The organism is Streptomyces sp. Ru72 (assembly GCF_002920635.1).
GTDB lineage: Bacteria > Actinomycetota > Actinomycetes > Streptomycetales > Streptomycetaceae > Streptomyces.
This window is the reverse complement of the sequence record NZ_PQSR01000017.1, coordinates 1-55,640: the sequence shown is the minus strand read 5'-3', so window position 1 is coordinate 55,640 and position 55,640 is coordinate 1. Positions and strand designations below refer to the sequence as shown.

The 55,640-nt window shown below is 71.4% G+C and carries 52 protein-coding genes and 1 riboswitch; of the genes, 27 read left to right on the top strand and 25 right to left on the bottom strand.

Annotated features, from left to right (window positions below; translation table 11 throughout):
- Nucleotides 1–42 precede the first annotated feature (42 nt).
- Nucleotides 43–4,065: a bifunctional nitrate reductase/sulfite reductase flavoprotein subunit alpha gene (locus tag C3488_RS11150; protein WP_103839214.1), complete on the top strand. Its 4,023-nt coding sequence runs from the start codon at nt 43–45 to the stop codon at nt 4,063–4,065.
- A gap of 73 nt (nt 4,066–4,138) precedes the next feature.
- Nucleotides 4,139–5,881 (top strand): hypothetical protein, encoded by a 1,743-nt coding sequence (locus C3488_RS11145; protein ID WP_374955409.1) that lies wholly within the window; start codon nt 4,139–4,141, stop codon nt 5,879–5,881.
- A 25-nt stretch (nt 5,882–5,906) separates the two neighbouring features.
- On the opposite strand, the gene C3488_RS11140 is transcribed toward C3488_RS11145, so the two are convergent.
- Nucleotides 5,907–6,254: a metalloregulator ArsR/SmtB family transcription factor gene (locus C3488_RS11140; protein ID WP_103839212.1), complete on the bottom strand. Its 348-nt coding sequence runs from the start codon at nt 6,252–6,254 to the stop codon at nt 5,907–5,909.
- Between the two features lie 90 nt (nt 6,255–6,344).
- A riboswitch (cobalamin riboswitch) is annotated at nt 6,345–6,555 on the top strand.
- 27 nt (nt 6,556–6,582) lie between these two features.
- On the opposite strand from C3488_RS11140, the gene C3488_RS11135 reads away from it, so the two are divergent.
- Nucleotides 6,583–7,686 (top strand): HoxN/HupN/NixA family nickel/cobalt transporter, encoded by a 1,104-nt coding sequence (locus tag C3488_RS11135; protein ID WP_181138966.1) that lies wholly within the window; start codon nt 6,583–6,585, stop codon nt 7,684–7,686.
- 21 nt (nt 7,687–7,707) lie between these two features.
- Here C3488_RS11135 and C3488_RS11130 read toward each other — a convergent pair whose 3' ends face one another.
- Both C3488_RS11130 and C3488_RS11125 read right to left on the bottom strand, forming a co-directional pair.
- A complete protein-coding gene (locus tag C3488_RS11130) occupies nt 7,708–8,478 on the bottom strand; it encodes a YcnI family protein (RefSeq protein WP_103839210.1) in 771 nt (256 codons plus the stop codon).
- Between the two features lie 41 nt (nt 8,479–8,519).
- Complete coding sequence (locus tag C3488_RS11125) at nt 8,520–9,125, bottom strand: hypothetical protein (RefSeq protein ID WP_258053370.1); 606 nt, start codon at nt 9,123–9,125, stop codon at nt 8,520–8,522.
- A gap of 102 nt (nt 9,126–9,227) precedes the next feature.
- On the opposite strand from C3488_RS11125, the gene C3488_RS11120 reads away from it, so the two are divergent.
- The 7 genes from C3488_RS11120 (at nt 9,228) to C3488_RS11090 (ending at nt 14,541) form a co-directional block, all read left to right on the top strand.
- A complete protein-coding gene (locus C3488_RS11120; protein WP_103839208.1) occupies nt 9,228–9,626 on the top strand; it encodes a molybdopterin-binding protein in 399 nt (132 codons plus the stop codon).
- A gap of 169 nt (nt 9,627–9,795) precedes the next feature.
- Nucleotides 9,796–10,611: a molybdate ABC transporter substrate-binding protein gene (gene modA / locus C3488_RS11115; RefSeq protein ID WP_103839207.1), complete on the top strand. Its 816-nt coding sequence runs from the start codon at nt 9,796–9,798 to the stop codon at nt 10,609–10,611.
- Complete coding sequence (modB, locus tag C3488_RS11110) at nt 10,608–11,459, top strand: molybdate ABC transporter permease subunit (protein ID WP_103839206.1); 852 nt, start codon at nt 10,608–10,610, stop codon at nt 11,457–11,459. Before modA ends, modB begins: the two co-directional genes overlap by 4 nt.
- Complete coding sequence (locus tag C3488_RS11105; protein WP_103839205.1) at nt 11,456–12,547, top strand: ABC transporter ATP-binding protein; 1,092 nt, start codon at nt 11,456–11,458, stop codon at nt 12,545–12,547. The genes modB and C3488_RS11105 overlap by 4 nt, the downstream gene beginning before the upstream one ends.
- Before the next feature lie 141 nt (nt 12,548–12,688).
- Nucleotides 12,689–13,108 (top strand): molybdopterin-binding protein, encoded by a 420-nt coding sequence (locus C3488_RS11100; protein ID WP_103839204.1) that lies wholly within the window; start codon nt 12,689–12,691, stop codon nt 13,106–13,108.
- Nucleotides 13,109–13,225: 117 nt separating this feature from the next.
- Entirely contained in the window at nt 13,226–13,891 is a 666-nt protein-coding gene (locus tag C3488_RS11095) for a DedA family protein (protein WP_103839203.1), read from the top strand.
- Nucleotides 13,888–14,541 carry a phosphatase PAP2 family protein gene (locus C3488_RS11090; protein ID WP_103839202.1) on the top strand — a complete coding sequence of 218 codons (654 nt, stop codon included), beginning with the start codon at nt 13,888–13,890 and terminating at the stop codon, nt 14,539–14,541. The genes C3488_RS11095 and C3488_RS11090 overlap by 4 nt, the downstream gene beginning before the upstream one ends.
- A 54-nt stretch (nt 14,542–14,595) precedes the next feature.
- Here C3488_RS11090 and C3488_RS11085 read toward each other — a convergent pair whose 3' ends face one another.
- A complete protein-coding gene (locus C3488_RS11085) occupies nt 14,596–15,573 on the bottom strand; it encodes a lysylphosphatidylglycerol synthase transmembrane domain-containing protein (protein WP_103839201.1) in 978 nt (325 codons plus the stop codon).
- Nucleotides 15,570–17,081: a hypothetical protein gene (locus tag C3488_RS11080; protein ID WP_103839200.1), complete on the bottom strand. Its 1,512-nt coding sequence runs from the start codon at nt 17,079–17,081 to the stop codon at nt 15,570–15,572. The genes C3488_RS11085 and C3488_RS11080 overlap by 4 nt, the downstream gene beginning before the upstream one ends.
- Nucleotides 17,082–17,342: 261 nt before the next feature.
- On the opposite strand from C3488_RS11080, the gene C3488_RS11075 reads away from it, so the two are divergent.
- Nucleotides 17,343–17,744 carry a BlaI/MecI/CopY family transcriptional regulator gene (locus C3488_RS11075; RefSeq protein ID WP_103839199.1) on the top strand — a complete coding sequence of 134 codons (402 nt, stop codon included), beginning with the start codon at nt 17,343–17,345 and terminating at the stop codon, nt 17,742–17,744.
- On the top strand, nt 17,741–18,643 hold the full coding sequence (locus C3488_RS11070; protein ID WP_103839198.1) for a M48 family metalloprotease: 903 nt from the start codon (nt 17,741–17,743) through the stop codon (nt 18,641–18,643). Before C3488_RS11075 ends, C3488_RS11070 begins: the two co-directional genes overlap by 4 nt.
- A 53-nt stretch (nt 18,644–18,696) precedes the next feature.
- On the opposite strand, the gene tatA is transcribed toward C3488_RS11070, so the two are convergent.
- A complete protein-coding gene (tatA, locus tag C3488_RS11065; RefSeq protein WP_103839197.1) occupies nt 18,697–18,963 on the bottom strand; it encodes a Sec-independent protein translocase subunit TatA in 267 nt (88 codons plus the stop codon).
- A gap of 147 nt (nt 18,964–19,110) precedes the next feature.
- Here tatA and C3488_RS11060 point away from each other — a divergent pair, with 147 nt between their 5' ends.
- On the top strand, nt 19,111–20,637 hold the full coding sequence (locus C3488_RS11060) for an LCP family protein (protein WP_103839196.1): 1,527 nt from the start codon (nt 19,111–19,113) through the stop codon (nt 20,635–20,637).
- Nucleotides 20,638–20,775: 138 nt separating this feature from the next.
- Here C3488_RS11060 and C3488_RS11055 read toward each other — a convergent pair whose 3' ends face one another.
- Together C3488_RS11055 and C3488_RS42370 are read right to left on the bottom strand one after the other, a co-directional pair.
- On the bottom strand, nt 20,776–21,450 hold the full coding sequence (locus tag C3488_RS11055) for a hypothetical protein (protein ID WP_103839195.1): 675 nt from the start codon (nt 21,448–21,450) through the stop codon (nt 20,776–20,778).
- Between the two features lie 186 nt (nt 21,451–21,636).
- Nucleotides 21,637–22,749 (bottom strand): TerD family protein, encoded by a 1,113-nt coding sequence (locus C3488_RS42370; protein WP_103839194.1) that lies wholly within the window; start codon nt 22,747–22,749, stop codon nt 21,637–21,639.
- Between the two features lie 848 nt (nt 22,750–23,597).
- Between C3488_RS42370 and C3488_RS11045 the strand changes: the two genes are divergently transcribed.
- Both C3488_RS11045 and C3488_RS11040 read left to right on the top strand, forming a co-directional pair.
- Nucleotides 23,598–24,329 (top strand): hypothetical protein, encoded by a 732-nt coding sequence (locus tag C3488_RS11045; protein ID WP_103839193.1) that lies wholly within the window; start codon nt 23,598–23,600, stop codon nt 24,327–24,329.
- Between the two features lie 145 nt (nt 24,330–24,474).
- Complete coding sequence (locus C3488_RS11040; RefSeq protein WP_103839192.1) at nt 24,475–25,251, top strand: class F sortase; 777 nt, start codon at nt 24,475–24,477, stop codon at nt 25,249–25,251.
- Between the two features lie 473 nt (nt 25,252–25,724).
- Here the strand turns inward: C3488_RS11040 and C3488_RS11035 are convergent, their stop codons facing one another.
- Nucleotides 25,725–26,006 carry a metal-sensitive transcriptional regulator gene (locus C3488_RS11035; RefSeq protein ID WP_103839191.1) on the bottom strand — a complete coding sequence of 94 codons (282 nt, stop codon included), beginning with the start codon at nt 26,004–26,006 and terminating at the stop codon, nt 25,725–25,727.
- Between the two features lie 279 nt (nt 26,007–26,285).
- Between C3488_RS11035 and C3488_RS11030 the strand changes: the two genes are divergently transcribed.
- The 4 genes from C3488_RS11030 to C3488_RS11015 all read left to right on the top strand — a co-directional run bounded on the left by C3488_RS11030 (nt 26,286) and on the right by C3488_RS11015 (nt 29,582).
- On the top strand, nt 26,286–27,644 hold the full coding sequence (locus C3488_RS11030) for an MBL fold metallo-hydrolase (RefSeq protein ID WP_103839190.1): 1,359 nt from the start codon (nt 26,286–26,288) through the stop codon (nt 27,642–27,644).
- 42 nt (nt 27,645–27,686) lie between these two features.
- A complete protein-coding gene (locus tag C3488_RS11025; RefSeq protein ID WP_181138965.1) occupies nt 27,687–28,052 on the top strand; it encodes a rhodanese-like domain-containing protein in 366 nt (121 codons plus the stop codon).
- Nucleotides 28,049–28,792 carry a sulfite exporter TauE/SafE family protein gene (locus C3488_RS11020; protein WP_103839188.1) on the top strand — a complete coding sequence of 248 codons (744 nt, stop codon included), beginning with the start codon at nt 28,049–28,051 and terminating at the stop codon, nt 28,790–28,792. The genes C3488_RS11025 and C3488_RS11020 overlap by 4 nt, the downstream gene beginning before the upstream one ends.
- A 196-nt stretch (nt 28,793–28,988) precedes the next feature.
- On the top strand, nt 28,989–29,582 hold the full coding sequence (locus tag C3488_RS11015; RefSeq protein WP_103839187.1) for a rhodanese-like domain-containing protein: 594 nt from the start codon (nt 28,989–28,991) through the stop codon (nt 29,580–29,582).
- Between the two features lie 283 nt (nt 29,583–29,865).
- Here C3488_RS11015 and C3488_RS11010 read toward each other — a convergent pair whose 3' ends face one another.
- Nucleotides 29,866–30,741 carry a helix-turn-helix domain-containing protein gene (locus C3488_RS11010; protein ID WP_103839186.1) on the bottom strand — a complete coding sequence of 292 codons (876 nt, stop codon included), beginning with the start codon at nt 30,739–30,741 and terminating at the stop codon, nt 29,866–29,868.
- 364 nt (nt 30,742–31,105) lie between these two features.
- On the opposite strand from C3488_RS11010, the gene C3488_RS11005 reads away from it, so the two are divergent.
- The 3 genes from C3488_RS11005 to C3488_RS10995 all read left to right on the top strand — a co-directional run bounded on the left by C3488_RS11005 (nt 31,106) and on the right by C3488_RS10995 (nt 34,285).
- A complete protein-coding gene (locus C3488_RS11005) occupies nt 31,106–32,122 on the top strand; it encodes a zinc-dependent alcohol dehydrogenase family protein (protein ID WP_103839185.1) in 1,017 nt (338 codons plus the stop codon).
- A gap of 161 nt (nt 32,123–32,283) precedes the next feature.
- Nucleotides 32,284–32,658, top strand: a complete 375-nt coding sequence (locus tag C3488_RS11000; RefSeq protein ID WP_103839184.1) for a DUF2255 family protein — start codon at nt 32,284–32,286, stop codon at nt 32,656–32,658.
- Nucleotides 32,659–32,737: 79 nt separating this feature from the next.
- Nucleotides 32,738–34,285, top strand: coding sequence for a Na+/H+ antiporter (locus C3488_RS10995; RefSeq protein ID WP_258053369.1), 1,548 nt, complete (start codon nt 32,738–32,740; stop codon nt 34,283–34,285).
- A 134-nt stretch (nt 34,286–34,419) separates the two neighbouring features.
- On the opposite strand, the gene C3488_RS10990 is transcribed toward C3488_RS10995, so the two are convergent.
- Both C3488_RS10990 and C3488_RS10985 read right to left on the bottom strand, forming a co-directional pair.
- On the bottom strand, nt 34,420–34,947 hold the full coding sequence (locus tag C3488_RS10990) for a hypothetical protein (RefSeq protein ID WP_146067852.1): 528 nt from the start codon (nt 34,945–34,947) through the stop codon (nt 34,420–34,422).
- Nucleotides 34,948–34,975: 28 nt separating this feature from the next.
- Nucleotides 34,976–36,643: an alpha/beta hydrolase gene (locus C3488_RS10985; protein WP_103839182.1), complete on the bottom strand. Its 1,668-nt coding sequence runs from the start codon at nt 36,641–36,643 to the stop codon at nt 34,976–34,978.
- 386 nt (nt 36,644–37,029) lie between these two features.
- Here C3488_RS10985 and C3488_RS10980 point away from each other — a divergent pair, with 386 nt between their 5' ends.
- Nucleotides 37,030–37,746 (top strand): lipopolysaccharide assembly protein LapB, encoded by a 717-nt coding sequence (locus C3488_RS10980; RefSeq protein WP_181138964.1) that lies wholly within the window; start codon nt 37,030–37,032, stop codon nt 37,744–37,746.
- Nucleotides 37,746–38,333, top strand: a complete 588-nt coding sequence (locus tag C3488_RS10975; protein ID WP_103839180.1) for an MFS transporter — start codon at nt 37,746–37,748, stop codon at nt 38,331–38,333. The genes C3488_RS10980 and C3488_RS10975 overlap by 1 nt, the downstream gene beginning before the upstream one ends.
- 264 nt (nt 38,334–38,597) lie before the next feature.
- On the opposite strand, the gene C3488_RS10970 is transcribed toward C3488_RS10975, so the two are convergent.
- From C3488_RS10970 to C3488_RS10955, 4 genes are all read right to left on the bottom strand, one after another.
- Nucleotides 38,598–40,043, bottom strand: coding sequence for an MFS transporter (locus C3488_RS10970; RefSeq protein WP_103839179.1), 1,446 nt, complete (start codon nt 40,041–40,043; stop codon nt 38,598–38,600).
- 100 nt (nt 40,044–40,143) lie between these two features.
- A complete protein-coding gene (locus C3488_RS10965) occupies nt 40,144–40,689 on the bottom strand; it encodes a TetR/AcrR family transcriptional regulator (protein WP_103839178.1) in 546 nt (181 codons plus the stop codon).
- Nucleotides 40,690–40,805: 116 nt separating this feature from the next.
- Nucleotides 40,806–41,276, bottom strand: a complete 471-nt coding sequence (locus C3488_RS10960; RefSeq protein ID WP_103839177.1) for a nuclear transport factor 2 family protein — start codon at nt 41,274–41,276, stop codon at nt 40,806–40,808.
- A gap of 649 nt (nt 41,277–41,925) precedes the next feature.
- A complete protein-coding gene (locus tag C3488_RS10955) occupies nt 41,926–43,152 on the bottom strand; it encodes a S9 family peptidase (RefSeq protein ID WP_103839176.1) in 1,227 nt (408 codons plus the stop codon).
- Between the two features lie 93 nt (nt 43,153–43,245).
- On the opposite strand from C3488_RS10955, the gene C3488_RS10950 reads away from it, so the two are divergent.
- Nucleotides 43,246–43,827 (top strand): TetR-like C-terminal domain-containing protein, encoded by a 582-nt coding sequence (locus C3488_RS10950; RefSeq protein WP_103839175.1) that lies wholly within the window; start codon nt 43,246–43,248, stop codon nt 43,825–43,827.
- A 16-nt stretch (nt 43,828–43,843) separates the two neighbouring features.
- Here C3488_RS10950 and C3488_RS10945 read toward each other — a convergent pair whose 3' ends face one another.
- From C3488_RS10945 to C3488_RS10935, 3 genes are all read right to left on the bottom strand, one after another.
- Nucleotides 43,844–44,191: an SsgA family sporulation/cell division regulator gene (locus C3488_RS10945; protein ID WP_103839174.1), complete on the bottom strand. Its 348-nt coding sequence runs from the start codon at nt 44,189–44,191 to the stop codon at nt 43,844–43,846.
- A 296-nt stretch (nt 44,192–44,487) separates the two neighbouring features.
- Nucleotides 44,488–45,816, bottom strand: coding sequence for a class I SAM-dependent RNA methyltransferase (locus C3488_RS10940; protein ID WP_103839173.1), 1,329 nt, complete (start codon nt 45,814–45,816; stop codon nt 44,488–44,490).
- Nucleotides 45,817–45,952: 136 nt separating this feature from the next.
- Nucleotides 45,953–48,013: an APC family permease gene (locus C3488_RS10935; RefSeq protein ID WP_103839172.1), complete on the bottom strand. Its 2,061-nt coding sequence runs from the start codon at nt 48,011–48,013 to the stop codon at nt 45,953–45,955.
- Between the two features lie 283 nt (nt 48,014–48,296).
- Between C3488_RS10935 and C3488_RS10930 the strand changes: the two genes are divergently transcribed.
- Nucleotides 48,297–48,968 carry a TrkA family potassium uptake protein gene (locus C3488_RS10930; RefSeq protein WP_103839171.1) on the top strand — a complete coding sequence of 224 codons (672 nt, stop codon included), beginning with the start codon at nt 48,297–48,299 and terminating at the stop codon, nt 48,966–48,968.
- Nucleotides 48,968–49,645 (top strand): TrkA family potassium uptake protein, encoded by a 678-nt coding sequence (locus C3488_RS10925; protein ID WP_103839170.1) that lies wholly within the window; start codon nt 48,968–48,970, stop codon nt 49,643–49,645. The genes C3488_RS10930 and C3488_RS10925 overlap by 1 nt, the downstream gene beginning before the upstream one ends.
- A 130-nt stretch (nt 49,646–49,775) precedes the next feature.
- Here the strand turns inward: C3488_RS10925 and C3488_RS10920 are convergent, their stop codons facing one another.
- The 6 genes from C3488_RS10920 to dut form a co-directional block, all read right to left on the bottom strand.
- Nucleotides 49,776–50,510: a DUF3159 domain-containing protein gene (locus C3488_RS10920; RefSeq protein WP_103839169.1), complete on the bottom strand. Its 735-nt coding sequence runs from the start codon at nt 50,508–50,510 to the stop codon at nt 49,776–49,778.
- Nucleotides 50,511–50,513: 3 nt separating this feature from the next.
- Nucleotides 50,514–50,912, bottom strand: coding sequence for an OB-fold nucleic acid binding domain-containing protein (locus C3488_RS10915; protein WP_103839168.1), 399 nt, complete (start codon nt 50,910–50,912; stop codon nt 50,514–50,516).
- 161 nt (nt 50,913–51,073) lie between these two features.
- On the bottom strand, nt 51,074–51,757 hold the full coding sequence (locus tag C3488_RS10910; RefSeq protein WP_103839167.1) for a response regulator: 684 nt from the start codon (nt 51,755–51,757) through the stop codon (nt 51,074–51,076).
- Nucleotides 51,754–54,297 (bottom strand): sensor histidine kinase KdpD, encoded by a 2,544-nt coding sequence (locus C3488_RS10905; RefSeq protein ID WP_103839166.1) that lies wholly within the window; start codon nt 54,295–54,297, stop codon nt 51,754–51,756. Before C3488_RS10905 ends, C3488_RS10910 begins: the two co-directional genes overlap by 4 nt.
- A 228-nt stretch (nt 54,298–54,525) precedes the next feature.
- Complete coding sequence (locus tag C3488_RS10900) at nt 54,526–55,284, bottom strand: DUF3710 domain-containing protein (protein WP_103839165.1); 759 nt, start codon at nt 55,282–55,284, stop codon at nt 54,526–54,528.
- A 1-nt stretch (nt 55,285) separates the two neighbouring features.
- On the bottom strand, nt 55,286–55,640 hold a 355-nt coding region (gene dut / locus C3488_RS10895), incomplete at its 5' end, for a dUTP diphosphatase (protein ID WP_103839164.1).

The window sequence follows — 55,640 nt, the reverse complement described above, 5'->3', positions numbered from 1 at the left end:
CGCGTGACATCCGCGTAACGGGCAATTCGTACGGTCGTCGGCATGACCACGAGCCCCGGAACGCAGCAGATACGGACCGTCTGCTCGTACTGCGGCGTCGGCTGCGGGATCGTGCTCGACGTCGCGACCGGTCCAGACGGCCGCCGTCGTGTCGTCAAGGCGTCCGGCGACAAGGAGCACCCGGCCAACCGCGGCCGGCTGTGCACCAAGGGCGCCACCACCGCGGACATGCTGGCGGCGCCCGGGCGGCTGACCACGGCGCTCGTGCGCGACGACCGGGGCGCGGAGCCGGTGCCCGCTCCCGTGGACGCGGCCGTGCGCGAGACCGCCCGCCGGCTGCGCGAGATCGTCGACGAGCACGGTCCGGACGCCGTCGCGTTCTATGTGTCGGGCCAGCTGAGCCTCGAGGCGCAGTACCTCGCCAACAAGCTGGCCAAGGGCTTCGTACGGACCAACCAGATCGAGTCGAACTCGCGGCTGTGCATGGCGAGCGCGGGCGCCGGCTACAAGCTGTCGCTGGGCGCCGACGGGCCGCCGGGATCGTACGACGACCTGGACGGGGCAGATGTCTTCCTGGTCATCGGCTCGAACATGGCCGACTGCCATCCGATCCTCTTCCTGCGCCTGATGGACCGGGTCAAGGCGGGCGCCAAGCTGATCGTCGTCGACCCCCGGCGCACCGCGACCGCCGCGAAGGCGGACCTCTTCCTGCAGATCCGGCCCGGCACCGATCTGGCCCTGCTGAACGGGCTGCTGCACCTGCTGCACGAGAACGGGCACACGGACGCGGACTTCATCGCCCGGCACACCGAGGGCTGGGAGGCGATGCCCGCCTTCCTCGCCGACTACACGCCCGCCGCGGTGGCCGGGATCACGGGCCTGGCCGAGGAGGACATCCGCCGGGCGGCCCGGCTCATCGGCGAGGCCAAGGAGTGGACGAGCTGCTGGACCATGGGGCTCAACCAGTCCACGCACGGCACCTGGAACACCAACGCGCTCGTCAACCTGCACCTCGCGACCGGCGCGATCTGCCGTCCGGGCAGCGGTCCGTTCTCGCTGACCGGGCAGCCCAACGCCATGGGCGGCCGCGAGATGGGCTACATGGGGCCGGGGCTGCCGGGTCAGCGGTCGGTGCTCGTGGAGGAGGAGCGGGCGTTCGTCGAGGAGCTGTGGGGGCTCCGGCCGGGCACGGTGCGTGCGGACGGGGTGGGGCGCGGGACCGTCGAGATGTTCCAGAAGATGGCGGACGGCGACATCAAGGCGTGTTGGATCATGTGCACCAACCCCGTGGCGTCGGTGGCCAACCGCAAGACGGTTATCGAGGGCCTGGAGGCCGCCGAGTTCGTCGTCGCCCAGGACGTCTTCGCCGAGACCGAGACCAACGCCTACGCGGACGTGGTCCTGCCGGGCGCGCTGTGGGCCGAGGCGGAGGGCGTCCTCGTCAACAGCGAGCGCGGGCTCACCCTCGCCCGGCCCGCGCTGGACCCGCCCGGTGAGGCGATGGCCGACTGGCGGCTGATCGCGGCGGTCGCGCGCGAGATGGGGTACGCGGAGGGTTTCTCCTACGACAGCGCCGAGGAGGTCTTCGAGGAGATCAAGCGCGCCTGGAACCCGAAGACGGGCTGGGACCTGCGCGGGGTGACCTACGACCGGCTGCGGACCGGGCCCGTGCAGTGGCCCGCCGCCCAGGAGGACGGTCCGGCGCGCAATCCGATCCGGTACGTCGACGGCGGGCTGACGTTTCCCACCCCGAGCGGCCGGGCGGTGTTCCACGCGCGGCCCCACCTGCCGCCCGCCGAACTGCCGGACGACGACTTCCCGTTCCTGCTGAACACCGGGCGGGTGCAGCACCAGTGGCACACGCTGACCAAGACGGGGAAGGTCGAGAAGCTCAACAAGCTCAACCCGGGGCCCTTCGTGGAGGTGCACCCCGAGGACGCGGCCGCGCTCGGGATCGCGGACGGCGACCGGGTGGAGGTGGCCTCGCGGCGCGGGCGGGCCGTACTGCCGGCAGTGGTGACGGACCGGGTGCGGCCCGGGTGCTGTTTCGCCCCGTTCCACTGGAACGACCTTTTCGGCGAGTATCTGAGCGTCAACGCGGTGACAAGTGATGCGCTCGACCCGGTCTCCTTCCAGCCGGAGTTCAAGGTGTGCGCGGTGGCACTGGCGAAGGTGGCCGAGCCGGCGAGCCCTCCGGCGGCCCCCGTCCCGGCGGTCACGGGGGTCCCGGTGCCCGTCGCCCCGAGCGCCGCCGACCCCTTCGGCCTCACCCCCGCCCCTCCACCGGTCCTGAGCGCCCAGGAGCGCCAGTACCTCACCGGCTTCCTCGCGGGCCTCGGTTCCGGCGCCCCGGGGGTGCCCGTGCTGCCGCCGGACGCGCCCTTCAGCCCGGAGCACGCCCTGTGGGTCAACGGCGTCCTCGCCGGCATGTACTCCCGGGCCGGCGGCGCGCCGAAGGAGCGGGAGCCGGCCGGCCGTGAGGTCGTCGTGCTGTGGGCCTCGCAGACCGGGAACGCGGAGGAGTTCGCCACGGCGACCGCCCAGCGGCTCACCGCGACGGGGCACCGGGCGACCCTGGTCGGCATGGACGAGGCCGACGTGGGCCGACTCCCGCGTGGCGCCGATCTGCTGCTGATCACGAGTACGTTCGGCGACGGCGACGCGCCCGACAACGGCTCCGGCTTCTGGGACGCCCTCTCCGGTCATGAGGCTCCGCGCCTGGACGGTGTCCGCTTCGCGGTGCTGGCCTTCGGCGACTCGTCGTACGACGACTTCTGCGGACACGGGCGCCGCCTCGACGCGCGCCTGCAGGAGCTGGGCGGGGTGCGCCTCGCGCCGCGCACCGACTGCGAACCCGATTACGAGCCGTCGGCGGGCGCCTGGCTCGAGTCGGTCCTCGCGGCGCTCGGCGGCGCCCCGGCGGCGGCCCCCGTGCAGCCGAAGCCGGCCAAACCCGCCCCGGCCACCGCCCGCCTCGTCGGCAACCGACTGCTCAGCCTGCCCGGAGCGGGCAAGGAGGTGCGCCGGTTCACCTTCGACACCAGCGGGACCGGCCTCACCTACGAGACCGGGGACGCGCTCGGGGTGCGTCCGGTCAACTCCCCCGCGCTCGTGGAGGAGTGGCTGGAGGTGACGGGCATCGACCGCGCCGCCGCCGTCGAGGTCGCGGGAGCAGGCGAGGTGCCCTTCGCCGAAGCCCTGCTCAGGCATCTCGACATCACCCGGATCACCCCGGACCTGCTGCGCTTCGTCGCCGAACGCACCCGGGACGACCGGGAGCTGCGGCAGTTGCTGCGCCCGGACAACAAGGACGGCCTGGCGCGCTGGTGCTGGGGCCGGCAGGCCGTCGACGTGGCGGCCGAGTACGCGGTACGGGGCTCGGCCGAGGAATGGGCCAAAGTGCTCAAGCGGTTGCAGCCGCGGCTGTACTCGATCTCCTCCAGCCCGCTCGTCGACCCCCATCGGGTGTCGCTGACCGTGTCCGTGGTGCGTTACGAGAGTCTGCGCGGGCGTCCCCGCGCCGGGGTGTGCGGCGGCTTCCTCGCCGACGCGGAGCCCGATGCGCCGGTGCCGGTCTTCGTGCAGCGCTCCCCCCACTTCCGGCCGCCGGCGGACGGCTCGACCCCGATGGTGATGGTCGGGCCCGGCACCGGGGTCGCCCCCTTCATCGGTTTCCTTCAAGAGCGCCGCGAACTCGGGCACACCGCGCCGAACTGGCTGTTCTTCGGCGAGCAGCACCGCGCCACCGACTTCTACTACGAGGAGGAGCTGACGAAACTGCGGGAGGACGGCGTCCTCACGCGTCTCGACACCGCCTTCTCCCGCGACCAGCGCGCCAAGGTCTACGTCCAGGACCGGATGCGCGAGCACGGCCCCGAGCTGTGGCACTGGCTCCGGGAGGGCGCCCGCTTCTACGTCTGCGGGGACGCCTCCCGCATGGCCAAGGACGTCGACCAGGCGCTGCGGGACATCGCCGTCCTGCACGGCGGCCTGAGCGAGGCGGAGGCGGCGGCCTACGTGAAGCAGCTGGCAGCGGAGAAGCGGTACGTGCGGGACGTCTACTGACGTCCACCGGGGCCACACCGGAATCTTCACCTCCGGGCGCTCGGTGTTCATGCCGTCCACCTACGTTCCTGGCGTGCACTTGGCAGAAGTGAAGGCGTCGACAAGCACCCGCTGGGTGCGCCCACCGGTGGCACGCGGCGAGGACGAACCGGACCGGGTCCCCGCGCAGTGGCACCGCGTTCTCACGTTGCTCGCGAACATCAGCCTGTTCATCGGCACCCGCGGCGTGTGGAACAGTGCCGCCGGCCATCAGCCGCTGATCGCCGCGGTGATCTCCGTCTGTTACGTGTCGATCCTGGTGACGGGCGTACTGACGCTGGTGGTGCGGAGCAGCCGCTCGCTGGCACGCCTGGATCTCGTGGTGCTGGTGACGGGGATCACGCTGGTCTACTGCGCGACCGGCATGCGGCACGGCTACAGCGACGAGTCGATCCTCACGATCCAGGCCGCCCGCGAGCTGCTGCACGGAGACCCGGTGTACGGGCAGGCCTGGCCCTGGCTGTTCGGGCACCACAGCTCCGTCGCCTACACCACCACGGTGGACGGCGGTTACGACTACACCTACGCCTATCCGCCGCTGACCGCGATGCTCACCGCGCCGCTGCTGTGGATCGGCCACGACGCGCTGCCCGAGGTCCTGGTGCCCACCACCGCGATCGTCCTCGGCGCGATCGTCATGTGGAAGATGCTGCCGACGCCGTGGCGCTCGGCGGCCACCATGGTCTGCCTGGGCTTCGGCCTGATCCCGATGTACGCCCGGCTCGGCTACCCGGCGGTCCTCGCGCTGGCGTTCCTGATCCCGGTGGTGGTGCGCTGGACGCGGATGGGCACGGGCGGCCCGGCCGACTGGGCGCGGGCGGCCTGCCTGGGCGCGGCCTGCGCCAGCCAGCAGTTGCCGTGGTTCCTGACGCCGTTCCTCCTCGCCGGGGTCTACGCGCTGCGGCGCGGCGAGCTGGGGGCGCGCGGGGCGGCCCTCGCCGTGGGGCGCATCGTGGGCATCGCCTCCGGCACGTGGCTGCTGATCAACGGGTACTTCATCGTGACCGAGCCGCGCACCTGGATCGAGGGCATCGTGCTGCCGTTCACCCAGGGTGCGACCATCCACGGCCAGGGCCTGATCGGCATCTCCCTCTACTACACCGACGGCAGCGACCGCCTGTCCTGGTACTCGTACGCGAGCATGCTGCTGGCGGCGGGTCTGCTGGCCGTGTTCGTGCTGTTCGTGCGCCGGCTGGGCCCGGCGGCGACCGTGCTGCCGTGGTGCGCGTTCTTCCTGGCGACCCGTTCGCAGGACGGCTACTACCTGATGATGACGCCGCTGTGGCTGGCGGCGGCGGTCACCGCGCCGCCCTCCGCGTTCGCCACCGCGTGGCAGCCCCGGCTGCTGCACGGGCGGCGGACGGCCCGCACGGTGCTGGCCGGGGCCCTGGTGGCGCCGGCCCTGGTGGCCGCGACGCTTGCGGCGACCGGACAACCGCCGTTGCGCATGCAGGCCGTCGGCTCCACCCGGAAGGCCGCGACCGTCGAGACACTCACCGTCCGTGTGAACAACACCGGCGACTTGGCCGTCCAGCCCCACTTCATGGTGACGACCGGCCACGGCGAGAGCCTTTGGTGGAAGGTGCTCCAGGGCCCGTCGTCTCTCGGCGCCCACGCCACCGCCACGTACCGGATCCAGGCACCGGGCAAGGGCTTCACCGTACCCAAGAAGGGCGTTCGCGTCCGGCTGCGCGCCTTCACCGAGTCGCCGCTGACGCTGTCGAGCCAGGACATCCACCTGGCACCACGGAAGGAGTCGGCCTCGCAGAGGAAGTGAGCGGTCCGCAGCAACCGATCCGTCCTCAGAACACCTGCCGCAGCAGCTCGTTCACCACGGGGTCGATCACCCGGTAGCGGACGATCCGCCCCTCCTTCTCACCCGCCACCACCTCGGCCGTCCGCAGCAGCCGCAGCGCCTGCGAGACGGCCGGGTCGTTCATGCCCGTCGCCACCGCCAGGTCGGAGACGGCGAGCGGCCCGGCCCGGTGCAGGGCCAGCAGCAGGGCGAGCCGGCCCGGGTCGGCCAGCAGCGAGAAGCGGTCGGCCCAGGTGCGTACGGCCTCGGGAGCGCCGATGGCCTCGATGGCCTCGCAGACCCGGTGGCCGTCGATGGTGCGCCTGCCGGCGCGGTCGGCGGGGACGAGATGCATGCCCGCATTCTCCCAGGCGTCCTGTGTGATCTTCGATACCTACGGATACCTGCGCAACTGTGCAGCCTTGCAGGCGTCGCCGCCCCCGCCCTAAGGTGGCCGGGCCGTGGTGTTCGGGAAGACCGGTGAAAGTCCCTCAGGAACTCAGGCCGGAGCGGCCCTCGCCACTGTGATCGGGGAGTTCCCGTCCCGTGCCGCCCGCCTCCAGCGGGTGGCGCCACTGGTCGCACGTCGACCGGGAAGGTGGGGCGGGCGCGGTGATCCGTCAGCCAGGAGACCGGCCGCGGCATCTCACGAAGTGATCCACGAGGTGCTGGAGCGTGACCGTATGACCCTGGCCGACCCTTCCCTGCCCGAGTCCTCCTCCTTCCGTTGGCGGCGCGAGGACACCCTGCGGACCGCCGGGCTGCTGGCGGTGATCGCCGCCCTGCACGTGGCCGCGTTCGGCGTGCTGTTCCTTCTGGTGGTGCCCGAGCACTACGAGGTCGGCTCCAAGGCGTTCGGCATCGGGCTCGGCGTCACCGCGTACACGCTGGGCATGCGGCACGCCTTCGACGCCGACCACATAGCGGCCATCGACAACACCACCCGCAAGCTGATGGCGGACGGCAAGCGGCCGGTGTCGGTCGGGTTCTGGTTCGCGCTCGGGCACTCCAGCGTGGTGGTGGTGCTCGCCGCGCTGATCGCCGGGGGCACCCAGCTGGCCGGGCGGCTGATGAGCGAGAACTCCCGTACGCACCAGGTGCTCGGCGTGCTGGGCACGACGATCTCCGGCTCGTTCCTCTATCTCATCGCGGCCCTCAACCTGGTGGCGCTGATGGGCATCCTGCGGGTGTTCCGGGCGATGCGGGCGGGAACGTACGACGAGCAGGAGCTGGAAGCCCACCTGGATTCCCGGGGGTTCATGAACCGGATCCTCGGTCGCTTCACCAGGTCCATCAGCCGCCCCGGGCAGATGTTCCCGCTCGGCTTCCTGTTCGGCCTGGGATTCGACACCGCGACCGAGGTCACGCTGATGGTGATGGCGGGCAGCGGGGCTGCGGCCGGGCTGCCCTGGTACGCCGTCCTGTGCCTGCCGTTGCTGTTCGCGGCCGGGATGAGCCTGTTCGACACCCTCGACGGCACGTTCATGAACTTCGCCTACCAGTGGGCCTTCTCGAACCCGGTGCGCAAGGTGTTCTACAACCTCACCATCACCGGGCTGTCGATCGCGGTGGCCTTCCTGATCGGCACGATCGAGCTGGTCGGGGTGCTCCACGACAAGCTGGACCTGCGGGACGCGGTGACGGGCTGGATCGCCGGGCTCGACCTCGACAACGTGGGCTTCTTCATCGTCGGGCTGTTCGTGGTGGTGTGGGCGGCGGCCCTCGCGTACTGGCGGCTGGCGAAGGTCGAGGAGCGCTGGGCTCCCCGCCCCGCCGACGGCAGGTGACGCCGGCGGGGCGGGAACCGGTCACTCGGACGAGGGCGTGCGAGGGGTGCCGGCGGCGGCCCCGGCGGTGCGGCCGCGGGCGAGGGCGAAGCCCGCGGCGGCCAGCCCGAGCACGCCGACGACCAGACCCGCGATGCCGAGCCCGCGAGCGGTGGAGTCACTGGTGGCCGCGGCCTTGGTCGTGCCGGCACTCGGCTTCTCCTCGGCGCCCGCGGGGGCCGCGGTGGAACCGCCGCCCTCCGCCGTGCCCTCGGCGGTCAGCCGGAGCACCGGCGCCGGGTTCTCCGGCTCGTCCTGCCCCTTCTGTGCCTCCTCGATCCAGCGGACGACATTTCCGTCGGAGTAGGTCTGCAGCGTCTTGAACGTCAACTGGTCCGTGTTCTCTGGAAGTTGACCGAAGGCGACGTTGAAGTCCTGGTACTGGCCGTGCCGGATGCGGCCGCCGGTCCAGGTGATCTGGGAGACCGCGTCGGTGATGGTGCCGTCGTCCGTCTTGACCGGGGTCTTGAGCTTGGTGGTGGTCACCTGCGCCGTCCAGCCGTCCTGCGGGCTGACCAGCACGCCCAGGATCGGGTGGTCGGTGGGCAGGAAGACCTGCACCTTGGTGGTCGCGGCGGTGTCCTCCTCGTTGGGCACCCGGAAGGTCAGCACACCGTCCGTGGCGCCCTTGGCGTAGCTCTCGGGATGGACGGTGACATGGGCGAAGGCCGCGCCGGCCGCGGTGAGGACACCGGCGGCGGCGAGCGCGGCGACGGTGGTGGCGCGACGCACAGTGGTACGCATCGGGGACATGGGTGGGCAAACTCCGTACTGGTGCTGGTGGTTGGGGGGTTTCAGACGGTGTACGGGGCTGCCGGGGGCGGGCCGCGCCGGTGGACGGCATGGCGGAGCAGCGCCTGCCCGGTGAGCCGGCGTCGGCGGGCGCAGGGGCGTGGCGGCCTGACGTACGCGGGCAGCGGTGCCGTACGCCACCGGACGGCGAGGCGCGGGACGAGGGCGGCGGCCTTGCGCAGCAGCGACCAGAGGGCGGCCTCGCCGCGCCGCAGGCACCAGGAGGCCAGTAGGGCGGCGGCCAGGTGCGCGGCGATGGCGTGCGAGGTCATGGCGTGCGGCGGGGCGGCCATGGGCATGCCGTGCGCCATGCCCGGCATACTCATCGGCATCTGTACCGGTCCGGCCGCGTCGAAGGCGAGATGGAGCCCGCCCTGGACGAGGAGCAGCGCGAGGCCGATGCCGGGCAGCGAGCGCTCACGCCCGGCGAGGGCCGCACCCGCGGCGAACACGGGCAGGAACCCGGCCGCGTCCACCCACACCGGCGGCACCACGCCGGTGGCCAGCGTGTGTCCGCCGACGGCGAGCAGCACGCACAGGACGGCGAACACCGCCGCGCGCAGGCTCCGCACCGTCCAGGACACCTCCATGGGGTGCGATCCTGCCATGCGGACACCCGCGATCATGTCCGTTTCCGCAGATCCGGCGTGCCGGAGGGCGCCGCGGGGCGCGTTGCGGAGGGGGTGGCGCGGGCGCCTATCGTGGCGCGCATGCAGTCCTACACAATCGGCCAGGCAGCCCGGCTGCTCGGGGTGAGCCCGGACACCGCGCGGCGGTGGGCGGACGCGGGGCGGGTGGCGACCCGGCGCGACGAGAGCGGGCGGCGGGTCATCGACGGCAGGGACCTGGCCGCGTTCTCGGTGGAGCTGGCGCGCGGCGGCGCCGGCGAGGAGGACGCCCCCTCGTACACCTCGGTCCGCAACGCCTTCCCGGGGATCGTCACCGCCGTGAAGCTCGGTGACGTGGCCGCCCAGGTGGAGATCCAGGCTGGTCCGCACCGCCTGGTCTCCCTGCTGACCCGGGAGGCCGTGGAGGAACTGGGCCTGGAGGTCGGCATGGAGGCCACCGCCCGGGTGAAGTCGACGAACGTCCATATCGACACGGCCTGAGACCGTCACCCGACGGGTCCTCCGCACGAACGCACACGCCAGCCCGATCGCCCGGCAGACCGGCTTGTGCGATGCGGCATAACACTTCCAGGTCGCATCTGCGCCAGTATGATCGGCGTATCGGAGGGGTGCGCTTCCCTCCCGGTCGAGCAGAGGGAGTGGACCCGTGATGACCCGTTCCACGCGCCGGCCCCGCCGGACGGTGCAGGTGGCCGGTGCCGGGGCCGCCGCGCTCCTGGCACTGAGCGCCTGCTCCTCCTCGTCGGGCTCCCCCGGGGCGGCGTCGGCCGCGTCGCCGGCGCCGAAGCCGTCCGGCACGGTCACCGTCTTCGCCGCCGCCTCGCTCAAGGAGAGCTTCACGACCCTGGGCAGGGAGTTCGAGAAGGAACACCCCGGCACGAAGGTGTCCTTCAACTTCGGCGGCAGCGACACCCTCGCCGCGAGCATCACCGGCGGCGCCCCGGCGGACGTCTTCGCCGCGGCCAGCCCCAGGACCATGGCGATCGTGACGGACAAGAAGGACACGGCCACCGCCCCGGTGACCTTCGTGCGCAACCGGCTGGAGATCGCCACTCTGCCGGGCAACCCGGACAAGGTCTCCTCCCTGAAGGACCTCACCAGGTCCGGCCTGAAGGTCGTCGTGTGCGACCGGACCGTGCCGTGCGGGGCCGCAGCGCAGAAGGCACTGGCCGCGAGCGGTCTGAAGCTGACGCCGGTGTCGTACGAGCAGGACGTCAAGAGCGCTCTGACCAAGGTGGAGCTGAGGGAGGCCGACGCCGCGGTCGTCTACCGGACCGATGTGAGGGCGGCGGGTGACCAGGTGCAGGGCGTGGAGTTCCCCGAGTCGGCCAAGGCCGTCAACGACTATCCGATCGCCCAGCTGAAGGACGCCCCCAACGCCGCGGCGGCACAGGCGTTCATCGCGCTGGTGACCTCCGCCGAGGGGCGCAAGGTGCTGACCGAGGCCGGGTTCCTGCAGCCGTGACCCGGATCGACGCGTCCGACGCCGCGGCCGACACCCTGGTGGGCGGACCGCGGCGCGGTCGTGTCCGCCGGCCCGGTGTTCCGCTGCCGCTGCTGCTGCCCGCGCTCGTGGGCCTGGCGTTCCTGCTGCTGCCGCTGGTGGCGCTGCTCGTGCGGGCCCCCTGGCACACCCTGCCGGACCAGTTGACCAGCGCGGAGGTGTGGCAGGCGCTGCGGCTCTCCCTGCTGAGCGCCACCGCGGCGACCGCCGTGAGCCTCGTCCTCGGGGTGCCGCTGGCCTGGCTGCTGGCCCGTACGGACTTCCCTGGACGGGGATTCCTGCGGGCCCTGGTGACCCTGCCGCTGGTGCTGCCGCCGGTGGTGGGCGGTGTGGCCCTGCTGCTGGCGCTCGGGCGCAACGGCGTGGTGGGGCGGTGGCTGGACTCCTGGTTCGGGATCACGCTGCCGTTCACGACGGCCGGTGTGGTGGTCGCCGAGGCGTTCGTGGCGATGCCGTTCCTGGTGATCAGCGTCGAGGGCACGCTGCGGGCCGCCGATCCGCGCTACGAGGAGGCCGCGACGACACTCGGCGCGTCCCGCTTCACCGCGTTCCGCCGGGTGACGCTGCCGCTCATAGCGCCGGGCGTCGCTGCCGGCGCGGTGCTGGCGTGGGCGCGGGCACTCGGCGAGTTCGGGGCGACGATCACCTTCGCGGGCAACTTCCCGGGCCGCACGCAGACCATGCCGCTGGCCGTCTACCTGGCCCTGCAGAACGATCCGGCGGCGGCGATCGCACTGAGCCTGGTGCTCCTCGCGGTGTCGATCGGGGTCCTGGCCGGGCTGCGGGACCGCTGGATGACGGCGCCATGACCCACACCGAGTCGGCCACCCCGCGCAGCACCGCCGCCGATGTGCGCGGCGACGGCCTCGACGCGCGGATCGTCGTCGAGCGCGGTTCCTTCCGGCTCGACGTGGCGCTGGCCGCCGCGCCCGGAGAGGTGGTCGCCCTGCTCGGGCCCAACGGCGCCGGGAAGACCACCGCCCTGCGCGCGCTGGCCGGGCTGGTCCCGCTCTGCGGGGGTCATCTGCGGCTCGACGGGGCCGCGCTGGAGCGCACTCCCCCCGAGGCGCGCCCCGTCGGCGTCGTCTTCCAGGACTATCTGCTCTTCCCCCACCTGTCGGCGCTGGACAACGTGGCCTTCGGCCCGCGCTGCCGTGGCGCGTCCAAGGCCGAGGCGCGGGCGGTCGCCGCAGGGTGGCTGGAGCGCATGGGGCTCGCCGAGCACGCGGGCGTCAGGCCGCGCCGGCTCTCCGGCGGCCAGGCGCAGCGCGTCGCGCTGGCCCGGGCGCTGGCGACCCGGCCCCGGCTGCTGCTGCTCGACGAACCGCTCGCCGCGCTCGACGCCCGCACCCGGCTGGAGGTGCGGGGCGGGCTCCGCCGCCATCTGGACGAGTTCGAGGCGGTGGCCGTGCTGGTCACCCACGATCCGCTGGACGCGATGGTCCTGGCCGACCGGCTGGTGGTCGTGGAGCACGGCCGGGTCGTCCAGGAGGGCACCCCGTCCGACGTCGCCCGCCGTCCGCGCACCGACTACATCGCCCAGCTCGTCGGGCTCAACCTGTACCGGGGGACGGCGCAGGGGCACACCGTACGGCTCGAGGCCGGTTGCTCGATCACCACTACGGAGGACCTGTCGGGACCCGTCTTCGTGGCGTTCCGGCCGAGTGCGGTGACCCTGTACCGGGACCGGCCCGACGGCTCCAGCGCGCGCAACCTGTGGCGCTGCGAGGTGGCGGGGCTCCAGACGCACGGCGACCAGATCCGCGCCGACCTCACCGGTGAGCTGCCCCTGGCCGCGGACCTGACCACCGTCGCCGCCGCCGAACTCGGCCTGCGTCCGGGCGCCGCGGTGTGGGCCACGATCAAGGCGGCACAGACGCACGCCTATCCGGCCTGACCCGTGGACCAGGCGTACAGGCGTATGCGGCCCGAGACGTGTCCGGCCTGACGCGCCGCCCGGAGACGGCCCGCGCATCCCGCTACCGTGGGACCGGCCAGGACAGAATCAGCCATTCTCCACATTCCACGAGGGCCGCCCATGAACCTGAGCATCCGCAACCAGATTCCCGGCATCGTCACGTCCGTCACGCCGGGCGAGGTCATGGCGGCCGTCAAGGTCAGGCTGGACGGGGGGCAGGACGTCACGGCGGCGGTCACCGCGGAGGCCGTGGACGAGCTGGACCTCGCTCCGGGCGCCTCGGTGTACGCCTTGGTCAAGTCCACGGAGGTGGCGCTGGCCACCGCGGCGGTGGAGGGCGTTTCCATCCGGAACCAACTGCCCGGTACCGTCGACCGCGTCACCACGGGCGGGGCCATGGCGTCGGTGAAGGTGACGATCGTGGGCGGGGCGCTCACGGCCGTGATCACGAAGGACGCCGCGGAGGATCTCGGCGTTCTGCCCGGCTCCTCGGTCGTCGCACTGGTCAAGTCCACGGAGATCTCACTGGCCACGCCCTGAGGGGAACGTACGCCACCCGATCATCGTCTACAGTTCCGTACACGTCTACACGAATGTAGTCAGCCGCCGGGTGACGCCGCGTCGCGCCCGGGCTCCGCACCGGAAGGGCTCGCGACGATGGCCACCTCCTTGTTCCTGGGATCACAACTAGCGGTGAACCTGCTGGACGCCCAGTCACTGCTCGCCGCTTTCGGGGTGCTGGGCGTGGGTGTGGTGATGTTCGCGGAGACCGGCCTGCTGATCGGATTCTTCCTGCCCGGCGACTCCCTGCTGTTCACGGCGGGCCTGCTGTGCACCGGCTCCGGGCAGCAGGGGGTGAAACTGTCGCTGCCCGCGCTACTGGTCGCCGCGGCCGTGGGCGCGCTCGCCGGGTCGCAGTGCGGTTATCTGCTCGGCCGCAAGGCGGGCGGCGCGCTGCTGGCCCGCAGCCGCTCGGCCCGCCTGCACGAGGGCGCGCGCCGCGCCGAGGAGCTCCTGGAGCGGTACGGACACGCGAAGGCGATCGTCCTGGCCCGCTTCGTCCCCGTGGTGCGCACGGTGCTCAACCCGATGGCGGGCGCGCTTCAGGTGCCGGTGCGGACCTTCACCGTCTGGCAGGTGGCCGGCGGCCTCCTGTGGAGCCTCGGCCTCACCCTCGCCGGGTACGCGCTCGGCTCGTCGGTGCCGAACGTCGACAAGTACCTGCTGCCGATGGTCGCGGTGATCGTCCTGGTCTCCCTGATCCCGGTCGCCCTGGAGGTCCTGCGCTCCCGCCGCGCCGCGAAGGAGGGTGTCCGCGGATGACGCACTCCTTCGACGGTGCCCCGATCGACGGCTGGGTCTACACGGACGTGGTGGAACTGGCCCGCCGTACCCCCTCCTGGCTGGACGCGGTGATCTCCGCCTGGTCGACGTACGGGCTCGGGGTGTTCGCCGTGCTGATGGTCCTCGCCTGGTGGCGGGCGCGCCGCACCGGCGCCGGGGCCGCGCTGCTCGCACTGGCGGTGCCGCTGCTGGTGGTGCTGGCCTACGCCGTGAACTCCGTGCTGAAACTGCTGGTCCGCGAGGACCGGCCCTGCCAGAGCCTGCACGTGGTCACGCTGGAGGCGTGTCCGGCGCCGGGCGACTGGTCGTTCCCGAGCAACCACACGGCGATAGCCGCGGCGGCCGCGGTCTCCCTGTTCCTCGTCTCGCGCCGGATCGGGTACGTCGCTCTGCCGGCGGCCGGCGCCATGGCGGTCTCCCGCGTCTGGGTCGGCGCCCACTACCCGCACGACGTGGTGGCCGGGTTCGTGGTAGGCGCCCTGGTGGCGTCGCTCACGATGATCCCCCTGAGCCGCCGTCCTGACGCCCTGGCCCACCGCCTGGAGGCCACTCGGCTGCGTCCGCTGCTGGTGGCCTCCACGGCGACCGGCCGGGACACCGCGCCCGAGCGGACGGGCACCACCGCCTAGAGCCCGGCCCTCGGGTCACAGGTTTCCTGGTCGGCCTCCCGGCGGACACCACTGTCACAGCACCTTGCGTCGTACCAGCAGGCCCAGCACCAGCAGCCCTGGCAGCAGCGGCAGCCAGACCGTCAGCAGGCGGTAGCCGAGGACCACGGAGGCCGCCGCCGAACCGGGTGCGCCGGTGAGCGAGAGGGCGAGGGCGAGGGCGGCGTCCAGCCCGCCGATGCCGCCCGGGGTCGGCAGCAGGACCGCCGCGCTGCTCGCCACGAAATAGGCCAGCGCAACCCGCCCGGGCGGCAGCGGCACGGAGAGGGACCGGGTCACCGCGATCACCACCAGCGCGTGCAGCGACGCGAAGGCGAGCGAACCGCCCCACAGGGCCAGCGCCCGCCCGGGCAGCCGGTGCACGGCCCGTACGTCCGCCAGTACGGCCCCCGCGGCACGGCGCAACGGCCCGATCATCAGCAGCGCGAGCGCGGCGGCCACCAGGACCGCGGCCACCACCAGGACCGTGGAGGCGCGCGGCAGTCGCAGCAGCCCGGGCCCGGCGAGCGCGAGGACGACGATCAGCGCGCCGCGCGCCAAGCCCCCGGCGGTGGCCTTGACCGCGAGCGCTGTCGCCGAGCGGCTCACGGGCATCCCGCAGCGGGTGAGGAAGCGCAGGTTGACGGCGCCCGCGCCGACGCCGGCGGGCAACAGGTGGTTGGCGGCGGACGCGGCGAACTGCACGGCCACCAGCCGCCCGCCGGGCAGCGCCTCGGGCACCGCCCCCTGCTGGGCGAGCGCCGAGCAGGCCCAGGTCGCCGTCGCGGCCGTCGCCCCGAGCAGCAGCCAGCCCGGGTCGGCACCGGTGAGCCGGTCCGCGCCGGACGCGATCACCGGCCAGTGGCGCAGGGCGAGCAGGGCAGCGGCGGCGAGCACGGCGAGGGTGAGAGCCGCCTGCCAGTGGGCGCGGCGGCGCAGGATCCCGGTGCCGGTCCGGGCGGTCGCCGCAACCCGGGTGTCCGGCGCCGCCTCGGTGGCGGTCGGAGGGCTCATCCGCGTCCGCCCCTCGCCGTGGGCGAGACGAGGATGCGGACGCCGTCGACGGTGTGCGCCTTCCAGCCGCGGGTGTACGACGGCGGGCGATCGGTGGGCGTGCTCAGGTGGGCTACGGGGATGCGCCCGGCGGTGCTCGCGATGCCGGCGGCGGTGTTGTTGGCGTTGTGGCCGCTGGTGGCGGCGGAGGCGCAGCCGGCGTAGAAGGCGATGGGGACGGCTTCGTTCCCGGTGAGCAGGCAGGGCGGACGGACCCCGAGCCGGTGCAGTTCGGCTGCGGTGCGGGACCAGCCGCGGTGATCGGCGGTGGTACGGGCCACCGTGCGGTGCAGCACCGCGAACTGGACCGCCAGATGCCCGGCGAGCCCGATCGCCACCAGCGTCGCGGTCACCGGGCGCCACCGGCCGTCCGGCCCGGTGACCAGGTGCAGCAGAGCGTCGGCGACGGGGATGGCGAGCAGGGCGTAGGAGGGGAGCAGGAAGCGGGGCGCGGCGTAGCCGATGAGGAAGAGGTAGGGGAAGGCCGCCGTCGCCGCGCAGGCCAGGGGCACCAGGGTGCGGGAAGGGGGTGCCGGGCGGCGGGCCCGGAGCGCGACGGCCGCCGCGAGCACCGCGAGCAGGGGCAGCACGAACCACCAGGCGGTCACCGCCGGGTTGGGCAGTGGGCCGGCGCACGGGCGGCACAGGGCACGCCCGCCGAGGCTGCGCAGCTGGTCGCCGATGGCGATGCTCCAGCCCAGGCCGCCCTGTATCCGGGAGCCCTCGGCGAGCCGGTGCTTGAGGCCGCCGTAGTCGACGTACGCCTCGATGATCCACTCGGCCGCGCCGACGACGAGCCCGCCCACCAGGGCCAGCAGCAGCCGCGGCCGGCGCCACCGGGAGAAGAAGAGCGCCAGGGCCAGCAGCGGCGCGCTGGTCCAGACACCGTCCGTGGGCCGCATCCACGTCATCAGCGCCGCGCCCGCGGCGAGTCCCCACAGGGCAGCCCGGTCGGTGCTGTCGGCGTGGGCGCGCAGGAAACAGCCGGTGCCGGCCAGGGCACCGATCGCGACCCAGTAGTTCGGCATCACCTGCGGGCCGTAGAACAGGGTCACCCACAGGCTCGCGAACAGGGCGCCTCCGAGGGCGAGGACGCGGGCCGGGAACAGCCCGCGCCAGACGCGCAGCGCGACGAACAGGGCGGCGGAGGAGAGCACCGCCAGGTAGACCCTGAGCAGCACGGTGGAGGAGGACCACCAGGTGACGGGGGCGACCAGCAGCGATATGCCCCGCGCGCGGGGGGCGCTGAAGTACGCGGCCGGGGCGTGGGCGCTGATCTGGCTGACGTAGACCGTCTCGTCCCAGCCGAGTCCCATGCCCGGCCGTACGAGGACGAGCTGGGCCAGCGCAAAGGCGCCCGCGACCGCTGCGATCAGGCCCTGGCCGCGGTCCCGCCACGACATGCCGGCGACCGACGGCGCTGCGAGCCGGCGGACACCTGCGAGCGTGGTGCGCGAGCTGTTGGCCATGACCCACCTCTCACCCCTACGGGCCGCAGGGGCATCACACCCTACAAGGCGTAGGGTCGACGATGGAAATCAGGAAAGAAGCAGGTAAAACACGGACAAGCTAACGCGCGCGGCCACGGGGTGCAGCGCGAAAACGGCGGTCACCCGGCCTGCCCGTGGGCAGTGTTGCTCCGATGGAGTGAGCCGGGCCGTGGCGGTGCGCGGGCGGCACGGCTCCGAGCCACCGCCGACGAGCCCCCTACGCGCTGTAAGGTTGCGGGCATGGCCGGCAGAGGCTCTGGGGGCAGGGCGGAACGACGCAGCAGCGGTGAGCTGGAGAGCGAGGTGCTCGCGACGCTCTGGGCCACCGAGCAGGCACTCACCCCGGCCGAGATCCAGGCCGAGATCGGCGGCGGCCTCGCCTACAACACCGTTCACACCATCCTCAAACGGCTCTACGACAAGGGGCTGGTGCTGCGGGACGTGGACGGGCGGCGCGGCGCGTACCGGCCCGCGAAGAACGCGGCCGAACTGACCGCCGAGGCGATGCACCAGGCGCTGGACCGCGGCCCGGACCCGATCGCCACGCTCCAGCAGTTCGTCTCCGGCCTCAGCCCCGAGGAGGAACAGGCGCTGCGCGACCTGCTCGGCGGGCGCCCCCACCCCGAGGGCGGTGGCACATGAAGATCGACGTCTACGTCCCGCTCCTGCTGTCGCTGCTGCTGGCCGCCCTCAGCCCGCTGGTCGGCCGGCGGGTGGCGCCCGCGCTCGCGGCGCGGGTGCTGACGATGTCCGCCGTGTTCACCGCGGCCGCCACCGTCTGGTCCATGGTGCTGCTCGCGATCACCCTGGTGGGCCAGGTGCCGCCGGTCGCCGCGGACGCCCGCGAGGACGGCCACCGGCTGCCGGACCCGGTTCCGGAGGTGATCGCCGTCGCCGCGATCCTGGCTCTCGCAGGGACGGCCCTGCGCATGTACCGGACCCTGCGCGCGGAACGCCTGACGCGTCGCACGCTGCGGGCGCTGTGCGCCGGACAGCCGCCGGACACGGAACTGGTCGTCGCCGCCTCACCCGTGCCACGGGCGTTCGCCATCCCCGGCGGCAGCGGCGCGCCCGGCCGGATCCTGGTCACCTCGGCGATGCTGAGCGCACTGGAGCCGGCGGAGCGCCGGGTGCTGCTGGCGCACGAGCGGGCGCACCTGACCCACCGGCACGCGTTTCTGTCGGCGGCCGTGACGCTCGCCGCCGCGGCCGATCCCCTGCTGGCGCCCGTCCGCACCACGGTGACGTTCCTGGTGGAGCGGTGGGCGGACGAGCAGGCGGCCGACGCGGTCGGGGACCGCGGCACCACGGCCCGCGCCCTGGCCCGCGCCGCGCTCAGCGCCGGGCGCCGCACTCCGGCGTGCGCGTTGCCCTTCACCGACCGCGCGGTCACCCGCCGCATCGCCGCCCTCCAGGCGGGCCCGCCCCCACGTCTGTGGCCGCTGGCCGCGACCACACTCGCGCTGGGCGCCCTGCCGGCGCTGGGGGCGGCGGACGCCACGGGGGATCTGCTGCGACTACTGGGGCACGCACTGGTGTGACACGGCCCAGCCCGTCAGGGAGCTGACACCTCATCAACTCCCCGACCGGGAGCTCAGCGAGCCGTGTCGCTCTCCCCCACCGGGCGGGCCGAGGCCGTCTCCCCGGGGGCCGCCTGGATCAGGCGCTGCGCCGAAGGCTCGGTCGAGGCGGACTGCGCGGTGTCGCCGTCCTCCTTCATGGCCTTGGCCTCGCTCTTGAGGATGCGCATCGACTTGCCCAGCGCGCGAGCGGTGTCCGGGAGTTTCCTGGAGCCGAACAGCAGGATGATGACGATCGCCACGATCAGCAGGTGCCAGGGTTCCAGGCCGTTGCGGAGCATCCCCGCCCACCCCTTCTCTTCTTCGGACCGGGGTGCCCGCCGGGCGCGTGGCACCGCCTGAGATTATTGCTACATTGCGCAACTGTACAACCATCAGGCGGGGCCGGTCGTCCCCTCCGTATGAGTCTCACGGATGAGGGCGAAGCCATGCCGACGAGTCACCAGGCCACCCCGTCCCGCCACCGCCGCGGGAGCGAGCCCCCGAGCCACCGCGGCGGTGGCGCACGGCGCCGCAAGCGGGGCACGCTGCGCATAGCCCTGGCCGTGGCGCTCACCGTCGTGGTGCTCGGTACGGCCGGCCTGGGATGGATCTACCTCAAACTGAACGGCGACATCGACACCTTCGACGCCGGGGGGCTGTCCAAGAACCGGCCGGAGGCCGGGGTGTCCAAGGGCGAGAACGTCCTCGTCATCGGCACGGACGCGCGCACCGACGGCAACTCCGCGCTCGGCGGCGGCGACAGCAACGACATAGGCCGCTCGGACACCACCTTCCTGCTGCACATCTACGCCGACCACCGCCACGCCGTAGCCGTCTCGATCCCCCGCGACACACTGGTGACCATCCCGCCGTGCAGGCTCCCCGACGGCACGTGGACCAAGGCGCAGCCGAACACGATGTTCAACGCGGCCTACTCGGTCGGGGAGACCGCCAAGGGCAACCCCGCCTGCACCCAGAACACCGTCGAGAGCCTCACCGGGCTGCGCGTCGACCACACGGTCGTCGTCGACTTCAAGGGCTTCGCGGCCCTGACGGACGCGGTCGGCGGGGTGCAGGTGTGCGTGCCGCAGGACGTGTACCAGGGCGATCTGAACCCCAACCTCAGCACCCGGGGGGCGCTGTTGTTCAGGAGGGGCGTGCAGACCGTGTCGGGGCAGAAGGCCCTGGACTACGTGCGCATCCGGCACGGTATCGGGGACGGGTCGGACATAGGCCGGATCAAGCGCCAGCAGGCGTTCGTGGCCGGCCTGATCAAGAAGGTGAAGAGCGACGGGCTCACCCCGGCCAACCTGCTGCCGCTCGCCGAAGCCGCCACCAAGTCCCTGACCGTCGATCCCGGACTCGGCTCGGCGGACAAGCTGATGTCCTTCGCGATGTCGCTGAAGGACATCGACCTGCACAACACCAAGTTCGTCACCATCCCCTGGCGGTACGTCGGCGAGCGCGTGGCGATCGTCGAGCCGGACACGTCGGAGCTGTGGGCCGCGCTCAGGGCGGACCGCACGATCGACGGCAAGGACGCCGCCGGCACGAAGGGCAAGGCCGCCGCCTCCCCCTCACCGAGCCCCAGCGCGGACGTTTCCGGTGCCGGCATCGACGTCGCCGTCTACAACGGCACGACCACAGGCGGCCTGGCCTCCCGCGCCGCGGCGACCCTGACCCGGCACGGGTTCACGGTCACCGGCACCGCCAACGCGAGCAGCCACGACCACGCCGCCACCGTCATCGAGTACGGCGCGGGCCTGAAGACCCAGGCCGAAACGGTCGCCCGGCTCTTCCCCGGCGCACAGCTGAAGCCCCTCACCGGCGCGGGCATCGATGTCGTCCTGGGCCGGACCTATGCCACCGCCGCCCCCTCGACCTCCCCCGCGCCCACCGCCCTGCCCTCCTCGGTGGCGGCCGACGCCCGCTCCGCCGACGACGACCCGTGCTCCAACCTCTCGTACGGGTGACGGATCGCCAGTGCCCCGGCAAGCAACGTCTGCCCGTCAAGGAGCGGCGTCCGGTGCGTGCTCTGGGGGTATCCCCTGCTCGAAGAGCTCGGGGGAGTGCCGGGCGCAGCGACGGGGCGAACGGTGCCTGTTGGGGCACTAGGCGCCGACCGCCTGGCCCGCCTTCGTCCAGTTGGCGTGCAGGCGGTCGAGGTAGGAGCGGGCCTGGGTGCCCGGGGCCGCTCCGCGCACGAAGGCGAGCATGTTGCCCGGGCCGGCGTTGTAGCCGAGGGCCAGCAGGTCGTCCTTGGTGTAGGGGGCGGACCAGGTGGCCGGCAGTTGCGCGGCCAGGTCGTGCAGGTACCAGGCAGCGGACTCGATGGCCAGGTCCCGGTCGTCGGGCAGGTCCTCCCAGCGACGGCCGGCGAAGTCCCGGCCCTGCTTGACCGCGTCGAAGGTGGCGCGGTGCATGTCGGCGATGCCGAAGGACGCATCCGGTTTGTACTTCTGCCAGGCCCGTTCCAGGGCCGGATCATGCGGTTTGTAGGCCTCGTTGTAGAGGATCGCCATCAGCAGCCGGGCGTCGATCCCCGCCTGGCGGGCGCGGGCGCGGACCTGCGGGGCGTAGTCGGCCGGGTCGTACGCCGACGGGCTCCTCGTCGCGGAAGGACTCGGAGAGCGGGAGGCGGAGGACGGGGTGGGGGCGGGGGTGGACGCGGCGGCCGGGGGCGGCGCACTGGACTGCGGGGTGCCGGCGGCACGGACGATGACGTACAGGGCGAGGGCCAGCACCAGCACGGGAAGCCACTTGCGCCGCAGCCGGGACTCGGCCATCTCTCGCCCCTCTCCCCCTGGTCCTTCACACCCGGGGAACCGGCGGGCACCCGTACGCCCCGCGTGCCCGTATCGAACCTGCTCCCGCCCCTTCTGCACCCGGCGCATTGAGGCGCGTGCGAGCGACGGTCGGTGGCGTCCTGGGGCGGCGGGCCCCCGAGGTCCCCTCGGGGGCCCGCCGCACGGTCAGTCCTCGTAGTAGTTGTTGACCACGACCTCCGGTTCGTCGTCGTCGAACGCCTCGTTGAGCAGCGCTCCGCCGATCAGTCCGGCCGCGCCCGCACCGATGAGCGCGCCCGTGCCGAAGCGGCGTCCGCCCCCGTGCTGGTGGTGGTCCGCGTACTGGTCGGGGTGGCCCTGCTGCGGGTAGCCCTGCTGCACGGGCTGCGGGTAGCCCTGCTGCACGGGCTGCGGGTAGCCCTGCTGCACGGGCTGCGGGTAGCCCTGCTGGGGCGGGGTGTAGAACGGCGGCACCGTCGTCTGCACGCGCTGCGCACAGCCGCCGCAGGTCTGGATCTGCCGGGGCACGCCCCACTGCGGCGACCAGGTCACCGTCGTTGTGCCGGGGCCGTGGGTGGGGTCGAAGAAGCACGTCACGAGGGAACTCCCTGGGGGTAGCGGCGGCGCGGTGACCGGCTGCGGCTGCGGTGCGGCGGTGGGGGCGGACGGAAACGACGGGCCGGTCGTCGCTGCGGACTTGGCGGCGGTGACGGGGGGCGCCGGGCTCGCGCTGTCGTTCAGCACGTTCACGCCGTAGTCGGCGGCGATGCCCGCCGCCCCGGAGGCGTAGCCCTGGCCGACGGCGCGGAACTTCCACTCCGCGTCGTGCCGGTACAACTCGCCGAGCACCAGAGCGGTTTCCGTGGACAGACCGGCGGTCGCGAGGTCGTAGCGGGCCAGTTCGGCGCCGCCGTCGTCGTCGACGACCCGGATGTGGGCGCCGCCGAGGTGCTCGAAGACCTGGCCGCGGGCCCGCGCGTCGTAGAGCGACACCAAGAAGACGATCTTCGTCACCTCGCCCGGGACTCTCGCGAGCTCGACGTGGATCTGCTGGTCGTCCCCGCCGACCGGGCCGCCACCGCCCGAGTGGCGGACGGAACCTTCGGGGCTGCTCAGGTTGTTGAAGAAGACGAAGTGCTCGTCGGACAGCACCTTGCCGCTCCGGTCGCACAGCAGTGCGCCGGCGTCCGGCTCGTAGCCCGTGTCCGCCTGCCAGCCCAGTCCCACCGTCACGGCAGTCAGACCGGGGGCCTGCCTGCTCAGCGACACGTTGCCGCCCTTGGTCAGGGCCACACCCATCGACGTCCTCCACGGCCATGTCGTCGTCCGCGTCCACCATGATCGACGCATCCGGACGCCCATCAGTTCCCGGATTGCGCAAGAGACAAAGCAAGCGAGGAAGACCGTCACCCGGGCGGCGCCATGCGGGCCCCCGGCAGGCGGACCGGGGACACGGGCCCGTCGCGGGCAGACCAGGGGCATGCGCGTCATCACGATGCGCACCCCTCCGGCCCCGCTCCGAGGACCTCTCGGTGGTCACGGCGTCCGCCTCGGACCGGTCGTCGGCATCCGCCTCGGACCGGTCGCAGGCATCCGCCTCGGGCCGGTCGCCGGCGCCCGCCCGGCCCGGAGCGCGGCTCGCCCCGTATGGGCGGATCGTCCCAGGGACCCGCCCCTCGACATCGCCGCTCGGAGATCCGAAGCGACCCGATCGGCGCCATCTCCCCGAAACCGGCGATCCGAGGATCCTGACGGTGAGTCGCACGATGCCCGACTCTTGAAACCAAGTGGCCCGAGTCTCAGTCAAGTTGAACATCCGTCGAACATGCCTACGTGCAGGAAGTGGCCGACCGCCGGTGGCGCGGAGACCTGATGCCGCGTCATCGCGGCGCCGAGTGCGGCACATCGATGTCCGGACGCGCGCTCGCCCCGCGTCCATTCGTGGTCGGACTAGTACTGACGGGTGTGCTGCCGACCGGGTTACTTTTCGGCCCGCAGGCACCCGGAGGGAGTACGAGCTCGCTCGGTTGCCGTGTTCTGCGGTGGTGAGAGGCAGTCCTCGGGTTGAAGGTGATCACGTCACCGCTGCGATTTCCCGTGCCGGCGTGGTGTCGGCCTTCGTGGTGGCGATGAAAGGACTACCTCTCATGCGAGCGACCCGGACCATGTTCGCCTCCGCGGCGATCGCCGCTGCCGTCGTGTTCTCCGCTCCCGCCGCGTACGCCGTGTCGGTGCCCGAGCTTCGGGCCGCGGACGGCGGTTCCTACGGCGGCGAGGAGCACGGCGGCCACAAGGGCAAGGAGCACGGCCACCACAGCGAGGGATCCCAGGACGAGGAGCACGGCGGCAGAGGCGAGGAATCCCAGGACGAGGAGCACGGCGGCAAGAGCGAGGAGTACAGGGGCGAGGAGAAGGGCGAGGAGTCCAAGGGCGAGGAGTCCAAGGGCGAGGAGTACAGGGGCGAGGAAAAGGGCGAGGAGGGCGACAACGACAAGGGTGGGGAGTCGAAGCACAAGGAGCACGGCCGTTCGAAGGACAAGCCGCGCGGTGGGGTGAAGGCCGGTGGCGGTGCCCTGGCCCTGGCCAAGCAGGAGGAAGGCGGCTGGTCGGGCGAGGACGAGCAGTTCTCGCAGGACGACGAGCAGGGTGGCGAGCACGCCCATGGCGGCTCGCGGTCGAGGGGCGACGAGGAGGAGGGCGCGAGCGGGCGCGAGGAGCGCTCGTCGAACAAGCCCCGCGGTGGGGTGAAGGCCGGCGGCGGCGGGCTGGCGGAGTCCGGCAGCGGCCTGGCCGCGGGCTCGGTGCTGCTCCTCGGCGGCCTCGGCGCGGGGGCGTACATGCTGCGGCGCCGGGGCGCGTCGAGTGTCGCCGGTGCCTGATCGGCGGCCCTCGCCGATTGCAGCGCGGTCGCGGCCGCTGTCGCCCTGGAAGGGGTGACGGCGTCCGCGGCTGCGGCGCTTGTGCCGGCCGCTGCCGGCCCCTGAAGTCAGACCCTCGCCCCCGTCGATGAAGAGGCATTGTCCGATGGCCCCCTCGCAGCCCACCCCACCGGATCGGACGCGCAGCGGACCCGCGCCCCGCCGTACCGCCGGCCGAGCACTGCTGTGGCCGGCCGCGGCCGTGGGGCTGGGCGTTCTGCTCATCCACAACTCACTGACCGGCACCCCCGCGGACCCCAAGCCGGCGGCTCCGCCCGCGGTCGCCGTCTCACCCGCGAATCTGGACCCTCCCGTGGACGCCGCTCCGCCCGTGGACGCCGCCCCGCCGGCGGCCGTCACCCCGGTGGTTCCGGGGCAGGACGCGACGGCGAGTCCTCAGAAGCAGGGGCTGCCGCGGTCGGCGCCGAAGCGGATCGAGATTCCGCAGATCGGGGTGGACGCGCCGTTCACGGAACTCACCCTGGGGGCCTCAGGGCACTTGAACCCGCCGCCCGGGAACAACACCAACCTGGTGGGCTGGTACCGGGGCGGCGCCTCGCCGGGCGAGCGGGGCACGTCGATCGTGGTGGGGCATGTGGACACCAAGACCGGCCCGGCGGTGTTCGTACTGCTGCGCACCCTCAAACCGGGCAGCAAGGTGGACATCACCCGCGCGGACGGCACCGTCGCCAGGTTCAAGGTCGACTCGGTCGAGACCTTCAGCAAGGCCGGCTTCCCGGACAACCGGGTGTACGCCGACGCCCCGACCCCTCAGCTCCGGCTGATCACCTGCGGCGGCGACTACAACCGCAGCGCGCACGACTACGAGGCCAACGTGGTGGTGTTCGCCCATCTCGCGTCGGTCAAGCGCCCCGTGGCATGACCACGCGGCGGGGCGGACGGGGGGCCCGGGACACCTGGTGACCGGTCGTCCGACCGGTCGTCTGTGACACAGTGCTGTCCGCGCCCGCCTCCCGGCCGGCGCGGACAGTGCCGTTCGTGCGCCGGCCGCGCCCTGTTCACCGTACGGGCCCCACGACGAGCTCGCCCGCTCACGCCCCGGACGGTTGACGCTCACCACCCGGTGCCGTCGGCCGGGGCCTCCCCGAGGACGGCGTCCTCATCGAGATCTGCGACATGACCGGGTACGGCGGGCCGAGCCGCCGCGCTCTGCGCCTCACCTGCGTCGGCATCGGCGCGGGCGTAGGGGGCCGCGGCGTGCCCCGTGTTCTGCCCGACCGTCTCGCCGGCCCGAGCGGGAAACCGTCGGGTACCTGGTGCCTCCCGGCCCGGAAGTGTGCCGGTCGACCGGACCGGCGCCTGCGCGGCAGGACCGAGTCGGCGCATGGAGCCGGCTCACGCAAGCGACAGGAAGAGCTTCTCCAGCCGGGCGCGCATCTGCTCCCGGTCTCCGTCGCCGGCCACCTCGGAGTCCGTGAGGCAGCGCTGGAGCCCGGTGGCGATGACCGCGAAGCCCGCCTTGTCCAGAGCGCGGGAGGCCGCGGCCAGCTGCGTGACCACGTCCTCGCAGTCCCGCCCCTCCTCGATCATCTTGATCACCCCGGCGATCTGCCCCTGCGCCCGGCGCAGCCGGTTGACCACCGCCTTCAGCTCGTCCGCCGCCATGCCCAGTTCCACGACCCGACTCCTCCCGATATACCCCTGTGGGTATCTTACCGGGGGCTCGCGGCCGGAGACGGCGACGATGCGCCTCGGTTGACCCGTATGCACCCCCGGACTTCCGCCGCCACGGTCACGCACCACAGCGGCCCGCCCGCAGCCGCCTCGACTTCACGACAGCGCCGAGCCGATCGGCGTCGGCGACCGACTCCTCATACCTTCCTCGCATACCCCCCGGGGTATCGTGTACGGTGACCCGCATACCCCCGGGGGTAATTTTCAGGAAGGGAGTACCCGATGTTCTTCATCGACACCATCGAGCTGAAGGGGCTGGGCAACCGCAGCTACCTGGTCGGCGGCAGGCACACAGCCGTGGCGGTGGACCCCCCGCGGGACATCGACCAGGTTGTGACGGCCGCCGCCCGGCGCGGAGTGCGGATATCACACGTGGTGGAGACCCACGTCCACAACGACTACGTCACCGGCGGTCCCGAGCTGGCCCGGGTGACGGGTGCCGCCTACCTCGTACCGGCGGGAGCGCACGTGGCGTTCGCCCACGTGCCGGTGGCCGACGGCGACGTCACGGACATCGACACCGGGCTCACGTTGCGAGCGATCGCCACCCCCGGGCACACGCCGCACCACACCGCCTACGTGCTCGAGGAGAACGGCCGGCCGGCAGCCGCGTTCACCGGCGGCTCCCTGCTGATCGGCACCGTGGGCCGGCCGGACCTGGTCGAACCCCGTCTGACCGAGCAACTGGCGCGCGCCCAGCACGCCTCGGCGCACCGCCTGGCGGCCGAGCTGCCGGACGAGACGCCCGTGCTGCCCACACACGGCTTCGGCAGCTTCTGCTCCTCGGCGCAGAGCGAGGGAGACGCGACCACGATCGGTGAGGAGAAGGCCGTGAACGCGGCGCTCACCACGGACGTGGACTCCTTCGTCACCCGCCTGCTGGCCGAACTCGACGACGTCCCCGCCTACTACACGCACATGGGGCCGGCCAACGCCGCCGGGCCTGCCCCGGTGGACCTGACCCCACCGGCCCTCGCGGACGCCGAGGAGATCGCCTCCCGGCTGTCGGCCGGTGAGTGGGTGGTCGATCTGCGCAGCCGCATCGCGTTCGCCGCCGGACATGTCGCCGGCTCGTTCAACTTCGAGGCGGACGGCAACATCGCCACGTACCTGGCCTGGTTGATCCCGTGGGGCAAGCCGGTCACGCTGCTGGCCGAGTCCCCGGAGCAACTGGCGGCCGCTCAGCGCGAGTTGGTCCGCGTCGGCATCGACCGCCCAGCGGCCGCCGCCACCGGCACACCCGACCGGTGGGTGCCGGAGGGCAGCCGGCCTGTCTCCTTCCCGCGATCCACGTTCGCCGGGCTGGCCGGGCGGGGCACGGACGGCGTCGTCGTACTCGACGTGCGACGGGCCTCGGAACGGGCCGCCGGGTACATCGAGGGTTCCGTGCACATTCCGGTTCACCAACTGCACAAGCGGTTGGGTGAGGTGCCGACCGGCACGGTGTGGGTGCACTGCGCCGGCGGCATGCGGGCCGGGATCGCGGCCTCGCTGCTCGATGCCGCGGGCCGTGACGTGGTGGCCGTGGACGACGGCTTCGACGCGGCCGCCGAGGCGGGACTGACCCTGGTCACCGGCTGAGCCGGGCACCCCTTTCCCCACGAGCTTTTGAGAGGTTGTGTGATGGCCGCTTTCCGGCGTGGTGAAGACCGCGTCACTGTCGACGAGGCCCTGCGATGCACCGGCGGCGACGATGCCCGGGCCGTCCTGCTGGATGTGCGGGAGCAGCCCGAGTGGAACGCGGGGCATGCGCCCGGTGCCCTGCACGTTCCGTTGTCCCGGCTGATCGCAGGGGCAGCGCTGCCGGCCCCGGCCCGGGGCCGGCCGCTGGTGGTGATGTGCCGCAGCGGTCGTCGCTCGCAGCAGGCCGTCGCCCTGCTGACCGCGCGGGGCGCCGACGCCGTCGACGTCGAGGGCGGCATGCAGGTGTGGGCCGCCTCCGGGCATCCGGTCGTCGACGAACACGGGAACAGCGGCTCCATAGCATGACCGGCCTGGTTCTCGCGCTCTTCGCAGGTGCCGTCGTGGGCCTCGCCCTGGGCGGCCTCGGTGGTGGCGGCAGTGTTCTGGCGGTGCCTGCCCTGATCTACCTGCTCGGCTTCACGCCGGCGGAAGCGACCACGGCGAGCCTGATCATCGTCACCTCCACCTCGGCCGCGGCCCTGACCGGGCACGCCAGGGACGGCAACGTGGCCTGGCGTACCGGGCTGCTGTTCGCCGCCGCCGGCATCGCCCCCGCGATGCTCGCCGGGGCGGCCGCCGACCACCTGCCGCAGTCCATGCTCACCGCGGCATTCGCCGTCGTGGCCGCCCTGGCGGCCCTGCGGATGCTGCGCCCAGGGCTCAGGGAGCCCTCCGGCCGGGTCCGCCCGGGAAAGGCGGGCGCTGCCGGAGCCGGGCTGGGAGCGGTGACGGGGTTCCTGGGTGTGGGCGGCGGCTTCCTCGCCGTACCCGCTCTGGTGGGCGTCCTCGGCCTGGCCATGCGCGCCGCCGTGGGTACCAGCCTGCTGGTGATCACCATCAACTCGCTGGCCGCCCTCGTCGCCCGCGCCGGTACCGGACTGCACCTGGACTGGGCCCTGATCACGCCCTTCACCGGGGCGGCGGTCCTGGGGGCCTGGGACGGCAAACGCCTGTCGAAGAAGCTCGAGGGCGAGACATTGCAGAAGGTCTTCGCCTGCGTCCTGCTCGCGGTGGCCGCCTCCATGCTCGTCGACGTACTCGCATGAGCGTGCGAGCGAGAGGGCCGGCTCCACCGGAGACCCGGTCCTGCCCCCACCGGGAGCGTGTCCGCCGCGCCGGCCCCCGGAACGCATCAGGCCCCCAGGCCCTCGGTCCCCGCTCCCGATCACTCACGTCCATGTCCGGTGAAGTACACAGCCTGCCCACTGCGGGCAACGCCGACCGACCAGGAAGACATCTCCCATGACCATCCCCACCACCCTCGACCCCCGCCAGGCCCGCTCCCGCCTCCACGAGCTGACCGTCATCGACGTCCGCACCCCTGGCGAGTACGCGGGCGGCCACCTGCCCGGCGCACTCAACATCCCGCTGGACCAGCTCGACCGGGTCGTGTCCGACATCCGAACCGCCGCCGAGCACGGCGACATCCTCGCCGTCTGCGCCTCCGGCAGCCGCTCGGAGAACGCCTGCCGCATCCTCGCCGAGAGCGGCGTCACCGCCGCCACCCTCGCCGGTGGCACGACCGCCTGGTCGGCCCAGGGCCATGACCTTCAGCGCCCCGAGGGAGCCACGAGGGCGACCTGGAGCATGGAACGCCAGGTCCGGTTCACCGCCGGTTCGGTCGTACTGCTGGGCCTTCTGCTGGGCCTGGTCGTCCACCCGGCCTTCCAGTCGCTGTCCGCCGCAATCGCCGGCGGCCTGGTCCTGTCAGCGCTGACCGACACCTGCGGAATGGCGGCCCTGCTCGCCAAGCTGCCGCACAACCGGCCCCGTCCGGCCGACCTGGACGCCACACTCGTTCGGCTGCGCGGCATCCGGCACGAAGAACCTCGATGAAGGGGCGGGCACGCCGTGGCGGTATCCCGAGTGGAATGCGACGACGGCGGGGCCGGGGGCTGGAGGACATGGGGTATTGCTTCTCGAAAAGGAATGTGCGAGTCGCACCTTGAAGCGTTGCTCGGAATGCGGGTGCCGAAGGCAGGAAGGATTCACCCCTCGCCGGGTGGCACCCCGAGTGGCACGCCGCTCTGCACGGAATTTCGTTCGGACCGGGAATCCATGCGGTTTTTTCAGGTGTTCCCGGGCCTTGCGCAGCCCCTGCAGAAGAAATCCGCGGCCGTCAGTTGATGGTGTCGGACGCCGGCCGCTCCTGCCGGGCCCCCGCCCAGGAGGAGAGGAAGCGCAGCCCCTCGTAGGAATGGGAACCGGGTTCGGCGATCCAGATGATGAGCTGCTGGTCGGGGTCGGCCTCACAGGTGAGGGCGTCCCAGTCGAGGGTGAGTTCGCCGGCGATCGGATGGTCGAACACCTTGATGCCGCCGGTGCGGGGTGCCACCTGGCGGCCTCCCCACCACTGGCGGAACTGGTCGTCCTGCACCGACAGCTCGCCGACGAGGGCGGCCAGTCCCGGGTCGTCGGGACGGGCGGCGGCCCGTCGGCGCAGTACGGCCACGGCGTTGCGGGCGGAGTTCTCCCAGTCCGCGTACAGCGACTTCATGGCCGGGTCGGTGAAGAGCTGCCGGATGTAGTTGCGCTGCCGCTCCGGGATCTTCGTGAAATCGGTGCCGAACAAAGCCGCGGCCATCGGGTTCCACGCGAGGATGTCCAGGTACCGGCCAAGGATCATCCCCGGGGTCGCACTGAGCTCGTTCATCACCGTGAGCAACTGTGGCAGCACCTTCTGCGAAGCCCTGCGCCGCGGTCGGCCGACCTCCCTCCCGGCCAGCTCGAACAGGTAGTCCCGCTGGTCGTCGCTCAGCTGCAGCACGCGGACGAGCGCGGACAGCACGGACGCGGACGGGGTGATGCGGCCCTGCTCCAGACGGGTGTAGTAGTCGGTGCTGATGGCGGCCAGCACGGCCACTTCTTCCCGGCGCAGGCCGGCCACGCGCCGCCGCCCGTCGGTGTCCGGCAGCCCGACCGCACGGGGGCCGAGTTCGGCCCGGCGGGCCTTGAGGAATTCACCCAGCTCGTTCAGGTGCGCACTGCTGGCCATGCCCGACAGTCTGCCACCGCCCGCCGGCCCGCAGGGTAGGACAGTTTTATCCCTGGATACGCCGCGCCCGGGATGGAATTCTCCTCAGGGCGCCCTGCGGACGGTGACGGAGTCGAGGACGAGGCCGGTGACGGCTTCGCATCGACGGATCACATTCGCCCTACGGGGTGGGATTGCTTTTATACGGCCTCGGCAGTCGGTATTCCCTGTTCCGGGCTTCCGTATTTCGGCGGTGTGCGCACGCCGCTGACTCGCGGTGCCGCGCACGCAGCGGATGACGGCGGAACCGCACCGTCTCCGGCGGGTGGTCGTCCCGCGACCGACCCCCAACCCCCTCCGAGAGAACAGACCAGGGAAAAGACTCATGCGAGCAACTGTCATTCACGCCCCCGGCGACATCCGGCTGGAGGACGTTCCGGAGCCGGAAATCATCCAGCCGACCGACGCGATCATCCGTACCGTCGTCACCTGTGTGTGCGGCTCGGACCTGTGGGCCTACCGCGGAGTGGAGCCCGTGGAGGATCCCCACCCGATGGGCCACGAATACGTCGGCATCGTCGAGGAGGTCGGTAGCGACGTCACCTCCGTCAAGCCGGGACAGTTCGTCATCGGCTCCTTCGCCACCTCCGACAACACCTGTCCGAACTGTCTGGCGGGCTATCAGTCCAACTGTGTGCACCGGGAGTTCATGAGCACCTGCCAGGCCGAGTACGTCCGCATCCCGCAGGCCCAGGGCACCCTCGTCGCCACCGCCGAGCAACCGGCCGAGGAGTTCTGGCCCGGTCTGCTGACGCTGTCCGACGTCATGGGCACCGGCTGGTACGCCGCCAAGGCCGCCGAGGTCAGGCCCGGCGCCACCGCCGTGGTCGTCGGTGACGGCGCGGTCGGCCTGTGCGGTGTCATCGCCGCCAAGGAACTCGGCGCCGAGCGGATCATCGCGATGAGCCGGCACGAGAGCCGGCAGCAGCTCGCCCTGGAGTTCGGCGCGACCGACATCGTGACCGAGCGCGGTGAGGAAGGCATCGCCCGCGTCAAGGAGCTCACGGACGGCGTAGGCGCCGACAGCGTGCTGGAGTGCGTCGGTACCGAGCAGTCGATGCGGCAGGCGCTGTACTCCACCCGGCCCGGCGGCAATGTCGGCTTCGTCGGCGTCCCGCACGGTGTGGCGATCGACGGTCAGGAGCTGTTCTTCTCCCACGTCGGCCTGCGCGGCGGCCCGGCTCCCGTGCGCGGCTACCTGCCCGATTTGATCGACCGCGTCCTGAACGGCCGCATCGACCCCGGCAAGGTCTTCGACCTCACCCTGCCCCTGGAGCAGGTCGCCGAGGGCTACAGGGCGATGGACGAGCGCCGCGCCATCAAGACCCTGCTCAAGCCCTGACACTGCGCCCACCCCACCCAGCCCCTCGTGGGCGTGAGCCCGTTCCCCCGTCGCGCTCATGCCCGCAAGGGCCCGACGCCCCGTCGTACGGCCGCGGCCGGCCGCCAATTCGGCGGTGTCGCTCACAGCACCCCGCACCCCACCATGAAGGAGACGTGCCGATGACGACCTGGACGAACGACGAACTCGACCGCATCGAGCACGCCGACGAACTGGAGATGGCGCCCCTGCGCAGCGACGGAACGCCACGCAAACCGGTGCCGATCTGGGTCGTCCGCTACGGCGACGACCTCTACGTCCGCTCCTACCGGGGCAGCGCCGGCTCCTGGTACCGCGCGGCCCGGGCGAGCCGCGCCGGCCACATCCGCTCCGGCGGCGTCGACAGGGACGTCAGCTTCGTCGAGGTCACCGACGCCGACGTCAACGACCGCATCGACGCCGCCTACCGCACCAAGTACAGCCGTTACGGCGCCGGTTACGTCAACCCGATGGTGGCCTCGCGGGACACGACCCTCAAGCTCGTCCCGAGGGGCTGAACCCGCCCGAACGTCCGTCCCTCCCGCAGGAGAAACCCCCCTTGCCCGGTCTTGAACTCGTCGTGGTCCTGGGTGTGGCGTGCTGGTGGGCAACGCCGTGGGACAACGCCTCGGCACAGCCCCGCCCGTCGTCCTGCTCGGGACGGGTGCCGCCCTGGGGTTCGTCCCGGCGGTGCGGCAGGCACAGCTGCCGCCGGAGGTCGTGCTGCTGCTCTTCCTGCCGGTGCTGCTGTACTGGGAGAGCCTGACCACCTCCCTGCGGGAGATACGCACCAACCTGCGCGGCATCGCGCTGCTGAGCACCGCCCTCGTCATTCTCACGGCCTGGGCCGTCGCCGCGGCCGGGCACGCCCTCGGTCTTCCGTGGGGGCCCGCCTGGGTGCTCGGCGCGGCCGTGGCGCCCACGGACGCCACCGCGGTCGGCGTCCTGGCCCAGGCCCTGCCGCGCCGTCAGGTCACCGTGCTGCGCGCGGAGAGTCTCGTCAACGACGGCACGGCCCTGGTCGTCTACGGTCTCGCCGTCGGCATCACGGTCGGCGAGGAACACCTGAGCATTCCACGCGTCGGCGGACTCTTCCTGCTCGCCTACGGCGGCGGCGCCGTGGTCGGAGCGGCTGTCGCGTGGGTCAACATGAACCTGCGGCGCCGCCTGGACGACCCCCTGCTGGGCAACCTGGTCATGATCCTGGCGCCCTTCACCGCGTACCTGCTCGCCGAACTGGTCGGAGCCTCCGGCGTGCTCGCGGTGGTCATCAGCGGCCTCATCATGAGCCAGGTCGCCCCGCGCATCATCCGGGCCGAACACCGCACGCAGGCACTGGCGTTCTGGCCGCTGGCCACCTTCCTCATCAACGGGGCGCTGTTCGTCCTGGTGGGGGTGGAACTGCAGTACGCCGTGCGCAGCCTCAGCCGCTCCGACCTCAAGGAGGCGTTGATCGCGGCAGGAGTCGTCTGCGTGGTGCTCGTCGTCGTGCGCTTCGCGTTCCTGTTCGCTTCCGCCTACCTGATCCGCATGCTCGACCACCGCCCCCAGCAGCGCCTCCTCCGCGTCAGTGACCGGGCCCGCGTGGTCAGCGGGCTGGCCGGGTTCCGGGGTGCGGTCTCCCTCGCGGTGGCACTGTCGGTACCGCAGACGCTCGACTCGGGCGAGCCGTTCCCCGACCGCGGCTTCATCGTCTTCGTCACCTCCGGCGTCATCCTCGTGACGCTGGTGACGCAGGGACTCGCGCTGCCCGCGGTGGTGCGCTGGGCGAAACTGCCCCCCGACACGTCGGTCGACGAGGAGCAGAACCTCGCCGAGTCCACCGCCGTGGAAGAGGCGATCAAGGCGATGCCGCAACTCGCCGCCGACCTGGGCACCGGACCGAAGATCGTCGAATGGCTGCGCCAGGAGTACGAGGCGCAACTGGCGACCGTACGGGCCAGGAGCGCGGGCGCCGACGACGACCCGGCCCTGCTCCAGCACCAGGACTACATCGCGCTGCGCCTGGCCCTCATCGCCCACAAACGCGCCACCGTCGTCCGTCTGCGCGACGAACGCCGCATCGACGACACCGTACTGCGCCGGCTGCAGGCCGCCCTCGACAACGAGGAGGTCCGCCTGTCCGGGAACGCGACGGCGGAGTGAGCAGCCGGGGCGCGGCCGAAAGCCGCGCCACAGAGAACCGGAGACGCGTAAGGCACCTGTCAGAGACACCCCAAGGAGTGACCCCGCACGGGGAGCAGCATCAAGGGTGTCCGCCGATGAGGAGCAAGCTCAGCTCAGAATTGCTGCTGCTCGGCTCCCGGGGGGAGGAAACAAGGGGTGGAGACGGAGAGCCGGAGAGTGCCGGGAGGGTTTACCGAGTCCGCGATGAGCGAGTAGCCCTCGCTGTCGCTTCTGCCGTACATGATGGCTTCAGGCGTCGTCGGGCGCTCGGTGTGGCTGGTGATGCGGACCCCGTGCTGCTCGAGCGCTTTGCGAAGCTTGCGGATGGCGGGGATGTGCTGCTCTTCGGGGAGCTTTGCATAGCTGGTATAGGTGAGCGTGTACCGCCCGTCCTCGGCCACTTCGTCCTTCTGGCCTACGCAGGCGTCGAAGCGCTTCCTCGGCGCGGGATCACCGGAGATCTCGACGTCGGCGTATCGCGCCATGGTCGACGTGTACTCCTTGGCCCACGCCAGAGATTCTGCCCTGCTCTTGCGAGGGAGGGGTTTGTTGATGTCGTCGGTCTGCCGGGACATGCAGGCTCCGGTGAAGAGAGTGGTGGTGACTGCCAGGGCGGCTATGAGGGTGTTCTTGCGGAGCATCGTTCTCGCTTTTGCCTAGCGGGCCTGATCACAGGTGTCCGGGTGGTTGAGCCGGCATCGAGGGCGGAGGATCGTATGCGCTCGGCTGACGGCCGGCGATGATCCGGCCTTGGTTCGCCAGGCCTTCGCTCATGCCGTCGCTGTTTTCATCCCAGTAGCCGCTGTGGCCGCTGGTGTCGGTTTCGAATCGTGTAGCGCCGAAGTAGGCGGACGTCACGTTATGGCCCAGGCTCAGGTCTTGAGCATCTCTGATCGGGTCGTCTTCAGCCAGACCCACATAGACATGGCTCGGGTCGATATTGAGGTCGTCAGCTCTGTCCACGGTCATGCCGGGGCTGCCGACAACAGCGATATTGTCCGCGTCCAAACCGTCGTCTCCGGCTGCTGCCGCACCTACAGCGGTGGATCCGTAGCTGTGGCCCAGCACAGTGAGGTTTGCCCTCTCGCCTTCATGGGAGGCACGTAGGCCGTGGGTGAAGTCCCTCAGGTCCTGGGCACCGTCTTCGGCTCGGCCGGGGCCGGCGACATCGAGGTTGTTGGCCTCGCTGATCGGAATCTCGGGGGCGTCGTATCCCAACCAGTACACCATTGCGGTATCCGCCGTAGGATCTGCTTCCCCAGCCGAGTCCTGCAGCTTGCTGACGCGCTCCAGTTGCCCACGTGTGGAGTCCATCGTGGTTCCCGTGCCCGGCACTTGGACACCGACATTGTCGGCGGTGTCCGGGTTGCCCATGGCTATGATCGCCCGTCCGTCGTCCTTCGAGTCGTAGCCGAGGAGGTACAGCTCCTTACCCTTGGGCGCGCCGTCCGCGGCTTCGAGCTGGTCGTTGAGCACCTGGAGGTTGTGCAGGCGTCTGTTGACGCTTTCGTCGCTCTCGCCAGGGAATCCTTCGTCCCAGTTGCCCTCCTGGACCAGATTGAGCTCCTGGGCGAGGGCCGTACGGTTGGCGTCGTCGCGTACATCCGACGGCAGACCGTCGGTCGCGCCGATCTCCTTCGGATAGAGCGTGCTGTAGGCCTGGCGCTCCTCGGGGCTGAGGGCCTTCCACCATTCGGCGGCGGCCTTCGGGTCGCCCTCGGGGATCTGCGGGGCCTGGACACCCACCGCCTTCATCGCGTTCTTGACGTCCTGGGCGGATTCCGCTGCCGCGTCATGACTGAGCGGGTCGGTGAGGATGTCGCCGTTCAGCTCCCCGAGGGCCTTCGCGCCGTCGTTGCTGGCCTTGTGCGCGGCGGTCAGGGCCTCGTCGATGGCCGCGCGGTGCTCCCCGAGCAGGGCGCTGCGGCCGGCGATGATCTGCCGCGCGTCGGGGTCCTGACGCGGCAGGTCCGTGGTTGTCGGATCACTGACCCAGCCGTCGCCGTCGACCTCGAAGTTATCCTCCTCCGCCCGCCGCACCGCATTGCGCAGGTCGGTCTGGGACTGCTCCATCCAGAACCGTGTGGTATCGATGACCTCGGCGATGGCCATGGCCTCCGTCTCGACCACACCGATCCGCGATTCGACGTCCTCCAGATAGAAGAGGGCCGCGTCGGCGTCGTCGCCCTTCCAGGACTGGTGCAGTGGTCCCGTCACCTGCCGGCGGTGGCGGTCCGTGAGGGAGTCCATGGTGGTCGACAGTGCGCGCCAGGCCCTCGCCGCCGCTTCCAGGTCGGAGAAGTCCTGTTTCATCAGCCGGGAGAAGTCAGAAGCCATGTCGGTTTCCGCTCGACCAGCTCAAGGGTCTTTCGACGCGAGACAAGCCGACACGATCAGGCATAAGGCAACCCCCGTTGCTACTCACTCATGCGTTCGAGGCGTTCAGCCTAGCCGAAGCCTTCTCCTCGCAGGGACGAGCTCGATCTTCACCGCCGGCAGGGCACGCCAGGGACCCGTTCAAGGCGCCGACCGCCCAACTTGCCAGTCCCACCCATCCGTTGGGAGCGGGCAGCGGCCTCATGGGCTTGACGTCGGTCTTCGGGTGGCCGACTGTGAGCGAGCACCTACCGGGAGGCTGAATGGCGCTGTGGAGAAGACGTCGGCACCCCAAGAACCAACCACCGCACGAGACAACGACCGTGGTCGTCGACAGCCCATGGTCCGTGGTTCTGGAACTCGCGAGCCTGCGGTTGGAGAGCGGTGACGTCGCGTTCGCGGAGGAGCAGTTCCGTCAGGTCATGGACATGGGGGACCCGCCCAGGGCCGCGATCGCAGCCTTCAACCTGGGGCAGTTGCTGCGCAGGCGGGGCGATCTGACCGCTGCCCGGGACGCCTACCGCCGGGCCGTGCACGCCGACGACGCGGACCTCGCCGGCCAGAGCGGCATCAATCTCTCCTACGTGCTCCGGCAGTTGGGGGACATGGCGGGAGCAGACGAGTGTCTCCGGGTGGTCATCACTGCCGGGCACCGCGACCATTCTCCGAGAGCGGCCAACGAACTCGCCCGCATGGCCATGGAGGACGGCAGGACGGAGGGCGCCGAGGACGTCTTCCGGCAGGTCATCCGTGCGCATCACCCGGTCGAGTCTCTTGCCGCGTCCGTCCACCTCGCTCAACTGCTGCTCCGCCGCGGTGACCTGGACGACGCGGAGCAGGCCCTGCTTCCGGTCCTCGAAGCCGGACAAGGGGACTTCCTGGCGCCTGCCCATCTCATCCACGGCGAGATACGCCTACGGCGCGAAGACGTCCCCGGAGCCCGGCGGTCGCTCACTCTGGCCGGCGAGCTCGGTGACGAACAAGTCGCGGCCATGGCGAAGGACCGCCTCCGTCTCCTTCCGCCTGAGCATCCCGACGCGGAACCGCAACCCCGGAAAGACTGATGAACCGCAATGTGGTCGCCTGTGCCGTCGCCTCGGCCGTGGTGGGCTTCTGCGGCTACAGCTTCCTCGGCCTGTATCCCACCTACCTCAAGACCGAGTCGGGGTTCAGCACGACGGATGTGGGACTGGTCGCCGGGATGTTCGCGATCGGCTCGATGCCGGGTATTCCGGCCGGCTGGCTCGGGGACCGGTTCAACCCCCGTTGGGTGCTGATCATCGCGACGGGCGCGAACATGGCCCTGGGCTGGCTGCTGTTCAACGTGCACACGGCGCCCGTCGGACAGGCGCTGCTGTCGATCGGCTACGGCACGCTGGCCAGCGGGGTGCTGATAGTCAACCTGTACGCCCTGGTCCAGCGCAGTGTCTCGCCCGGGGCGGTCGGCCGCGCGAGCGGGGTCTTCCTCGCGGCGACTTACCTTCCCGCCTCGGTGTCCGGCTATGCCTTCGCCGCGCTGCAGAGCGCCTACGGCTGGGGCGTGGCGGCCGCGATCCAGATGACCTGTCTGCCCGTCATCGGCATCGCCGCGCTCCTCGCGCTCGACCTGCGGAAGCTGGGCAAGCCGACAGCAGCGCCCACCGGCGCATAGACCGGCACGGGCTGGGCCGGGTGACCGGCCCAGCCCCGTCATGGAAGCCGACGTCGTCCTGGCGCGTGTCCTCTTGCCATGAAGGCATCCGGAGCGACGCGCCGCCGGTCATGCGGCCAGGCCCAGGTCGTCACAGGTGTTGCAGTCACCTTCATCGTCCTGCTCCTGCAGTGGGAGTGGGGAGCGTCAACTGTGGGTGACCCCCTCGGCGGGGCGGGTCGGCCGCCCCGCCGAGGGGGTCTGCGTGTTCTCCGCTCAGGGGGTTCAGGCGGAGATGCCGGCTTCCGAGCGCTGCGTGGTCTTCGTCGCGGTGGGGGCCGGCGGGGTGGTGCCGGGCCGGCGCAGGGTCAGGGCGATGGCCACACCGAGGAGGGTGAGGGCACCGGCGGTGAACCCCGCGGTGCGCAGGCCGGGGACGAGCGCCGCGCCGGTGCTGGTGTGGACGCCGGAGTTGGCGACGGCAACCAGGATCGCCAGGCCGACGGCGGAGCCGATCTGCTGAGTGGTGGAGGCCATGGCCGAGGCGATGCCCTGGTGGGAGGCGTCGACTCCGCTGGTGGCCGCGACGAACATCGCGGTCCAGGCGAGGCCCTGGCCGAGGCTGAGCAGGATCACGCCGGGCAGCAGGGCCGGGTAGCCGCCGTTCGGGGACATGCCCAGCGCCAGGACGGCCATGCCGGCGGCGCCCACGAGCAGACCGGTGATGATCGTCGTGCGGGGGCCGACCTTGCCGAGCAGCTTCTCGCTCAGCTTGGTGCCGACCATGCCCACCAGTGCCGAGGGCAGGAACGCCAGGCCGGTGGTCAGGGCGCTGTAGTGGAGCACGTTCTGCAGGTAGACGGTGAAGAAGTAGTACTGGGCGCCGAAGGTGCCCATGAAGACGAAGGTGATCCCCATCGCGGCGACCAGGCTGCGGTTGCCGAACAGCCGCAGCGGCATCAGCGGGTGGGCGGTGCGGGACTCGACGATCAGGAACAGGCCGATGAACAGTGCGCCGCCGAGGAGGGCGACGAGGGTCTCGGCGGAGCCCCAGCCAGCCGCGGGGCCCTGGACGATGCCGAAGACGAGAGCGCTGAAGCCGATGGTGGCGGTCAGTGCGCCGGTCAGGTCGAAGGTGCGGCCCCGCTCACGCGGCGCGTCCTTGGGAATGACCGAGAAGGCCGCTGCTGCGGCGCCCAGGGCGAGGGGGACGTTGACGAAGAAGACGGACTCCCAGCCGAGGTAGTTGGTCAGGATGCCGCCCAGCAGGGAGCCGAGCGCGAGACCGACGGCGCCGGCACCGCCCCAGATCGCGAGCGCCCTGTTGCGTGCGGCGCCCTCCTGGAAGGTGGTGGCGATCAGGGAGAGCGTGGCGGGCAGCAGCAGCGCACCGCCCAGACCCTGCACCGCGCGGGCGGCCACGAGCAGCCCGGGCTCACTTATCAGGCCACCGGCCAGCGAGGCCAGGCCGTACAGGCTCAGGGCGGTGGTGAACATGCGACGGTGGCCGAGCAGGTCGGCGGCACGGCCGCCCAGCAGCAGGAAGCCGCCGAACGCGACCGCGTAGCCGCTGACCACCCACTGCAGGTTCTGCGCGTCGAAGCCGACCTCGCGGCCGATCTCGGGGAGCGCGACGTAGACGATGTTGTAGTCGATGGCGCTGATGAACTGGGCGAACGCCAGCAGGGCCAGCAGAAGCCCGGTGCCGCGGCGCTGGGAAGGGGATGACATGAGGTGGACTCTCTCTGAGCGATTAATTAAGCGGTTGACCGCTTACTTTCAGGACGAAAGAGAGGGGCCGCCCGGAGCGGCCCGGCAGGGGGTGCTGCCGCTAGGCGCGCAGAGTGCGCGCCCAGGGTGCGTCGATGGTGAGGGCGTCGATCGCCACCAGGACGTTGCTGAGCAGGCCGTCGGCGAAGTAGCGGCGGATCTGCTCGTCGGAGGCGCCGGAGACGGCGCGGACGTACTCGACCTGCTTGGCGTAACAGGCGCGGACCGCCTCGCCGATGACGGGCTCGCTCGCGCTGCACTGGGCATGCATGAGAATCATGAGCACGTCCCGGTCGGTGATGATCTCGTCGTAGGAGGCCGTCAGAGCCTTGAGGACCGCTTCCGGATCGGTGGACTCCACCGATGCGGCCGCCGCGGCGGCACCCTCCCGCAGACGGGCCGAACAGAAGTCGACCAGGGCCGCGAACAGCGTCTCCTTGTCCTTGAACAACCGGTACAGGTAGCCCTGCGAGATGCCGGCGGCCTTGGCCACGTCCATCGTCGAGGTCCCGTAGTACCCGCGCTCGGCGAACGTCTTTATCGCCGTGCGCATGACCGTGGCCCGGCGCTCGTCAGCGGTGGAACGCTGCCGTGTCCTTGTCTCCATGTGAGTAACCAACCACTTTCACACTAGGGCCGTCAAGTCGCGCCCAACGTTCCGGTGCGGAGAGACCGCAGTGTCGCGGTGAGCGGTCCCTCCGCCGCCGGAGGTGACGTGCGGCCTCAGTCGTTGCTGAAGGCCGAGACCATGTCGGCCGGGCTGCCGCCGAGGGCCTCGATGCCCACGAGCGGGTTCCAGAAGTCGACGTAACGGCTGATCTTGCCGTCCTGCGTCTCGACCACCGAGATGTACGTCTGGTTGTACGGCCGGCCGGTGGCCAGTGCGGTGCCCACGCTCTTGAACTCGGCGATCACCAGCGAGGGATCGACCGTCTCGTGGAAGTGCAGGTCGACGAACTCCACACGGAAGTGCTCCGGGAAGTTCTTCATGTACTCATACAGCCCCTCCTTGCCCACGGTCTTGCCGGGGAAGCCCTTGGGGGCGTACGGGAACTCCAGCACCCCGTCCTCGGTGAACAGGTCCACCCACTCCGGGATCCGCCCGGAGGACAGGTAGTCCAGATGGTTCCTGAAAGCCCGCTGCGCGCCGGCCCGGATGGTGTCGGTGTCCTGCGGGGAAACCGTCTCAGCCATGGCTGTCTTCCTTCCTTCCTAAGTGACCCGCCGAAACGGGTAGTGATGATTGCGACCACTCGACGACAGCGAAGCGATCGACCGCTTAGTTAGTTGTCGTAGAGGGGCCTGAAGTCTCGCTGGACGACTAGCCCACCTGGATCCGGCCGGGACGCATGTCATATGTCCTGGCCAAGAGGGTCTCATAGAGGCTATCCGCCTTCCATCCCGCACTTCGGCAGGTTCGAATATAAGTAATTAACCACTCTCTTCTGGGGGTGTCAACACCTAGGCCGCTCATCAGCGCGCGGGCGGGCCGACTGGCGTCGAAGCGAAGATCTCCTCGGCGTCGCAGTCGAAGGGCACCTATGGAACGGGGCGGGCTGCGTGGCCACAGGACGGTCGACTTCATCCCCGGCTCAGCCACGGTCGCGTGACAAGCCACTGACCGATGTGGCGGCGGTGGCATGCCGACGAGCGGGGCGCGCGCAGCGCGGCGGGTCCGCGCTGACCAACGTCTGCGGGGCACCGTCTGGTCGGGGCGGGGTTAGGAGCGCGGCTGACGCGAGCGCGGTGCACGGCTGCCGAGACATGACTGTCTTCCTTACTTTCTCAGTGATGCTCGGTGATGGCGGGCCGGCCGTGGACCGGCCCCGGGTGGGTGGTGGGTTCAGGCGGCCGGGCGCAGCGTCTCGTCGAGCCAGTCGGCGATGCGGGCGGAGGCAAGGCGCTGGGCGCCGACGTGGCAGTGGGCGTTGGCGCCGAGTTCGTCGTCGAAGACGAGGAGGGTGCTGTTGGGGGCGTGCTCGTGGAGTGCCTCGGGCTGGCCGGTGAAGAACAGGTCGCCCTCGGCTTCGCAGATCAGCAGCGGTGCCTCGATCTGCTCGGCGATGCCGTCGCCGAGGTAGTAGTCGAGCATCGAGGCCAGCACCTGGCGGGGGGTGTCGACGCCGAAGACCCAGGAGCCGTGGGAGAGTGCCCAGCGCATCACCGGGGAGTCGGCGATGGCCTGCTCCAGCTGGGCGTCGACCTCGGGGGCGCTCTCGGCGCGCAGCAGCGCGGCCTTCTCCTCGCGGGTGGCGCCGGGGATGTCGGCGATGAAGTTCTTGGCGATGTCGTAGACGCCGTCGACGGAGACGACGGCCTTGATGCGGTGTTCGAAGGCCGCGGCGCGGGGAGCGAGCTGGCCGCCCATACTCAGTCCGATCAGGGCGATGCCCTCGGGGTCGACGTCGTCGCGGGTGAGGACGAAGTCGATGGCGGCGCCAACGACAGTCTCCCAGTCGGGACGGAAGACCAGGTTCTCGCGGTGCATGGGCCCGGGCTGGCCGGGGCCGTCGAAGGCGAGCACGTGGTAGCCGCGTTCGACGAGGCTGGGGATGCCGAAGAAGTGGCACTCCTCGGCGGTGCCGTCGAAGCCGTTGTGGATGAGCACCACTGGGTGGGGCCGGCCCTGGCCGTCGTCGGCGGCCTCGTAGAAGTAGCCGGGCAGGGTGGTGTCCTCGAACGGGATGTCCACCGGGGTCACCGGGCGCTCGGACAGCGCCATCGCGGACTTGAAGGCCGCCACGCTCGCCTCGTAGGCGTGGTCGATCCGCGGGTCGCCGGGGTTTCCGTGCAGGAAGAACTCCGCGGAGCGGTAGTAGTTCGAGGCGCGCAGCCAGGCGTCGCGGGCGGAGACCGGGTGTCCCGCCTTCTCGGCCTCGCGGGCCACCTCGGCGACGCGGTCGGCGGTGAGCAGCCACTCGTCGTACCAGCTGTCGAAGTCGCCCTCGCGGATGCGCTGCGCGGTGATCAGCACTTCGCCGAAGTCGGCGCCGCCGTAGGTGATGTGGCCGAAGGACCGCAGGGTCTCGAACCAGAACGAAGGGTTGTTCTCGAAGAGCACAGGACGCATGACCGCTCCTTAAAAGCGAAACTTTTCGCGTTACGCGAATCGAAGGTACACCCCCTTCGCCAAATGTGAAAGCTTTCGCGTTAAGCTGGGCGCATGACTGACCAGCCGACCGTCCGCCGCCCCGGCGGCCGGACCGCCCGGGTGCGGGCGGACGTGCACCGGGCCGTTGAGGACCTCGCGCGCACACAGCCCCTGTCGGAGCTGACCCTCGCGCAGGTGGCCGAACGCTCCGGGGTCCACCTGGGCACCCTCTACCGCCGCTGGAAGACCCTGGACGGCCTGCTCCTTGACGTCGTCAATGAGCATCTGAGCGCACCCATGCCCGACACCGGATCCCTGCGGGAGGACCTGGAGCGTCATGTCCGGCGGGCCGCCGAGGACGTCGCCGGCCCCGTCGGCAAGATGCTGCTGCACACACTCGTCGCCATCCGGCTGGAGAGCGACGGGGGCGGAACGGACAGGCTGCCACCTGCCCTGGTCAAACGATTCGACGACCTGCGGGCCGTACTGGACCGCGCCGCCGCACGGGGCGAGAACCCTCCCAGCGTCCAGGAGGTCTTCGAGATCGTCCTGGCCCCGCTGTACGCCTCACTCCTGTTCGGCACCGGACCCAGCGGCCCGGACGCTGTCGGGCCCCTCATCGACCGCCTCATGTGTCTCACTGGCACCACATGAAGACCGCTTGCCACGGTCAGCTGACGTGCCTGAGGAACTGACGGGCGAGATGGTCGAGACCGATGTGATGGTGCTCCGTACCAGGAGGCACCCCCGCACAGGTGCGTCTGACGAACGCGGCGATGAAACGGGCCGGGGCTTCCAGCACGACATGCGCCCCGGGACCCTGCAAAGCGATCTGCACGGTGGCCACGCCATGACGGCGTGAGGGCCTGACCTCGACATCACCGCCGCCCGTCGGCTCGGTCAACCCTCCGATGAGCAGGCTGCGAGCGAAGACCCAGTCCAGCGCGTCCGGACCCGCACGGAAGGTGATACGCACGGCATAGGGGTCGTTGCTGCCGCAGTCGCGGTCACCAACCATGCAGCGGTGGTTTCGCGTCGCCACGCCTGGGATGTCCGCGGATCCGTACTCCCCGCGCCGGCCGAGGGTGCCGCATGGCCTCCATCCGTCAGCTCCTCGTCAGCACACGGCCCGACCAACAACCGCAGCCCTGCCCCCGCAAGAGCTCACCAGCGGCCGAGGCTACGACCGTGCTTCTCCGGTCTCCGTCCTCGAATCCACACCGGATTCAGGCGTCACGACGCACTCCGCACGCTGTACCCGCCCGGGCCGCGGAAACACGTCGTACAGATCTACCGGATCCATGAATGTGCAGGTCAGAGGCCCTTTGCCGCGGGCTCCAGAATGGCGACGCACTCAACGTGCGAGGTCATCGGAAACAGATCGAACGCCCGCAGCGTCCGCACCCCGTACCCGCCCTCCCGGAAGTACGCCAGGTCCCGCGCCAGGGCGGCCGGGTCGCAGGCGACGTAGGCGATCCTGCGGGCGCCCAGCGAGGAGAGGTGGGCGACCGTCCCGCGACCCGCGCCGGCCCGCGGCGGGTCGAGGACGATCAGGTCGACCTCCGTGATGCCCGTGCGCGGCAGGACCGACTCGACCTTGCCCTGCTCGATGCGCACACGCGGGAAGTCGGCGAGGTTGTGGCGGGCGTCCTCCACCGCGCGCCTGCCCGACTCGATGCCGAGCACCGCGCCCTTCTCGCCGACCCGGTCGGCCAGCGCGCCCGCGAAGAGCCCGACGCCGCAGTACAGGTCGAGCGCCATGTCGCCCTTGCGTGGCAGCAGCCCCTGCATCACCGCCGTGACCAGGGTGTCCGCCGCCTTGGGGTGGACCTGCCAGAAGCCGCCGGCCCCGACGCGGTGCGTACGGCCGTCGGCGCGTTCGCGGACGAAGGGGCGACCGTGGACGCGGTGGATGCCGCCCGTCTTCTCGTCCACGCGCAGGACGGAGACCGGCTTGTCCAGTTCCACCAGCGGCAGCCGAGCACCCGGCTTCGGGGTCAGGATGACCTGGCGGTCCTGCGAGCCCGTCGCCGCGATCGCCTCGACGGAGTCCATCCCCGTCCAGTCCCGCTTCTCGATGCCCAGCTCGCTGACGCCCTCGGCGGCGATCAGGCAGTGGTCGATCGGCTCCACCTCGTGCGAGCGGTGCCGACGCAGGCCCGCCCTGCCGGACGCGTCCACCGCGTACTGCACCCGCGTACGCCACTGGGGCACCTGGCCGGCCGGCAGCTTGTCGCCCTCCGCCGGCACCACCGTGCCGTCCCAGCCCGCCTCCTCGGGCGTGAGACCGGCGAGCCGGAGCAGCTGCTCGGCGATGACCTCCGCCTTCAGCCGGCGCTGTGCGCCCGGCTTGGCGTGCTGCCAGTCGCAGCCGCCGCAGCGGCCGGGGCCCGCGTAGGGGCAGGGGGCCTCCACGCGGTCCTTCGACGCCTCCAGCACGCGTACGGCGTCCGCGCGCAGGAAACGGGCGCCCTCCTCGCCCTCGGTCACCCGGGCCACGACCCGCTCGCCGGGCAGCGCGTGCCGGACGAAGAGGACCTGCCCGGATTCCGTACGGGCGATGCAGTGGCCGCCGTGGGCGACGGGGCCGATCTCGACCTCGTACTCCTCCCCCACCAGCGACTTCTTCGGTTCTGCCTGCATGGGGGGCGACTCCAGATCCAGATGCGTGAAAGGGGCGCGAACACGACGACGGCGCGTATCAACGGCTCGGCCGGACAACAGCCCACCAGTCTACGTGGGTGCCGTCCGGCCGGTCACCGTGGTCCGGGGGCGGGGCTCAGTCCTGCGGCGCCCGGGAGGCCGACGGCTCCCGCGGCCGCTCCTGCGCCGGTCCGCGCCGCACCGCGCCCGGCGCGTTCCACTCCTGCCGCTTGCGGGCGCGCCGCTTGGCCGCCTCCGAGGACGCCAGCTGGTACGGCACCGAGGTCACCATGATGCCCGGCGTGAACAGCAGCCGGCCCTTGAGCCGCAGCGCGCTCTGGTTGTGCAGCAGATGCTCGTACCAGTGGCCCACCACGTACTCGGGGATGATCACGGAGACGGCGTCGCGCGGGGACTCGCGGCGCAGGCCCTTGACGTACTCGATCACCGGGCGGGTGATCTCCCGGTACGGCGAGTCGAGCACCTTCAGCGGTACGTCGATGCCGCGCCGCTCCCACTCCTCCCTCAGCGCCTTCGTCTCCGCCGGGTCGACGTTGACGCTGAGTGCCTCCAGGCTGTCGGAGCGCAGCAGTTTGGCGTAGGCGAGGGCGCGCAGCGTGGGACGGTGGATCTTGGAGATGAGGACCACCGAGTGGACCCGGGAGGGGCGCACGCTGTCGTCGCTGGGGCCCTCGGGCGCGGCGAGCTCCTCGGCCACGCCGTCGTAGTGGCGGCGGATCGCGGTCATCGTCGCGAAGAAGATGCACATGCCGAGCAGGGCGACCCAGGCGCCGTGCGTGAACTTCGTGACCAGGACGACGACCAGCACCAGACCGGTGAAGAAGGCGCCGAAGGCGTTGATGGCGCGCGAACGGATCATGTGGCGGCGCTTGGCCTGGTCCTTCTCCACGGCCAGGTGCCGGTTCCAGTGCTTGACCATGCCGGTCTGGCTGAGCGTGAAGGAGACGAACACGCCCACGATGTAGAGCTGGATCAGCCGGGTCGAGTCGGCGCCGTAGAGGAAGATCAGCAGTGTCGCCGCGCCGGCGAGCAGCACGATGCCGTTGGAGAAGGCGAGGCGGTCGCCGCGGGTGTGCAGCTGGCGCGGCAGGTACCGGTCCTGGGCGAGGATCGAGCCGAGCAGCGGGAAGCCGTTGTAGGCGGTGTTCGCGGCCAGGAACAGCACCAGCGCGGTGGCGGCGGCCAGCACGACGAACAGGAAGCTGCCCTTGCCGAAGACGGCCTCGGCGACCTGGGAGATCACCGGGTTCTGGACGTATCCGGAGCCGAGCGGGCTGCCGTTGTGGAGCAGGTCGGTGGCCGGGTGCTCGGCCATGCGGACCTTGGTCGTCATGGCGAGGACGATGATGCCGCAGAACATGGTGACGGCGAGCAGGCCCATCATCGCGAGCGTGGTCGCCGCGTTCTTCGACTTGGGCTTGCGGAAGGCCGGGACGCCGTTGGAGATCGCCTCCACGCCGGTGAGCGCCGCACATCCGGAGGAGAAGGCGCGCAGGAGCAGGAAGACGAGCGCGAAGCCGGCCAGGCCCTGGTGCTCGGCCTTGATCTGGTACGCGGCCGTGGGAGCCCGCATGGTGTCGTCGAGGACCAGCCCGCGGAACGCCCCCCAAGCGATCATGATGAAGACGCCCGCGACGAAGACGTAGGTCGGGATCGCGAACAGCGTGCCGGACTCCTTGACGCCACGCAGGTTCATCAGCGTGAGCAGCACGACCACGGCGACCGCGCAGAACACCTTGTGCTCGACGACGAAGGGGATCGCGGAGCCCAGGTTCTCGATGCCGGACGAGATCGACACGGCGACCGTGAGGACGTAGTCGACGAGCAGGGCGCTGGCGACGGTGAGGCCGGCCTTGGGGCCGAGGTTGGTGGTGGCCACCTCGTAGTCGCCGCCGCCGCTGGGGTACGCGTGCACGTTCTGCCGGTAGGAGGCGACCACCGTGAACATGAGCACGACGACGGCGACGGCGATCCAGGGGCTGAAGTGGTAGGCCGACACGCCCGCGATGGACAGGACCAGCAGAACTTCTCCGGGCGCGTACGCGACGGAGGAGAGCGGGTCGGAGGCGAAGACGGGGAGTGCGATGCGCTTCGGCAGGAGCGTTTCTCCCAGCCGGTCGCTGCGCAGTGCGCGCCCGATCAGGATCCGTTTGGGCACGTCGGTCAGTTTGGACACAACAGAGGATCGTAAACGGTCGTTCGGGCGCCCCTCCACCCGCCGGAGGAGATCTGCCTCACGAGTGAAATACGTTCGGGGGCGCGCTGCGGATTGCCCAGGTGGGGGGTTCGGCATGACTCCATGACAAAACCTCTTCGGCTGACGGCCCGGAGGGCGCCCGCACGGCCGGGCCGGCATGGTGCACGGGGGTGCCCTGTGCGGACCGCGCGTGTGTAGCTTGGGCGGCGGTCTGAGAACCTGTTTGGACTGAGTCGTAACCATTGACATCGGAAGGACGGTCGTGCACATCGTCATCATGGGCTGCGGAAGAGTGGGCTCCGCTCTGGCCCAGACCCTGGAGCAACAGGGGCACACGGTCGCCGTGATCGACCAGGACCCCACCGCCTTCCGACGACTGGGCTCCGGGTTCGGCGGCCGTCGTGTCACCGGCGTCGGCTTCGACCAGGACACCCTGCGCGAGGCGGGCATCGAGGAGGCCGGTGCCTTCGCCGCCGTCTCGAGCGGCGACAACTCGAACATCATCGCGGCGCGGGTCGCCCGGGAGATGTTCGGCATCGAGAACGTCGCGGCGCGGATCTACGACCCCCGGCGCGCCGAGGTCTACCAGCGGCTCGGCATCCCGACCGTCGCCACGGTCCGCTGGACGGCGGACCAGATGCTGCGGCGTCTGCTGCCGTCCGGCGCGGAGCCGCTGTGGCGCGACCCCACCGGCGGCGTCCAGCTCGCCGAGGTGCACGCGTCACCGAAGTGGGTCGGCCACAAGATCAGCAAGCTGCAGGAGGAGACCGGTGTCCGGGTGGCGTTCCTCACCCGGCTGGGCGAGGCCATGCTGCCCACTTCCCAGACGGTGCTGCAGGAGGGCGACCTCGTGCACGTGATGATGCGGACGGACGATGTCGACAAGGTCGAGGCGGCGTTCGCCGAGGGCCCTGAAGAGGAGAGCGGTCACTGATGAGGGTCGCCATTGCCGGTGCCGGCGCGGTCGGTCGCTCGATCGCGGGCGAACTGCTGGAGAACGGCCACGAGGTCCTTCTCATCGACAAGGCGCCGACCGCGATCTCGGTCGAGCGCGTCCCGCAGGCGGAGTGGCTGCTGGCCGACGCCTGTGAGATCACGTCCCTGGACGAGGCGGCGCTCCAGCGCTGCAACGTGGTGATCGCCGCGACGGGCGACGACAAGGTGAACCTGGTCGTGTCGCTGCTGGCGAAGACGGAGTACGGCGTCCCGCGGGTCGTCGCCCGGGTCAACAACCCGAAGAACGAGTGGCTGTTCAACGAGGCGTGGGGCGTGGACGTGGCCGTGTCCACCCCGCGCCTGATGTCGGCGCTCGTGGAGGAGGCGGTGAGCGTCGGCGACCTGGTCCGTCTGCTCCGCTTCAGCCACGGCGACGCCAACCTGGTCGAGCTGACCCTGCCGCCCGAGTCGGCCCTGGCGGGTACGCAGGTGGGCGATGTGCAGTGGCCCGAGGACACGTCCCTGGTGACGATCATCCGCGGCACCCGGGTCCTGACCCCGTCCCAGGAGGACTCCTTGGAGGCGGGCGACGAACTGCTCTTCGTGGCGGCCCAGGCACGCGAGGGCCAGCTGGAGGAACTGCTGTCGGTGCGCAGGGAGGATGCGGCGGGCTAGTCCGCGAGGGTGCGGGCTTCGGGTGCGCCTGGGCTGTCCGGGCGCACCCTTGAGTGGCGCACCTCGAGCCGCCGGGTGGCGCACCCCCGTGCCGGGCGTCGCGGGCCTGGCGTCCGTTTCGTTCGGAGCTCTAGGCCTCGCGGCGGTGCCGCCCGGCCCCTTCGCTCTCGGCGGCAGCCGCCTGCGCGGCCTCCTCCGCCTCCATCTCCGCGAACACGTCGATCGGCGCCGGTGCCTTCGCCAGGAACACCCACGTCAGCCACACGGCGAGCAGGAACGGCGGGATCTTCAACGCGATCAGGACCCAGCCCAGTTGGGCCGTGTTCGCCCACCAGTACAGGGGGAACAGGATCGCGCACTTGCCGAGCAGGATCAGTCCCCAGGCCCAGCTGGCCTTGGCGTAGGCCCTCTTGCGGCCCGGGTTGCGTGTGCGCCAGGAGAGGTTCTCCTTGAAGACCGGGCCGAGGATCAGGCCGATCAGCGGGACCCCGGCGAGCGTGGTGATGATGTACGCGAGGCCGAGGCCCAGCGTGTAGAGCATGCCCGGCAGGTAGAAGTCCTTCGCGTTGCCGGTCATCATCGCGAAGACCACGCCGAACGCCACACCGAAGACACCGCTGAACGCGTGCTTGACGGTGTCCCGCATGGCGAGGCGGACCACCACCAGCAGCAGGGACACCGCGAGCGCGACGATCGCCGACCAGTGCAGGTTCTTGTTGATGGTGAAGATCGTGACGAAGAACAGGCCGGGGACCACGGTCTCGACCATGCCGCGGACCCCGCCGAACGCCTCGAAGAGCGCGGCCTCGGTCACCGCCCGCGAGTCCTGCTGGGCGTCTTCGGTCGGCTTCTCGAGTGACGTCACCGGCTACTCCCGTCCGAGCGGTCTGAGTTCGTACTTGGGGTTGAACAGCACTCTGCGGCCCCGGCTCATCGAGATCCGGCCGGACGCGATCAGCTTGCGTCCCGGCTCTATCCCGACGATCGAGCGCCTGCCGAGCCACACCACGTCCAGCGCGGCCGAACCGTCGAACAGCTCGGCCTCCAGCGCCGGGACACCGGCCCGCGGGCGCAGCGTGACCGTGCGCAAGGTACCAGTAACCGTGACGATCTGTCGGTCGTGGCAGTCGCCGATCCGCGTACAGCCCGCGGTCTCGGCGTCCTCCCGCAGTTCCTCGGACTCCAGGTCCTCCTGCGACGAGGAGAGCCGGTCCAGCATGCGCCGGAGGCGGCCCGCCGGCTTCTCGGAACGAGGAACAGCGCTCATACAGAAAGCGTACCGGGGGCGCCGACACGGACGTACCGGCGGCACGGGCCCTCGCTGTCCCGCCGGGCTCCCGGCTCACTTCTCGAACCGGTGGCCCATCCCCGGCTCCGTGATACCGCCTCGTCCGCGGGACAACCCCCGGCCCCCGGCCGCCCCGCGGCTCACTTCTCGAACCGGTACCCCATCCCCGGCTCCGTGATGAAGTGCCGGGGATGCGACGGGTCCGTCTCCAGCTTCCGGCGCAGCTGGGCCATGTACACCCGCAGGTAGTTCGTCTCCGTCCCGTACGACGGCCCCCACACCTCCTGAAGCAGCTGTTTCTGGCCGACCAGGCGGCCGGTGTTGCGGACGAGCACCTCCAGCAGGTGCCACTCCGTGGGCGTGAGGCGTACGTCCCTGCCGGCCCGGTTGACCTTCTTCGCGGCCAGGTCGACGGTGAAGCCCTCGGTCTCCACGGTCACGTCGTCCTCGCCGCCCCCGTTCGGCTCCGCGCGGCGGACGGCGGCGCGCAGGCGGGCCAGCAGCTCGTCCATGCCGAACGGCTTGGTGACGTAGTCGTCGGCACCGGCGTCCAGCGCCTGGACCTTCTCGTCGGAGGAGTGGCGGGCGGACAGCACGATGATCGGCACCCGGGTCCAGCCGCGCAGCCCCTTGATCACCTCGACGCCGTCCAGGTCGGGCAGCCCGAGGTCCAGCACCACGACGTCGGGGTGGCGGGCGGCGGCGAGCCGGAGCGCGGTCGCGCCGTCGGTGGCCGACTCGACGTCGTACTTGCGCGCCTTCAGGTTGATCACGAGGGCGCGCACGATCTGCGGCTCGTCATCGACCACGAGCACCCGGGTCATGTGGTCTGCCTCTCTGGTCCGGCGACTGGTACGGGGTGGTGGGCGCGGTTCACGGCCCGCAGGGTGAGGACCATCGTGAGCCCTCCGCCGGGGGTGTCCTCCGCGTTCAGGGTGCCGCCCATGGCCTCGGCGAAGCCGCGGGCCACGGCGAGGCCGAGGCCGACGCCGGCGCCGCGGGGGGCGTCGCCGTAGCGCTGGAAGGGCTCGAAGATGCGTTCCTTCGCCTCGTCGGGGACGCCCGGGCCGCGGTCGACGACGCGCACCTCCACACGGTCGGCGAGGGCGCTGGCGGCGACCAGGACGGAGATGCCGAGGGGGCTGTACTTGACCGCGTTCTCGACGAGGTTCGCCACCGTGCGCTCCAGCAGCCCGGCGTCCACGGCGACCATCGGCAACGTCTCCGGGACGTCGAGTTCCACACTGCCCTCCGGCACCCCGCCGAGCGCCATCGGGACCACCTCGTCGACGTCGATCTCCCGGATCAGCGGGGTGACGGTTCCGGTCTGCAGGCGCGACATGTCGAGCAGGTTGCCGACCAGGTGGTCGAGCCGGTCGGCGCCCTCCTCGATCGCCGCCAGCAGCTCGGCGCGGTCCTCGTCGGACCACTCCACGTCGTCCGACCTGAGGGAGGTCACCGATGCCTTGATGCCCGCGAGCGGGGTGCGCAGGTCGTGGCTGACGGCGGCCAGCAGGGCGGTGCGGATGCGGTTGCCCTCGGCGAGCGTGCGGGCCTCTTCGGCCTCCTGCTGCAGACGCTGCCGGTCCAGGACCACCGCGGCCTGCGCGGCGAAGGCGGCCAGCACCCGGCGGTCGGAGGCGGGCAGGACTCGCCCGGACAGCGCGAGCGCCAGGTGGTCCCCGGCGGGCACGTCCACGTCCGCGTCCTCGGGCCTCCCGACCGGGGCGCCGGGGCCGACGCTGCCCGCGCAGGTCCAGGGTGCGACGTCGCTCTCGCGCTCCAGCAGTGCCGCGGACTCCATGCCGAAGGTCTCCCGCACCCGTTCCAGCAGCGCCTCCAGGCTGGTCTCGCCGCGCAGCACGCTGCCCGCCAGGAAGGAGAGGATCTCGGACTCGGCGCGCAGCCGGGCCGCCTGGTGGGTGCGCCGGGCCGCGAGGTCCACCACCGACGCCACCGACATCGCCACCGCGACGAAGATGACGATGGCGACGATGTTCCGGGGGTCGGCGATCGTCAGCCGGTGCAGCGGAGGCGTGTAGTAGTAGTTCAGCAGGAACGAGCCCAAGGCCGCCGAGGCGAGCGCAGGGAAGAGCCCGCCGAGCAGGGCCGCCGCCACGGTCAGCGCCAGGAACAGCAGCATGTCGTTGACGAGGCCCAGGTCGCCGCTGTTCAGCAGCAGCCCGAGGACGACCGGGCCGAGGAGGCCGACCAGCCAGCCGGCCACGATGCGTGTACGGCCCAGGCGCGCGCCCCGGGCCACCGGCAGACCGCGGCCCTTGGCGACCTCCTCGTGGGTGACGATGTGCACGTCGAGGTCGGGCCCGGACTCACGGGCGACCGTGGCGCCGACGCCGGGCCCGAAGACGTACTGCCAGGCCTTGCGGCGCGAGGAGCCGAGCACGATCTGGGTGGCGTTCACGCCGCGGGCGAAGTCGAGCAGCGCCGCCGGGACGTCGTCGCCCACCACATGGTGGAAGGTGCCGCCCAGGTCCTCGACGAGGGCGCGCTGAACTGCCAGCTCCTTCGGTGAGGCGGAGGTGAGCCCGTCGCTGCGGCCGATGTAGACGGCCATCACCTCGCCGCCGGCGCCCTTCTCCGCGAGACGGGCGGCGCGGCGGATCAGGGTCCGGCCCTCGGGGCCGCCGGTGAGCCCGACGACGATCCGCTCGCGGGAGCCCCAGATCGCCGACACCTGGTGCCGGCTGCGGTACTCGTTCAGGTATTCGTCGACCCGGTCCGCCACCCACAGCAGGGCCAGCTCACGCAGGGCGGTCAGGTTTCCGGGCCGGAAGTAGTTCGACAGGGCGGCGTCGATCTTGTCGGGCTGGTAGATGTTGCCGTGCGCCATGCGGCGGCGCAGGGCCTGCGGAGACATGTCGACGAGCTCTATCTGGTCGGCGCGGCGTACCACCTCGTCGGGGACGGTCTCGCGCTGCCGTATGCCCGTTATCGACTCCACGACGTCGCCGAGGGACTCCAGGTGCTGGATGTTGACGGTGGAGACGACGTCGATCCCGGCGGCCAGCAGCTCCTCGACGTCCTGCCAGCGCTTGGCGTTGCGGGAGCCGGGGACATTGGTGTGCGCGAGTTCGTCCACCAGGGCGACGGCGGGGGCACGGTGCAGCACGGCGTCCACGTCCATCTCCGTGAAGCAGCTTCCGCGGTGTTCCAGCTCCCTGCGCGGGACCTGCTCCAGGCCGTGCAGCATCACCTCGGTACGGGATCGGCCGTGGTGCTCCACGAAGCCGACCACGCAGTCCGTACCCCGCTCGACTCGCCGGTGCGCCTCGGACAGCATGGCGTACGTCTTGCCGACGCCCGGTGCCGCACCGAGGTAGATCCGAAGCTTGCCGCGTCCCATGGCCCCATTGTCTTCCGGTGTCTTCCGCCGCAGCTGCGCACACTGCGTCGACCCTACGGCCAACAATCACGACTTATGGGGCATGGGACGGGGGGCGGGGCATCTTTGACGCAACCCTGATACCCGGCTGCGGGCCGGCGTCCGGCAAGGGGAAAGCATGTGGGGCCGCGCCCCTCGGCGAGGGGTGCGGCCCCATGGTGTGGCTGCCCGGCGGCAGTGCCCCCGCTGCTAGCGGACCTCGGTGATCTCCGGGCCGCGCTGGAGCTGGCCCATGCCGCCGGAGAAGCGGGAGCCCTCCTCCTGCTGGACGCCCTCGGGCACCATCTGGGCGTCGTTCGGCAGCTTCAGGACGATCGGGTCGCGCGGTGCCATGGGGCCCTCGCCGCGGACCACGACCGTGTCGCGGAAGATCTGCTCGAGCAGGCCGGCGGCCTGCGGCTGCACGGCACCCTGCCCCGAGATCACGCCGCGCAGGAACCAGCGGGGACCGTCCACGCCGACGAACCGCACGACCTGGAACCCGCTCGTGCCGTCCGGCAGCTGCACCGGCACCTGCGCGCGCAGCTCCCAGCCCAGCGGCCCCTCGACCTCGTCGACGATGCCACCCTGCTGGGTGATGCCGCCGGCGATCTCCTCGCGCACCTCGCCCCAGATGCCCTCGCGCTTGGGCGCGGCGAACGCCTGGAGCTGGATGGCGCTGTCGCGCAGCACGACGGTGGCCGCGACGATCGCGTCGCCCGCGACCTCCACCCGCAGCTCCATGCCCTCGACCCCGGGCACGAACAGCCCGCCCAGGTCCACCCGGCCCTCGCCGGGCTCCCGGACCTCGGACACGTCCCAGGGCCCGTCGGGCCGGGGCTCCGGCTCGAGCCTCACGCGCTCGCGCTCGACCTCGTCGTCCGCCTCAGTGTCGACACCGTCGACGACCTGCTCGGCCTCGCCGGCCGCGTCCTCGGCGGCACCCTTCTTCTTGCGACGTCCGAACACGTCACTGTCCTTCCCGGTCGGATACGACCGAAGCGTATCGATTCCCACCCGTTGCGCCGCCCACGGCGGCATGACCGCCGGTGGACCCGAAGCCCCCCTCGGCCCGCGCGGAGTCGGGAAGCTCCGCGACCTCATGGAAGCGGACCCTCTCGACCTGCTGGACGACCAGTTGGGCAATCCGGTCGAAGCGCTCGAACCGCACGGACTCGCGCGGGTCGAGATTCACCACGATCACCTTGATCTCCCCACGGTACCCGGCATCCACCGTCCCCGGGGCATTGACGAGGGCGACACCGCAGCGTGCGGCGAGACCGGACCGCGGATGCACGAAGGCCGCGTACCCCTCGGGCAGCGCC

Bases quoted from the DNA above. Each gene is read 5' to 3' on its own strand.
- C3488_RS11070 (WP_103839198.1), top strand. From the start codon at position 17,741: ATGAAGATCGACGTCTACGTCCCGCTCCTGCTGTCGCTGCTGCTGGCC.
- C3488_RS10960 (WP_103839177.1), bottom strand. From the start codon at position 41,276: ATGGCTGAGACGGTTTCCCCGCAGGACACCGACACCATCCGGGCCGGC.
- C3488_RS11090 (WP_103839202.1), top strand. From the start codon at position 13,888: ATGACGCACTCCTTCGACGGTGCCCCGATCGACGGCTGGGTCTACACG.
- C3488_RS11100 (WP_103839204.1), top strand. From the start codon at position 12,689: ATGAACCTGAGCATCCGCAACCAGATTCCCGGCATCGTCACGTCCGTC.
- C3488_RS10905 (WP_103839166.1), bottom strand. From the start codon at position 54,297: ATGGGACGCGGCAAGCTTCGGATCTACCTCGGTGCGGCACCGGGCGTC.
- C3488_RS10950 (WP_103839175.1), top strand. From the start codon at position 43,246: ATGACTGACCAGCCGACCGTCCGCCGCCCCGGCGGCCGGACCGCCCGG.
- C3488_RS11120 (WP_103839208.1), top strand. From the start codon at position 9,228: ATGCAGTCCTACACAATCGGCCAGGCAGCCCGGCTGCTCGGGGTGAGC.
- C3488_RS11010 (WP_103839186.1), bottom strand. From the start codon at position 30,741: ATGGCCAGCAGTGCGCACCTGAACGAGCTGGGTGAATTCCTCAAGGCC.
- C3488_RS11040 (WP_103839192.1), top strand. From the start codon at position 24,475: ATGGCCCCCTCGCAGCCCACCCCACCGGATCGGACGCGCAGCGGACCC.
- C3488_RS11000 (WP_103839184.1), top strand. From the start codon at position 32,284: ATGACGACCTGGACGAACGACGAACTCGACCGCATCGAGCACGCCGAC.
- C3488_RS11005 (WP_103839185.1), top strand. From the start codon at position 31,106: ATGCGAGCAACTGTCATTCACGCCCCCGGCGACATCCGGCTGGAGGAC.
- C3488_RS10910 (WP_103839167.1), bottom strand. From the start codon at position 51,757: ATGACCCGGGTGCTCGTGGTCGATGACGAGCCGCAGATCGTGCGCGCC.
- C3488_RS11025 (WP_181138965.1), top strand. From the start codon at position 27,687: ATGGCCGCTTTCCGGCGTGGTGAAGACCGCGTCACTGTCGACGAGGCC.
- C3488_RS11150 (WP_103839214.1), top strand. From the start codon at position 43: ATGACCACGAGCCCCGGAACGCAGCAGATACGGACCGTCTGCTCGTAC.
- C3488_RS11060 (WP_103839196.1), top strand. From the start codon at position 19,111: ATGCCGACGAGTCACCAGGCCACCCCGTCCCGCCACCGCCGCGGGAGC.
- C3488_RS11055 (WP_103839195.1), bottom strand. From the start codon at position 21,450: ATGGCCGAGTCCCGGCTGCGGCGCAAGTGGCTTCCCGTGCTGGTGCTG.
- modA (WP_103839207.1), top strand. From the start codon at position 9,796: ATGACCCGTTCCACGCGCCGGCCCCGCCGGACGGTGCAGGTGGCCGGT.
- C3488_RS11125 (WP_258053370.1), bottom strand. From the start codon at position 9,125: ATGGCAGGATCGCACCCCATGGAGGTGTCCTGGACGGTGCGGAGCCTG.
- C3488_RS10940 (WP_103839173.1), bottom strand. From the start codon at position 45,816: ATGCAGGCAGAACCGAAGAAGTCGCTGGTGGGGGAGGAGTACGAGGTC.
- C3488_RS11130 (WP_103839210.1), bottom strand. From the start codon at position 8,478: ATGTCCCCGATGCGTACCACTGTGCGTCGCGCCACCACCGTCGCCGCG.
- C3488_RS11020 (WP_103839188.1), top strand. From the start codon at position 28,049: ATGACCGGCCTGGTTCTCGCGCTCTTCGCAGGTGCCGTCGTGGGCCTC.
- C3488_RS10945 (WP_103839174.1), bottom strand. From the start codon at position 44,191: ATGGTTGGTGACCGCGACTGCGGCAGCAACGACCCCTATGCCGTGCGT.
- C3488_RS11095 (WP_103839203.1), top strand. From the start codon at position 13,226: ATGGCCACCTCCTTGTTCCTGGGATCACAACTAGCGGTGAACCTGCTG.
- C3488_RS10970 (WP_103839179.1), bottom strand. From the start codon at position 40,043: ATGTCATCCCCTTCCCAGCGCCGCGGCACCGGGCTTCTGCTGGCCCTG.
- C3488_RS11045 (WP_103839193.1), top strand. From the start codon at position 23,598: ATGCGAGCGACCCGGACCATGTTCGCCTCCGCGGCGATCGCCGCTGCC.
- tatA (WP_103839197.1), bottom strand. From the start codon at position 18,963: ATGCTCCGCAACGGCCTGGAACCCTGGCACCTGCTGATCGTGGCGATC.
- C3488_RS42370 (WP_103839194.1), bottom strand. From the start codon at position 22,749: ATGGGTGTGGCCCTGACCAAGGGCGGCAACGTGTCGCTGAGCAGGCAG.
- C3488_RS11015 (WP_103839187.1), top strand. From the start codon at position 28,989: ATGACCATCCCCACCACCCTCGACCCCCGCCAGGCCCGCTCCCGCCTC.
- C3488_RS10915 (WP_103839168.1), bottom strand. From the start codon at position 50,912: ATGAGCGCTGTTCCTCGTTCCGAGAAGCCGGCGGGCCGCCTCCGGCGC.
- C3488_RS11105 (WP_103839205.1), top strand. From the start codon at position 11,456: ATGACCCACACCGAGTCGGCCACCCCGCGCAGCACCGCCGCCGATGTG.
- C3488_RS11030 (WP_103839190.1), top strand. From the start codon at position 26,286: ATGTTCTTCATCGACACCATCGAGCTGAAGGGGCTGGGCAACCGCAGC.
- C3488_RS10975 (WP_103839180.1), top strand. From the start codon at position 37,746: ATGAACCGCAATGTGGTCGCCTGTGCCGTCGCCTCGGCCGTGGTGGGC.
- C3488_RS11140 (WP_103839212.1), bottom strand. From the start codon at position 6,254: ATGCATCTCGTCCCCGCCGACCGCGCCGGCAGGCGCACCATCGACGGC.
- C3488_RS10925 (WP_103839170.1), top strand. From the start codon at position 48,968: ATGAGGGTCGCCATTGCCGGTGCCGGCGCGGTCGGTCGCTCGATCGCG.
- C3488_RS11135 (WP_181138966.1), top strand. From the start codon at position 6,583: ATGACCCTGGCCGACCCTTCCCTGCCCGAGTCCTCCTCCTTCCGTTGG.
- C3488_RS11085 (WP_103839201.1), bottom strand. From the start codon at position 15,573: ATGAGCCCTCCGACCGCCACCGAGGCGGCGCCGGACACCCGGGTTGCG.
- C3488_RS10985 (WP_103839182.1), bottom strand. From the start codon at position 36,643: ATGGCTTCTGACTTCTCCCGGCTGATGAAACAGGACTTCTCCGACCTG.
- C3488_RS11075 (WP_103839199.1), top strand. From the start codon at position 17,343: ATGGCCGGCAGAGGCTCTGGGGGCAGGGCGGAACGACGCAGCAGCGGT.
- C3488_RS11080 (WP_103839200.1), bottom strand. From the start codon at position 17,081: ATGGCCAACAGCTCGCGCACCACGCTCGCAGGTGTCCGCCGGCTCGCA.
- C3488_RS10965 (WP_103839178.1), bottom strand. From the start codon at position 40,689: ATGGAGACAAGGACACGGCAGCGTTCCACCGCTGACGAGCGCCGGGCC.
- C3488_RS10990 (WP_146067852.1), bottom strand. From the start codon at position 34,947: ATGCTCCGCAAGAACACCCTCATAGCCGCCCTGGCAGTCACCACCACT.
- C3488_RS10955 (WP_103839176.1), bottom strand. From the start codon at position 43,152: ATGCGTCCTGTGCTCTTCGAGAACAACCCTTCGTTCTGGTTCGAGACC.